51 protein-coding genes, 1 tRNA gene and 1 pseudogene (1 of these 53 running past the window's edge) are annotated in these 56,150 nt (G+C 72.6%); 22 read left to right on the top strand and 31 right to left on the bottom strand.

Annotated features, from left to right (window positions below; all coding sequences use genetic code 11):
• On the bottom strand, nt 1-1,209 hold the 5' portion of the coding sequence (locus AB0B55_RS25525; protein ID WP_357174349.1) for a tyrosine-type recombinase/integrase. The gene continues 123 nt to the left of window position 1, outside the view; only the first 1,209 of its 1,332 coding nucleotides appear in the window; its start codon is at nt 1,207-1,209; the stop codon falls past the left edge of the window.
• A gap of 389 nt (nt 1,210-1,598) precedes the next feature.
• On the opposite strand from AB0B55_RS25525, the gene AB0B55_RS25520 reads away from it, so the two are divergent.
• Nucleotides 1,599-1,952, top strand: a complete 354-nt coding sequence (locus AB0B55_RS25520) for a hypothetical protein (protein ID WP_357174346.1) — start codon at nt 1,599-1,601, stop codon at nt 1,950-1,952.
• 155 nt (nt 1,953-2,107) lie between these two features.
• Here the strand turns inward: AB0B55_RS25520 and AB0B55_RS25515 are convergent, their stop codons facing one another.
• On the bottom strand, nt 2,108-2,362 hold the full coding sequence (locus AB0B55_RS25515) for a hypothetical protein (protein WP_357174344.1): 255 nt from the start codon (nt 2,360-2,362) through the stop codon (nt 2,108-2,110).
• A 236-nt stretch (nt 2,363-2,598) separates the two neighbouring features.
• Here AB0B55_RS25515 and AB0B55_RS25510 point away from each other — a divergent pair, with 236 nt between their 5' ends.
• Nucleotides 2,599-3,327 carry a hypothetical protein gene (locus AB0B55_RS25510; protein WP_357174341.1) on the top strand — a complete coding sequence of 243 codons (729 nt, stop codon included), beginning with the start codon at nt 2,599-2,601 and terminating at the stop codon, nt 3,325-3,327.
• Between the two features lie 653 nt (nt 3,328-3,980).
• Here the strand turns inward: AB0B55_RS25510 and AB0B55_RS25505 are convergent.
• Nucleotides 3,981-4,064: transfer RNA gene (locus AB0B55_RS25505), tRNA-Tyr, on the bottom strand.
• Nucleotides 4,065-4,212: 148 nt separating this feature from the next.
• Here AB0B55_RS25505 and AB0B55_RS25500 point away from each other — a divergent pair.
• Nucleotides 4,213-4,707, top strand: a complete 495-nt coding sequence (locus AB0B55_RS25500) for a YajQ family cyclic di-GMP-binding protein (RefSeq protein WP_357134078.1) — start codon at nt 4,213-4,215, stop codon at nt 4,705-4,707.
• A gap of 41 nt (nt 4,708-4,748) precedes the next feature.
• On the top strand, nt 4,749-5,045 hold the full coding sequence (locus AB0B55_RS25495; RefSeq protein ID WP_357134081.1) for a hypothetical protein: 297 nt from the start codon (nt 4,749-4,751) through the stop codon (nt 5,043-5,045).
• Nucleotides 5,046-5,115: 70 nt separating this feature from the next.
• Here the strand turns inward: AB0B55_RS25495 and AB0B55_RS25490 are convergent, their stop codons facing one another.
• Nucleotides 5,116-5,643 (bottom strand): dihydrofolate reductase family protein, encoded by a 528-nt coding sequence (locus AB0B55_RS25490; RefSeq protein ID WP_357174338.1) that lies wholly within the window; start codon nt 5,641-5,643, stop codon nt 5,116-5,118.
• Nucleotides 5,644-5,710: 67 nt separating this feature from the next.
• A complete protein-coding gene (locus AB0B55_RS25485; RefSeq protein ID WP_357134086.1) occupies nt 5,711-6,970 on the bottom strand; it encodes an MFS transporter in 1,260 nt (419 codons plus the stop codon).
• A gap of 191 nt (nt 6,971-7,161) precedes the next feature.
• Between AB0B55_RS25485 and AB0B55_RS25480 the strand changes: the two genes are divergently transcribed.
• A complete protein-coding gene (locus AB0B55_RS25480; protein ID WP_357174335.1) occupies nt 7,162-8,004 on the top strand; it encodes a DUF6065 family protein in 843 nt (280 codons plus the stop codon).
• A complete protein-coding gene (locus tag AB0B55_RS25475; protein WP_357174332.1) occupies nt 8,004-9,197 on the top strand; it encodes an MFS transporter in 1,194 nt (397 codons plus the stop codon). The genes AB0B55_RS25480 and AB0B55_RS25475 overlap by 1 nt, the downstream gene beginning before the upstream one ends.
• Nucleotides 9,198-9,258: 61 nt before the next feature.
• Here AB0B55_RS25475 and htpX read toward each other — a convergent pair whose 3' ends face one another.
• From htpX to AB0B55_RS25440, 7 genes are all read right to left on the bottom strand, one after another.
• The gene (gene htpX / locus AB0B55_RS25470) at nt 9,259-10,134 is read right to left on the bottom strand and encodes a zinc metalloprotease HtpX (RefSeq protein ID WP_357134095.1); all 876 of its coding nucleotides are present in this window, start codon (nt 10,132-10,134) and stop codon (nt 9,259-9,261) included.
• Between the two features lie 103 nt (nt 10,135-10,237).
• Complete coding sequence (locus AB0B55_RS25465) at nt 10,238-11,719, bottom strand: proton-conducting transporter membrane subunit (protein WP_357174330.1); 1,482 nt, start codon at nt 11,717-11,719, stop codon at nt 10,238-10,240.
• Nucleotides 11,720-11,753: 34 nt separating this feature from the next.
• Nucleotides 11,754-13,262 (bottom strand): NADH-quinone oxidoreductase subunit M, encoded by a 1,509-nt coding sequence (locus AB0B55_RS25460; protein ID WP_357134101.1) that lies wholly within the window; start codon nt 13,260-13,262, stop codon nt 11,754-11,756.
• Between the two features lie 55 nt (nt 13,263-13,317).
• Complete coding sequence (locus tag AB0B55_RS25455; RefSeq protein ID WP_357134104.1) at nt 13,318-15,252, bottom strand: NADH-quinone oxidoreductase subunit L; 1,935 nt, start codon at nt 15,250-15,252, stop codon at nt 13,318-13,320.
• The gene (nuoK, locus tag AB0B55_RS25450; RefSeq protein ID WP_357134107.1) at nt 15,249-15,593 is read right to left on the bottom strand and encodes an NADH-quinone oxidoreductase subunit NuoK; all 345 of its coding nucleotides are present in this window, start codon (nt 15,591-15,593) and stop codon (nt 15,249-15,251) included. The genes AB0B55_RS25455 and nuoK overlap by 4 nt, the downstream gene beginning before the upstream one ends.
• Nucleotides 15,590-16,141 carry an NADH-quinone oxidoreductase subunit J gene (locus tag AB0B55_RS25445; RefSeq protein ID WP_357174327.1) on the bottom strand — a complete coding sequence of 184 codons (552 nt, stop codon included), beginning with the start codon at nt 16,139-16,141 and terminating at the stop codon, nt 15,590-15,592. The genes nuoK and AB0B55_RS25445 overlap by 4 nt, the downstream gene beginning before the upstream one ends.
• Before the next feature lie 25 nt (nt 16,142-16,166).
• Nucleotides 16,167-16,775 (bottom strand): NADH-quinone oxidoreductase subunit I, encoded by a 609-nt coding sequence (locus AB0B55_RS25440; protein ID WP_357134112.1) that lies wholly within the window; start codon nt 16,773-16,775, stop codon nt 16,167-16,169.
• Nucleotides 16,776-16,870: 95 nt separating this feature from the next.
• Here AB0B55_RS25440 and AB0B55_RS25435 point away from each other — a divergent pair, with 95 nt between their 5' ends.
• Nucleotides 16,871-17,446, top strand: a complete 576-nt coding sequence (locus AB0B55_RS25435; protein WP_357174324.1) for a Uma2 family endonuclease — start codon at nt 16,871-16,873, stop codon at nt 17,444-17,446.
• Here AB0B55_RS25435 and AB0B55_RS25430 read toward each other — a convergent pair.
• Nucleotides 17,427-17,858 (bottom strand): ester cyclase, encoded by a 432-nt coding sequence (locus AB0B55_RS25430; RefSeq protein WP_357134114.1) that lies wholly within the window; start codon nt 17,856-17,858, stop codon nt 17,427-17,429. The genes AB0B55_RS25435 and AB0B55_RS25430 overlap by 20 nt on opposite strands.
• Before the next feature lie 90 nt (nt 17,859-17,948).
• Between AB0B55_RS25430 and AB0B55_RS25425 the strand changes: the two genes are divergently transcribed.
• Nucleotides 17,949-19,004 carry a glutathione S-transferase C-terminal domain-containing protein gene (locus tag AB0B55_RS25425; RefSeq protein ID WP_357174321.1) on the top strand — a complete coding sequence of 352 codons (1,056 nt, stop codon included), beginning with the start codon at nt 17,949-17,951 and terminating at the stop codon, nt 19,002-19,004.
• A gap of 372 nt (nt 19,005-19,376) precedes the next feature.
• On the opposite strand, the gene AB0B55_RS25420 is transcribed toward AB0B55_RS25425, so the two are convergent.
• Nucleotides 19,377-20,339: a complex I subunit 1 family protein gene (locus tag AB0B55_RS25420; RefSeq protein ID WP_355053351.1), complete on the bottom strand. Its 963-nt coding sequence runs from the start codon at nt 20,337-20,339 to the stop codon at nt 19,377-19,379.
• The gene (locus AB0B55_RS25415; protein WP_357134119.1) at nt 20,339-21,133 is read right to left on the bottom strand and encodes an NADH-quinone oxidoreductase subunit C; all 795 of its coding nucleotides are present in this window, start codon (nt 21,131-21,133) and stop codon (nt 20,339-20,341) included. Before AB0B55_RS25415 ends, AB0B55_RS25420 begins: the two co-directional genes overlap by 1 nt.
• 125 nt (nt 21,134-21,258) lie before the next feature.
• Here AB0B55_RS25415 and AB0B55_RS25410 point away from each other — a divergent pair, with 125 nt between their 5' ends.
• Nucleotides 21,259-22,305 (top strand): glucose 1-dehydrogenase, encoded by a 1,047-nt coding sequence (locus AB0B55_RS25410; protein WP_357174318.1) that lies wholly within the window; start codon nt 21,259-21,261, stop codon nt 22,303-22,305.
• A gap of 5 nt (nt 22,306-22,310) precedes the next feature.
• Here the strand turns inward: AB0B55_RS25410 and AB0B55_RS25405 are convergent, their stop codons facing one another.
• A complete protein-coding gene (locus AB0B55_RS25405; RefSeq protein WP_357134122.1) occupies nt 22,311-23,627 on the bottom strand; it encodes a DUF2252 domain-containing protein in 1,317 nt (438 codons plus the stop codon).
• Between the two features lie 188 nt (nt 23,628-23,815).
• On the opposite strand from AB0B55_RS25405, the gene AB0B55_RS25400 reads away from it, so the two are divergent.
• Nucleotides 23,816-24,748, top strand: a complete 933-nt coding sequence (locus tag AB0B55_RS25400) for a hypothetical protein (RefSeq protein ID WP_357174315.1) — start codon at nt 23,816-23,818, stop codon at nt 24,746-24,748.
• A 56-nt stretch (nt 24,749-24,804) separates the two neighbouring features.
• Here the strand turns inward: AB0B55_RS25400 and AB0B55_RS25395 are convergent, their stop codons facing one another.
• Nucleotides 24,805-25,371 carry an NADH-quinone oxidoreductase subunit B family protein gene (locus AB0B55_RS25395; RefSeq protein ID WP_355053355.1) on the bottom strand — a complete coding sequence of 189 codons (567 nt, stop codon included), beginning with the start codon at nt 25,369-25,371 and terminating at the stop codon, nt 24,805-24,807.
• A gap of 178 nt (nt 25,372-25,549) precedes the next feature.
• On the opposite strand from AB0B55_RS25395, the gene AB0B55_RS25390 reads away from it, so the two are divergent.
• The 4 genes from AB0B55_RS25390 to AB0B55_RS25375 all read left to right on the top strand — a co-directional run bounded on the left by AB0B55_RS25390 (nt 25,550) and on the right by AB0B55_RS25375 (nt 29,261).
• Nucleotides 25,550-26,086, top strand: coding sequence for a SigE family RNA polymerase sigma factor (locus AB0B55_RS25390; protein WP_357134126.1), 537 nt, complete (start codon nt 25,550-25,552; stop codon nt 26,084-26,086).
• A complete protein-coding gene (locus tag AB0B55_RS25385; RefSeq protein ID WP_357174311.1) occupies nt 26,079-27,296 on the top strand; it encodes a hypothetical protein in 1,218 nt (405 codons plus the stop codon). Before AB0B55_RS25390 ends, AB0B55_RS25385 begins: the two co-directional genes overlap by 8 nt.
• A 212-nt stretch (nt 27,297-27,508) precedes the next feature.
• Nucleotides 27,509-28,060 carry a SigE family RNA polymerase sigma factor gene (locus AB0B55_RS25380; protein WP_357134164.1) on the top strand — a complete coding sequence of 184 codons (552 nt, stop codon included), beginning with the start codon at nt 27,509-27,511 and terminating at the stop codon, nt 28,058-28,060.
• Nucleotides 28,053-29,261: a hypothetical protein gene (locus AB0B55_RS25375; RefSeq protein WP_357174308.1), complete on the top strand. Its 1,209-nt coding sequence runs from the start codon at nt 28,053-28,055 to the stop codon at nt 29,259-29,261. The genes AB0B55_RS25380 and AB0B55_RS25375 overlap by 8 nt, the downstream gene beginning before the upstream one ends.
• Before the next feature lie 48 nt (nt 29,262-29,309).
• Here the strand turns inward: AB0B55_RS25375 and AB0B55_RS25370 are convergent, their stop codons facing one another.
• From AB0B55_RS25370 to AB0B55_RS25360, 3 genes are read right to left on the bottom strand one after another with little or no spacing between them, the layout of a single operon-like run.
• Nucleotides 29,310-30,815 carry an aminotransferase class V-fold PLP-dependent enzyme gene (locus tag AB0B55_RS25370; protein ID WP_357134132.1) on the bottom strand — a complete coding sequence of 502 codons (1,506 nt, stop codon included), beginning with the start codon at nt 30,813-30,815 and terminating at the stop codon, nt 29,310-29,312.
• Between the two features lie 27 nt (nt 30,816-30,842).
• A complete protein-coding gene (locus AB0B55_RS25365) occupies nt 30,843-32,237 on the bottom strand; it encodes an MFS transporter (protein WP_357174305.1) in 1,395 nt (464 codons plus the stop codon).
• Between the two features lie 32 nt (nt 32,238-32,269).
• Nucleotides 32,270-32,584, bottom strand: a complete 315-nt coding sequence (locus AB0B55_RS25360; protein WP_357134136.1) for an MGMT family protein — start codon at nt 32,582-32,584, stop codon at nt 32,270-32,272.
• A gap of 13 nt (nt 32,585-32,597) precedes the next feature.
• Here AB0B55_RS25360 and proB point away from each other — a divergent pair, with 13 nt between their 5' ends.
• The gene (gene proB / locus AB0B55_RS25355; RefSeq protein ID WP_357134138.1) at nt 32,598-33,755 is read left to right on the top strand and encodes a glutamate 5-kinase; all 1,158 of its coding nucleotides are present in this window, start codon (nt 32,598-32,600) and stop codon (nt 33,753-33,755) included.
• A 64-nt stretch (nt 33,756-33,819) separates the two neighbouring features.
• A complete protein-coding gene (locus tag AB0B55_RS25350) occupies nt 33,820-35,061 on the top strand; it encodes a glutamate-5-semialdehyde dehydrogenase (protein WP_357134140.1) in 1,242 nt (413 codons plus the stop codon).
• Here the strand turns inward: AB0B55_RS25350 and AB0B55_RS25345 are convergent.
• The 6 genes and pseudogenes from AB0B55_RS25345 to AB0B55_RS25320 form a co-directional block, all read right to left on the bottom strand.
• Nucleotides 35,049-35,939, bottom strand: coding sequence for a prenyltransferase/squalene oxidase repeat-containing protein (locus AB0B55_RS25345; protein ID WP_357174503.1), 891 nt, complete (start codon nt 35,937-35,939; stop codon nt 35,049-35,051). The two genes, AB0B55_RS25350 and AB0B55_RS25345, sit on opposite strands and share 13 nt — an antisense overlap.
• A 106-nt stretch (nt 35,940-36,045) precedes the next feature.
• Nucleotides 36,046-37,294, bottom strand: a pseudogene (moeZ, locus tag AB0B55_RS25340) (adenylyltransferase/sulfurtransferase MoeZ).
• Between the two features lie 41 nt (nt 37,295-37,335).
• Nucleotides 37,336-38,079, bottom strand: a complete 744-nt coding sequence (locus tag AB0B55_RS25335) for a DUF3152 domain-containing protein (protein ID WP_357134142.1) — start codon at nt 38,077-38,079, stop codon at nt 37,336-37,338.
• Between the two features lie 155 nt (nt 38,080-38,234).
• Nucleotides 38,235-39,074: a DUF3152 domain-containing protein gene (locus AB0B55_RS25330; RefSeq protein WP_357174301.1), complete on the bottom strand. Its 840-nt coding sequence runs from the start codon at nt 39,072-39,074 to the stop codon at nt 38,235-38,237.
• A 5-nt stretch (nt 39,075-39,079) separates the two neighbouring features.
• Entirely contained in the window at nt 39,080-40,054 is a 975-nt protein-coding gene (locus tag AB0B55_RS25325) for an alpha/beta hydrolase (protein ID WP_357174298.1), read from the bottom strand.
• A gap of 23 nt (nt 40,055-40,077) precedes the next feature.
• Nucleotides 40,078-43,536: a hypothetical protein gene (locus tag AB0B55_RS25320; RefSeq protein ID WP_357174295.1), complete on the bottom strand. Its 3,459-nt coding sequence runs from the start codon at nt 43,534-43,536 to the stop codon at nt 40,078-40,080.
• A 147-nt stretch (nt 43,537-43,683) separates the two neighbouring features.
• Between AB0B55_RS25320 and AB0B55_RS25315 the strand changes: the two genes are divergently transcribed.
• On the top strand, nt 43,684-44,322 hold the full coding sequence (locus AB0B55_RS25315; protein ID WP_355053367.1) for a TetR/AcrR family transcriptional regulator: 639 nt from the start codon (nt 43,684-43,686) through the stop codon (nt 44,320-44,322).
• A gap of 64 nt (nt 44,323-44,386) precedes the next feature.
• Nucleotides 44,387-44,614: a DUF3107 domain-containing protein gene (locus AB0B55_RS25310; protein WP_179781071.1), complete on the top strand. Its 228-nt coding sequence runs from the start codon at nt 44,387-44,389 to the stop codon at nt 44,612-44,614.
• A gap of 81 nt (nt 44,615-44,695) precedes the next feature.
• Here AB0B55_RS25310 and AB0B55_RS25305 read toward each other — a convergent pair whose 3' ends face one another.
• Nucleotides 44,696-45,337, bottom strand: coding sequence for a ferritin-like fold-containing protein (locus AB0B55_RS25305; RefSeq protein ID WP_357174292.1), 642 nt, complete (start codon nt 45,335-45,337; stop codon nt 44,696-44,698).
• A 265-nt stretch (nt 45,338-45,602) separates the two neighbouring features.
• On the opposite strand from AB0B55_RS25305, the gene AB0B55_RS25300 reads away from it, so the two are divergent.
• Both AB0B55_RS25300 and AB0B55_RS25295 read left to right on the top strand, forming a co-directional pair.
• The gene (locus AB0B55_RS25300) at nt 45,603-47,288 is read left to right on the top strand and encodes a DEAD/DEAH box helicase (RefSeq protein ID WP_357134149.1); all 1,686 of its coding nucleotides are present in this window, start codon (nt 45,603-45,605) and stop codon (nt 47,286-47,288) included.
• A gap of 91 nt (nt 47,289-47,379) precedes the next feature.
• Nucleotides 47,380-48,534 (top strand): SAM-dependent methyltransferase, encoded by a 1,155-nt coding sequence (locus tag AB0B55_RS25295; RefSeq protein WP_357174289.1) that lies wholly within the window; start codon nt 47,380-47,382, stop codon nt 48,532-48,534.
• A 45-nt stretch (nt 48,535-48,579) separates the two neighbouring features.
• Here the strand turns inward: AB0B55_RS25295 and AB0B55_RS25290 are convergent, their stop codons facing one another.
• Nucleotides 48,580-49,020: a hypothetical protein gene (locus AB0B55_RS25290; RefSeq protein ID WP_357174286.1), complete on the bottom strand. Its 441-nt coding sequence runs from the start codon at nt 49,018-49,020 to the stop codon at nt 48,580-48,582.
• A gap of 238 nt (nt 49,021-49,258) precedes the next feature.
• Between AB0B55_RS25290 and AB0B55_RS25285 the strand changes: the two genes are divergently transcribed.
• Nucleotides 49,259-49,675: a helix-turn-helix domain-containing protein gene (locus tag AB0B55_RS25285; RefSeq protein WP_355053372.1), complete on the top strand. Its 417-nt coding sequence runs from the start codon at nt 49,259-49,261 to the stop codon at nt 49,673-49,675.
• Between the two features lie 120 nt (nt 49,676-49,795).
• On the opposite strand, the gene AB0B55_RS25280 is transcribed toward AB0B55_RS25285, so the two are convergent.
• The 3 genes from AB0B55_RS25280 to AB0B55_RS25270 all read right to left on the bottom strand — a co-directional run bounded on the left by AB0B55_RS25280 (nt 49,796) and on the right by AB0B55_RS25270 (nt 55,065).
• The gene (locus tag AB0B55_RS25280) at nt 49,796-50,914 is read right to left on the bottom strand and encodes a hypothetical protein (RefSeq protein ID WP_357174283.1); all 1,119 of its coding nucleotides are present in this window, start codon (nt 50,912-50,914) and stop codon (nt 49,796-49,798) included.
• A gap of 123 nt (nt 50,915-51,037) precedes the next feature.
• Nucleotides 51,038-53,176 (bottom strand): DEAD/DEAH box helicase, encoded by a 2,139-nt coding sequence (locus AB0B55_RS25275; RefSeq protein WP_357174280.1) that lies wholly within the window; start codon nt 53,174-53,176, stop codon nt 51,038-51,040.
• Nucleotides 53,177-53,232: 56 nt separating this feature from the next.
• A complete protein-coding gene (locus tag AB0B55_RS25270; RefSeq protein ID WP_357174277.1) occupies nt 53,233-55,065 on the bottom strand; it encodes a BTAD domain-containing putative transcriptional regulator in 1,833 nt (610 codons plus the stop codon).
• Nucleotides 55,066-55,207: 142 nt separating this feature from the next.
• Between AB0B55_RS25270 and AB0B55_RS25265 the strand changes: the two genes are divergently transcribed.
• A complete protein-coding gene (locus tag AB0B55_RS25265; RefSeq protein ID WP_357134162.1) occupies nt 55,208-56,026 on the top strand; it encodes a hypothetical protein in 819 nt (272 codons plus the stop codon).
• Nucleotides 56,027-56,150 lie beyond the last annotated feature (124 nt).

Raw genomic sequence — 56,150 nt, 5'->3', positions numbered from 1 at the left:
GACGCCGGCATTCAGCCAGAGCGAGGCCGCCGCGTGCCGCAGGTCGTAGGGACGCCGGACGAGCGGCGAGGCCACCTGCGATTCGGTCAGCGCCTTCTCGCGGGCGAGCTTCCACCACCGGTCGTAGACCGACTCGGAGAGCGGCCCACCGTGCAGGCCCCGGAAGAACCGACCGTCCGGGCCAACCCCGTGATTCTCGACGTGCGCGCACAGCAGCTCGACGAGCCGAGGCGGGATCGGGACCGTCCGAGTCTCCGCCCTCCCCCGGTGCTTGAGTCCGCGCCGCTCGTGGGAGCCGCCGTCATCGTCCAGTGCGAGCCGGCCCGCGGGGAGGTGCCGGCGAGCACCAGGCGGCCCCAGCGGTATTCGATCTTCTCGTGGTCGCAGGACCGGGAAGGCTTGACCGCCGCCAGGTCGTCGAAGTCGGCCCCGCAGTCGGCGCACCGGGCCGGCAAGGTCACAGTCTTCCCGTCGTAGGTCCGCGGCTTCCGATGGACGCATCCCCGCGTAGTAGAGGCAGCCGAAGAAGGCGGTGACCTTGTCGGCGCGTTTGCCGAGAGATTTCACCGCCTCCAGCAGCGTGGCGACCTGGGCCGGGTTCGCCACCACCCGCCGGTCGATGGACTGCGCGACCTCGGGGGCGGTCCACTGGACCCGGTCGACCGGGTTGGAGGCGATCAGCTCCAGCTCGACGGCGTACCCAAGGACGTTGTAGAAGGTGGCCCGCTTCCGCTGGACGGTGGAGGCAGCCGCGGGCTTGCCGTCGAGGCGTACGCACAGGCTGTCCAGGACTCGGCGGACCATGGCGGGCGAGTCCAGCTCGACGACCGGGAGCGACGCGGTTTCCAGCCAGGCCAGCGCCGCCGCGTGGTCGGCCGGGATCTCGTCGGACCAGCGGCGCGGGTTGAGGCCGTAGAGGTACAGCGCCTCGCGGAGCAGAGCGTCAGTCGGTCGACCCCGCTTGGTCGGGCGGGTCAGGGTCACCGTGATCGAGGTCAGCGCTTCGACGATCGAGCGCCGGGTCTTGGCCGCCGCCCGGGGCCACTTCATCTCGACGTACGCGCGGCTGTGCGCGTACCAGGTAGTGGGGTTCTTGGTTCTGGCCTCGGGGACCGGGCGGCCGGTGGCCGGGTCGAAGGGCTCCCCCGCGTTGGCCGCCTGGACCAGCTCGGCGCGGAACGAGTGCGCCAGGGCTTTGGTACGGAACATGTCCTCGAAGCGTTGGCCGCTCACCGCCCAGCGGACCCGCCAGGGCCGAGCCTTCCGGTCGGCGCTTGGCGATCTCCCAGATCTGGACCTCGTAGCTCTTCACGCGGCGTCCTGCTCCAGGTCACCGAGCCACCGACCGAGCGCCGAGCGGCCGACCCGAAGCTGCCCGTTCGGCGACCCGCGAAGACAAGTGCCCGCCGTGCGCCAAGATGAACCGCCGGCTACGGCAACCCCGGCCGAGGAGCAGCCGGGGTCGGGGCGGATTCGAGACCGGGCAGGGTGGGAGCCGTCATCGGCCCACCCCCACAGCGAGGCGAATGCGGTGGTCCCGGGCGCAGGTCCGCCGGTACTGTCCCGGGCTCACCAAGAATCCGAACGGCGAGGTCGAGATGAACAGCGATGACGGTACGACGGTGCTGTGGCGCCCAACCGGGCCGGAAGAGCTGGATCTCGTCCGCGAGTCCGGATGGCAGGCATGGCCACCGCGCCTGCCGGATCAGCCGATCTTCTACCCGGTCCTGAACGAGGACTACGCGGTAATGATCGCCCGGGACTGGAACGTGCCCGCGTCCGGCGTCGGCTACGTGACCCGCTTCCGGGTCGAGTCGGAGTTCCTGAGTCGGTACCCGATCCGCCAGGCCGGCGGAAAGACCATTCTGGAGCTGTGGGTGCCGGCCGAGGATCTGGACGAGTTCAACGCTCACATCGTCGGACTGATCGAGGTCGTGCACGAGTTCCGGTAGCCGCCACCCGGCGGCGAGGGTGGCCGTCATCGGATGATCCCGACGACTTGGGGCCGATTGGGCTGGACGACAGCGGCTGGAGGCAGCACCGCAACTGATGCCGGCGGCATCACCGGAGCTTGCGGCGCGGGTTCGAGCGGCTGCGGCTCGTCGTATCAATCGCCCTGCGGCTGATCGGGCTCGGTTGCCGGCGGGGTGGTGGGTGCGCTGGACAGGACGACCTTGACCAGGGCGAGGAAGGCGAGCGACGGCACGGCCGCGACGATCCAGCCCCAGAGGGAGGGCTCGGCTTCGGCGACCTGGGCGGCGAGGGAGAGCAGCGCGAACGCGATCAGGAGTACGCCGACCAGGCCGACGGGTCGGCTGTCTTGGCGGCGGGCGCGGATCTCCAGGCCGAGGTAGATAGCCATCAGCTCGACGGCTACGGGCGTTGGCCCAGCCGATCCAGTCAGGTTGGCCGTGAGCGACGGTCAGGCCATGGACATGGGTGAAGGCCGCAGCACCAGCCATGATCCCGATGGCGAGCAGGATCAGCACCCAACAGGTTCATGCGTCGGTCCGACTCGAACCCGGTCCGCGAGGGGCGCCGGTAACGGCCGCGCGACGCTAAGTTGTGTGATCTGTCGCGTGTGGAGTGAGGTTGAACGTGAGCGATCGTGAGAAGCCGTCCCAGGACCGCCTTCGTCAGCATCTCGGCAGAGGGGAATGGGCCGGGATCGGAGCTGTCGTTGGGCTTCTTAGCGCTCTTGTCGCCCTGCTTGCATGGCTGTTCCCCGTGAAGGATGACCCGAGAGCCTCATCGCTTCCCAATCCATCCGCCATGCCAACCAACAGCCTGAGCCCCTCCTCCACTCATAGCACGAATACGGGAACACCCACGTCTTCTGCGACTCTGGGCAGCGGTGATGCATCGCCCACTTCAACGGGGGAGCCGAAACGAGAGGTGGTGCATAGCAGCGGCAGCCCCCGCCTCCAGACCCTTAACGAGTACGGAGATGATGATTTCCAGAATGCCGACTACTGGGATATGGACGATAACGAGATTCGCTACAACGCAGCCGGCACCACGGATCTCGCGCTTAACGAAGGCTCCCTTGGTGGAGTCAACGGAACCATCTTCGCATCACCGCCGAGTCGGCAACCGACATTGCAAGAATGCGCTCAAATCGACAACAACGCATGGTCATCGCTAGCTACGGCATCGCAGCTACGAGCAGGCTCCTCATTCTGCGTACGCAGCAGCGAGGGCCGCCACGGCAAGCTAGTGGTAACGAAGTTGAGCATGTGCGAGAAATTCCTCGAGTCGGAGAAGGACCGCGAGCGCTTCGCGGGAGATATATGCGTTTTAGAGGTCAGTTTCTTGGTTTGGGAGTGATACTGGGCGAGCGTGGGGCGCTCTGGTCGGCACCTTGATCGGCCTGCTCTGGCCTGGCGCATCGATGCGCCGACCGGCTGACACTTGACTAAGCGAGATGTCTCGTCCCGCGTGTGATCCGCCCCCCAACGCTGCTACCGATTCCTTCTGTATTGGATCAAGGCGCCGCGCTCCGCGCGGCGCGGGGGCGGTAACCCGGCCGGCGGCAAGCCGCCCCGGCCGCCTCCGGCGCCGGGGCGGAGAGCCACCGACTGCCGCCGGACCGCCGCCCCGAGTCTGTCGATCCGCCCGACGACACGATCACGGCCAGGCGGTACGGAAGCCGAGCGGGTCGGCCTCGTCGAAGATCAGGGCTTCCGACTGCCGCGCCAGCCCAACCCCGGGACTGGCTTGCCCCCGGTCCCTCTCCCGCCGCCGGCGACACCTCACCGCAGACCCCTCAGCCGATCGCCACATGCACGGACTCCGCCAGGCGAGGACCAGACGCCAGCCGCAGCGTTTAGAGCCCCAGGAGGACCCTCAGCGGGCAAGATCGACCTGCGCACCATCTGCCCACAACCAGTCGTCAACGCCTGGACTCACCCGGACTCGGCCGGACAAACGACAGCGGCCCCCGATCAGCATCTCTGCTGGTCAGGGGCCGTGTCTGCACCTGGTGGCGGGTAGAGGATTCGAACCTCTGTAGCTTTCGCGACGGATTTACAGTCCGCTCCCATTGGCCGCTCGGGCAACCCGCCAGGGCACCCCACCGCGTCGCAACGCGGCGGCGGAAGCAAGGATAGCGGCTCACCCCGGGGCCGGTGCAACCGGGTACGGTCAGGGGGTCGTGCCGCTGGTGGGCGGCCGACTGCACGTCCCAGACCGCCGGACAGCAGGAGCAGAAGCATGCCAGCGAACCCGTCTTTCGACATCGTGAGCAAGGTCGACCGCCAGGAGGTCGACAACGCCCTCCGGCAGGCGGAGAAGGAGCTCGCGACGCGGTTCGACTTCCGCGGTACGGGCGCGGAGATCTCCTGGTCGGGTGAGGAGGCGATCGGCCTTCAGGCGGAGACCGAGGAGCGGGTCCGCGCCGCTCTGGACGTCTTCAAGGAGAAGTTGGTCAAGCGGAACATCTCGTTGAAGTCGTTGGACGCGGGTGAGGCGCGCGCATCCGGCAAGGTGTTCAAGATCGACTGCAAGGTGATCCAGGGCATCGAGACGGACAAGGCCAAGGCGATCAGCAAAAAGATCCGCGACGAGGGCCCGAAGGGCGTTCAGGCGCAGATCCAGGGCGACCAGCTGCGCGTCACCGGCAAGAAGCGGGACGACCTCCAGGCGGTCATCTCGCTGCTCAAGGGTGAGGACTTCGGCGTCGCCCTTCAGTTCACGAACTACCGGTAAGACCCGATCACGTCTGCCGGTGCCATCGTGGATCACTTGTTGTGACCTCGGTGGACGTCGTCGCCAACGGTCGTCCTTGGTCGCTGCTGTTCAGCGCCCGACGGGCGGGCGGCGGCCTGGCCCGCATCCGCTACGGTCGCATCGTGGATCCTCGATCTCGGCGCGCGGACACCGGACGAATACTGGGTACGCTGTCGCTCGTCGTTGGCTTTCTGACCTCGCTACTCACCCTGTCAGCGGGCTACGACGGCCGGGCGCCGCACTTCGTCGCGTTCCTCCTCGTGCTGACCGGCATCGGCCTACGGATCGAGGCGGCGATCACCGACCGAAGGCCGTAGCCCTCGACGTCGGCCGTGACCGACCGAAGGTCGGTGGCGAGGCCGCAACGCCCGTACCCGCGCCGATCCGTCAGCGGTCGACGCGGTACCAGTGGACCGTTTCCCCGGGAACTGGCGTCAACCGGACGCGGGTGCCACCCGGGTCGTCGAACATGGGTACGCCGTCGCCGAGCAGCACCGGCGCGAAGAAGATCAGAATCTCGTCGAGCAGACCGGCCCGCAGGCACTGCTTGGCGACGTCCGCGCCGAGCACGTTGACGTACTTGTCGCCGGCGGCCTCCTTGGCCTGCGCGACGGCAACGTGTAGGTCGTCGGCGAAGGTGACGCCTTCGGGCGGCTCGGTGGGTGGACGGTGGGTCAGGACGATCACCGGCCCGTGGTACCGGCCGCCGAAGGCGCCTTCGCTGTCGGTGCCACGGTTCGGGTCGTCGCCGCCGAAGGTGCGGTTGCCGGCGAGGATCGCGCCGATGTTGGCCAGCAGACGGTCGGCGGTCGGGTTGTCGCCGCTGAGGTGTTCGGTGAGCCAGGACATGTCACCGCCGGGGCCGGCGATGTAGCCGTCGAGTGACGCGGTTGCCGAGTAGAGCAGCTTGGCCATGGTTCCCCTCTCGTCGACGCTCAGTCTGGCGCACCCCACCGACATCGCCGGAAACCGTCGGAGAAGGTCAGATCGGGACGGGCGCGTCGGCGCGTACCGCCTGGTTTTCCGCTCGGGCGATGGGCCCGGCGGGCAGCGCGGCGACCGCGGCCGCGACGGCCACCGCCGCGCCCGCGAAGACGAAGGCCCACGGCACGCCGCCAGCGTGGTCCACGATCAGGCCGGCCACCGCGCCGCCGGCGGCGCTCGCCGCCACGGCCACCGTGACCACCCAGGTGTACGCCTCGTTCAGCATGCCCGCCGGGGCGATCCGGCCGACCAGGGTGTTCTCCAGGGTCAGCGCCGGAGCGATGACGGCCCCACCGACGACCAGCGCGACGCCCAACGCCAGCGGCGTGGGCATGAGCGCGAACACCACGAACGTGCCGGCCAGCGCGGCGAGCAGCAGGGCGAACTGGCGGGTCATGTTCGGCGGGGGGCGGCGGACGCCGAACCAGAAGCCGCCGATGGCGCTGCCGACCCCCCAGACCGCCAGCAGCAGCCCGGCGAGGCTCTCCGGGTCGTCGGTGGTGGCGTTGCCGGCGTACGCGGGGACGATGACACCGGCGGCGCCGAACGCGATGCCCAGCCCGGCGACGCAGAGCAGCAGTGCCGGGAAGCCGGCGACCCGTAGCGGACCGAGTCCCCGGGCGTGGTGTTCGCGCGGGTGGGGCCGCCAGTCGCGCATCACCCGGCCGAGGGCGACGGCGGTGGTGCCGACCAGGGTGACGACCGCCGCCCCGATCAGCGCGGCCGCCGCGTCGGCGACCAGCACGAACCCTGCCACGAGCAGCGGGCCCAGCACGAACACGATCTCGAACAGCGAGGTCTCCGCCGCGAGGGCGGTGTTGCGCAGGGCGTACCGGCCGGAGGCGGGGCTGGTCAGTTCGTTCCAGGCGCCGCGGATGGCGGCGGTCAGCGGCGGGTACGTCGCGCCGGCGACGCCGGCCGTCAGGTAGATGGCGGCGAGGGCGTCGTCGCCGGAGCGGCTGGCCAGCAGCAGCCCGGTGAGCGCCAACGGGTGGGCCACGGCGGTGACCAGCAGCACCGGGCTCGGACCGACCCGGTCGGCGATGCGTCCGGCCACCGGGCTGAGCGCGGCGCCGGCGACGGCGTAGATGCCGCCCGCGATGGCGGCCAGGGAGTAGCGCCCGGTCACCTGCTCGACCACGAGCAGCAGCGCCAGCGGCGTCATGCCGATGCCGAGCCGGCCGATGATGCCGGTGACCAGCAGGATCGGCGCACCGGGAATCCGCCAGACACCCAGGTACTGGCGCAGTGCGGCCACGAGGTGTACCTCCGCTGGGACAGGTAACGGGTAGAAGCCCTGTCGACCCTAACGTCCGAGGTCAGGCCATGGATGGTCGATCCGCTCACAGCAGCGCGGAGGCCGGGACTGACCGAGCGGTCACAAAGGGGGTAGGTTGCTGATCGAATTGGGTCCATACGCCGGCACCGCACGATGAGGCAGGAGGTCCGATGTCCGGGACTACCACCGCACCTCTGCGAGTCGAGATCTATTCGCTGTACGGCGACGCGAAGCCCAGTGAGGCCGCCTCGCCCAGCCTGCGCGGCTCCCTGCCCGCCCGGGCTGTCCAACAGTGCCCGCCGGTCGCCATCGCCTCGGGGTTCGGCTGGTACGTCTACCCGCCAACCGACTTCGCGCTGCGCTGGGACGGGCAGGACACCGAGTGGACGCTGCTGGCGGAGAACGAGCCGGCCCAGTGGCGTTCGCTCGCCGGTGGTTACGACGGAAAGCTGCCGGACGCGGCCGGCCAGTTGCAGGCGGCGCCCGAGCAGTTCCACGGTGACCTGGACATCTTCGACAGGTACGGCGCGAGCATCCCGTTCCTCGACGCCGACCCGCGCGCCGCCAACACGATCGAGCTGGTCGCCGGCGTGGTGGCGCGTACGTCCCCCGGCTGGTGCCTGATGGCCCGGGGCGTGCCGAACTGGCCCGCTCAGCGCGGCGTGCAGCTCTACGAGGGCGTGGTCGAGACCGACTGGTACACCTCGTTGCTGCCCACCATCCTGCGGCTCACCGAGGTGGGGCAGGTGGTGCGCTTCTACCGGAACATCCCTCTCATGTGCCTGCAACCGGTGCACCGGTCGACACTGGAGGCCTTCCGGCAGGCCGAACTGGTCACCGGGGAAGGGCTGCCGGCATGGCCGGAGGACGTCTGGTCGGACTTCGTGGCGCTGCGCCGCCGCCGCCAGGATCCGGAGATCCGCAGCAGCTACCGCCGGGAACAGGCCCGCCGGGTCCGGGAGAACGCCGCCTACCAGCCGATCGGGGTAGCGGAAGCGGACCAGCCGACCTGATGCCCGACACCGACGCACAGCTCACGCCGTCGCCCGGTTACCGAGCGCTGTTCCGGCATCCGGTCGCTTCCCGTCTGGTCATCGCCCGGGGCATCTCGGAGCTGGGTGACTTCGTGGGCCTGGCCGCTCTGCTGCTGCTCGCGTACGACCAGACGAACTCCGTCCTCGGCCCGGCCGCGGTCTACGCCGCGCGTACCCTGCCGGCCCTGCTGGTCGCCACGGTGTTCAGCGGCTGGCTGGACGTGCCGGCCCGCCGCACCCTGCTGGTCTGGCTGTCGGTGGCCGGCGCCGCGCTGATCGCCGTCCCCGCGGCGGTCCCCGAGCCGCTGCCGGCGATCGTGGCGGCGGGCCTGCTGGGCGCGGTACGGGCCGCCTACGCGAGCGTCAACGTGGCCGTCGCCGCCGAGGCGGTGGACGCTCCGCTGCGGCTGCCGCTGTTCGGCCTCAGCGCCTTCGCCAACCAGGCGGGCCAGGTGGTCGGCCTGCTCGCGGGGGCCAGTCTGACGGTGGCCCTCGGCTCCCGGGTGGCGCTCCTGATCGACCTCGGGTCGTTCCTGATCGCCGCGGTCGTCCTGGCCGGACTGCCGAAGCGCCCCCACCAGGTACGCGGGCCGCGTCCACCGGCGACCGCAGGCGTGCGCATCATCGCCCGCCATCCGGTGCTGCGGGGCGTCGCCCTGCTCACCCTGGCCACGGTGCTGTCCGGCGCGCTCCCGGAGACCCTCGCCCCGGATCTGGCCGGCGGGGCCTGGCGTCCCGCCGTGCTGGCGGCGTCGGCGTTGGGAGGTGCCGTCTTCGTGCTGGTGGTGGGCCGGTCGCGGTGGTTGGGCCGGTTGGCCGGACAGGTGGCCGTCGCCGCGGCGCTGGCCGGCGCGCTGTTGCTGACCGGTGTCCTGGTCGCCGTCGACGCGCCGCTGGGGGCGCTGACGGTCGGCAACGCGTTGATCGGCGCGGGCGGCGGTTGGTTGATCGGGGCGCAGGCCACGTTCGCCCGGTTGGCCCCACCGGAACGGATGGGGCAGGTCGAGGCGACGATCGTCGCGGCGAACATCGTCACCTCGGGGATCGGCATCTTCCTGCTGGGTGGCGTGGCCGCCGTGCTCTCGCCCGGCGCGTCGTACCTGACGGCGGGCGTCGTCCTGCTCGCCGTCGTGCTGCTGACCCGTCTGGATCGGCCGCCCGCGCCGGAGTGACCTGGAAACGACTCCGCCCGCGTCCGTGAGCGGACGCGGGCGGAGTACGGGGTTCGGCGGGTCAGCGCTGGAACTGCACCGGCCCCGAGTTGGCGGCCATCCGCTCCAGGCGGGCGACCCGGTCCTCCATCTTCGGGTGGGTGGAGAAGAGGGCAGCCACCGCGCCACCGGCGAACGGGTTGGCGATCATCAGGTGGGCGCTGCTGGTGAGCGTGCCCTGAGCCGGCAGCGGACGTCGCCGGGCCACGGCATCGATCTTGCGCAGGGCGCTGGCCAGGGCCAGCGGGTCGCGGCTCAGCTCGGCGCCGGACTGGTCCGCCTGGAACTCGCGGCTGCGGCTGATCGCCAACTGGATCACGGTGGCCGCGATCGGCCCGAGGATCAGGGTCAGCAGCAGGACGGCCGGGTTCGGCGAGTCCTCGTCGTCCCCGCCACCCAGCGGGATGAACCAGGCGATGTTCGCCAGGAACGTGATGATGCCGGCCAGGCCGGCCGCGACGCTGGAGATCAGGATGTCCCGGTTGTAGACGTGCGACAGCTCGTGCCCGATCACACCGCGCAGCTCCCGGTAGTCCAGGATCTCGGTGATGCCCTGGGTCACGCAGACCGCCGCGTGCTGCGGGTTACGCCCGGTCGCGAACGCGTTCGGCTGGGCGGTCGGGCTGACGTACAGGCGCGGCATCGGCTGTTGGGCCTCGGTCGCCAGTTCGCGCACCATTCGGTACAGCTCGGGGAACTGTGCCTCGCTGACCGGTTGCGCCCGCATCGAACGCAGCGCGATCTTGTCGGAGTAGAAGTAGGAAATGCCGTTCATGACCAGTGAGATGAGGACGGCGATGACCAGGCCGCCACTGCCACCGAACCCGTAGCCCACCGCGAGGATCAGCGCGGTGAGCAGGCCGAGCAGCGCGGCGGTCTTCAGACGGTTGTGGTGCACGATCTCTCCTTCGGTGCGCGGATCGCCTCGACCCGCTGACCGGTACAACAACCCGATACCCGTCAACCATCCGTCGGAACGCTGAGAGTTGACTGAGACCCGCTCAGCGGGCGGCGAGATCCAGCACGAGCTGCGGGGCGACGCCGAGCACCACGGCGGCCACCGTGGCCACCGCCAGCACCACCGCCACCACACCCACCAGGGGTACGGCCACCACGCCGTCTCCGCCCGGCGCGGGGCGCGGCGTCCACAGGCCGGCCGTCACCCGCAGGTAGTAGGCGAGCCCGAGTACCGCGTTCAGCGCCACCACCAGCGCCAACCAGGCCGCGCCGCCGTCCAGCAGCGACCGGACCACCGTCACCTTCGCGAACAACCCGGCCAGGCCCGGTGGCAGTCCCGCGAGACCCACCAGCGCGAGGCCGAGGGCAGCGCCGCGCCACGGGTGCCGGCGCGCGGCCCCGCGCAGGTCGTCAAGCGTGCCGCCGTCCGCCCCCGCCGGGCGCAGCGCGGTCACCCCGGCGAACGCCGCCAACTCCAGCACCACGAAGAACACGGCGTACGCCACGGCGGCGGCGTACGCGGCCGACCGCGCCTCGCCCGTGCGGCCGGCGGCCAGCGCAAGCGCGCCCAGCGGGGCGAGGATGTATCCGGCCTGCGCGACCGACGACCAGGCGAGCAGGCGGACGGTACGCCGCTGACGCAGCGCCACCAGATTGCCGACGGTCATCGTGAGCACCGCCAACAGGGCGAGCACCGGTCCGGTCCGGTCCGCCGGCAGCGCCCGCTGCACCACGGCCAGCACCGCCACCAGGCCGCCCAGTTTCGACGCCGTCGACAGGTACGCGGCCACCGGCAGCGGAGCTCCGTCGTAGGTGGCCGGCGCCCAGGCGTGGAACGGCACCGCCGCCACCTTGAAGGCCAGCCCGAGCAGCAGCAGCGTCACGGCGGCGGTGGTCAGCGGCAGGTCGCGCAACTCCGGCCGCTCGGCCAGCAGCGCGCCCACCCGATCGAGGTGCAGCCCGCCGGTCACCGCGTACAGCAACGCCGCGCCGAGCAGCGTCAGCGTGGTGGCGACCACGCTGACCACGAAGAACGTCACCGCCGCCTCGGCGCTGGCCAGGCTGCCCCGGCGCAGGCCCACCAGCACGTACAGCGGCAGGGTCAGCGTCTCCAACGCCACGATCAGGGTGATCAGGTCGCCGGCCGCGCCGAGCACCACGCCGCCGGTCATCGAACAGGCGAGCAGGAAGGCGTACTCCCCCACCGGTGACCGACCGTCCCGCAGCGCCGGCACGGACAGCCCGAGCACGCCCAGGGTGAGCAACGCCACCACCGCGCCGACCAGGGCCGCCCGGCCACCGAAGACCCACGAGCAGTCCGCGCCGACACAGAACGTCCGCCGCTCGCCGCCCGCGCCCACCAGCGCCGAGAAGACGGCCGTGCCGAGCGCCCCGAGCGCGGCCACCGCGACCGTGGCGCGGGGCCGCGCCAGCACGAGGTCGACCACCAACACGAGTACGGCGGTGCCGGCGGCCAGGTACGCCGGGAGCAACGCGATGCTGTCCACGCTCTGCACGACGCTCATCGGGCCGCCTCCGGTCGCGGCGCGCTTCTCGTGCTCACCTGTGGATCACCTCGATGAGGGCGTCGACGGGCGCCTCGGCGACGCCGAGGACCAGCGCCGGAACCAGACCGATGGCCAGGGCGAGCAGCACCAGCGGCGCCCACGCGGTCAGCTCCGCGCCGGCCAGACCCGCGCCGACGCCGCCCACCGCAGGGCTTGGCCGGCCGTGGGTGACCTGGCGCAGCAACCGCAGGAAGTACGCGGCCGTGAGCGCGCCACCGACCGCCGCGAGCACCCCGAGGGTCAGCCACAGCGGGCCGCCCACCTGAATCGCCGCGACCACCGCGAACGCCTCCCCCCAGAAGCCGGCCAGCCCGGGTAGGCCCAGCGATGCGACGGCCGCGAACGCCAGCAGACCGGCGAGGCGGGGCGCGGTCTCCCGCAGCCCGGACAGCTCGGCGAGCGCACCCGTGCCGGTGCGGTCCTTCACGGCCCCGGCCAGGAAGAACAGCAGGCCGGTGATCACCCCGTGGGCCACGTTGCCGATCAGGGCCGCCTGGACGCCGGTGGCGGTCAGCGTGGCGACGCCCAGCAGGACGAAACCCATGTGCCCCACGCTCGAGTACGCGATGAGCCGCTTCACCTCGACCTGGGCCAGGCAGACCAGCGAGCCGACCAGGATCGCGGCGACCGCCAGCACCCCGAGCACCGGGGCGGCCCAGCGGGCGCCCTCCGGGGCCACCCCCACCGCGACCCGGATCAGCCCGTACGTGCCCATCTTGAGCAGCACCCCCGCCAGCACCACGCTGCCCACCGTCGGGGCCTGCGTGTGCGCGTCGGGTAGCCAGGAGTGCAGCGGCCAGAGGGGACTCTTCACCGCGAACGCGAGCGCGAACAGCGTGAACGCGGCCAACTGGGTGCTCCGGGACAGCCCGGCCCCGCCGGTCAGGGCCACGATGTCGGCGGTGCCCGCGGCGGCGACCACGACGTACACGCCGACCAGCAGCAGCACCGAGCCGACGAGGGTGTACAGCACGAACTTGCGGGCCGCCCGACGCCGGTCGACGCCGCCCCAGCCGGCGATGATCGCGTACATCGGCAGCAGGACGACCTCGAAGAACAGGAAGAACAGCACCAGATCCAGCGCGAGGAACGTGCCGAGGATGCCCACCTCGACGACCAGCAGCAGCGCCACCAACGCCCGGCCGCTGCCGCCCTCGGGCACCCGCCACAGCGAGTACGCGCAGCAGAGCAGCGTGAGCAGCGCCGTCAGCACCACCAGCGGCCAGGAGATGCCGTCGACGCCGAGGTGGAAACGCAGATCCAGGCCGGACGCCCAGGGCAGGTCCACGTCGTGCCAGGGGCGCACCGCCGGTGTGCCGGCCGACCAGGCGAACCAGCCCCGTCCACCGGACACCAACGCCACGGCGGCCAGCAGGGTCAGCGCCGCCGCGACCGTACCGACGATCCGCGCCACCCGGTCCCGGGGTGTCGCCGCCACCGCGACCGCGCCGAGCGCCGGCACCACCAGCACGGCGACGAGCAGCACCTGTCCGAACGTCATCGGACCGCCTCTCTTCGCGACTGCGGGGCTCGCAAAACCGGCTCACTCCTCGCGCTCACCGGACCGCCTCCAGGACGGCCGCCGCCAGGCCGATCAGCAGCGCGCCGGCCAGCACACCGGCGGCGGCCCGGGGCAGCGCCGCCCGGTGCAACGCGGCCAGCCCGACCCCCAGGCCCGTGGCGGCCCGGCCGCTGCCCTCCACGACCCCGTCCACCACCACCTCGTCGCCGGTACGCGCGAGGCGGGCCAGCGCCCGGACGGGGCGTACGACAAGGGTGTGCTGAACATCGTCGAGCCGGAACGCGCGGGCGAAGACCGGCCGCAGCGGACCCAGCGCGGTCGCCGGATCGGCGGCCGCGTCCCGACGCCAGCGCGCCCACACCAGCCCCGCGCCCACCAGCAGCAGCGCCAGCGGCAGCAGCAGCCCCGGACCCACGTGGACCAGGCCGTCCTCCGCGCCCGCGACCGGCACGGTGGCGAACCGCAGCCGGTCGGCGAACGCGCCGACGAACCCGGCCAGGCCCAGCAGCGCGGCCGGCACGGCCAGCAGCAGCACCGGCCAGCGCAACACCGCCGGCGGGTCGTGCGGGTGGACCAGCGGCAGCCGGGGCTCGCCGAAGAAGGCCCGCAGCAGCAGTCGCCCGGCGTACCAGGCGGTGATCGCCACACCGAGCAGCCCGGCCAGCCAGACCAGCCAGCCCACCCACGACGGCGCGGGGCCGGTACCCTCCAGCGCGGCCGACTCGGCGACCGTCAGCACGCCGTCCTTGCTCCAGAAGCCGGCCAGCGGAGGCACCCCGGCCAGCGCGCCGAGGCCGATCACCGTGCACCAGAACATCACCGGCATGGCCCGGCGCAGCCCACCCATCTCCGACATCAGCGTGGTGCCCACCGCGTGGATCACCGCACCGGCGGCGAGGAACAACAGCGCCTTGAACGCGGCGTGGGTGAGCAGGTGGAACAGCGCCGCCGACGGCGAGCCGACGGCCAGCGCGCCGGTCATGTAACCCAGTTGGGAGACGGTCGACCAGGCCAGCACCCGCTTGATGTCGTCCTGCGCGGTGGCGGCGAGCGCCCCGAGCAGCAGGGTGATCGCGGCGAGCACCCCGAGCACCGTCAACGTCACCGGAGCGGCAGTGAACAGCGGGTAGAGCCGGGTCACCGCGTACACCCCGGCGGCGACCATCGTCGCGGCGTGGATCAGCGCGGAGATCGGCGTCGGGCCGGCCATGGCGTCCGGCAACCAGGTGTGCAGCGGGAACTGCGCGCTCTTACCGGCCACACCGGCGAGCAGCAGCAGACCGGCGGCGGTCAGGGTCGCGCCGGAATGATCGTGCGCGAGCACGTCGGCGATCCGGAAACTGCCCGTCGACACCCCGAGCAACGCGATGCCGAGCAGGAAGCCGATGTCACCGACCCGGGTCACCAGGAACGCCTTCATGGCGGCGGCCGGCGCGCCCGCGAGCCGGCGGTCATGGGCGATGAGCAGGTACGAGCAGAGGCCCATCACCTCCCACCCCACCAGCAGCATGATCAGGTCGCCGGCGACCACCACCAGCAGCATCGCCCCCGTAAAGAGACTGATCTGGGCGGCGTACGGCGGATAGCGGTGGTCGACGTCGACGTCGTCGTGCGGGCCGCGCCGCAGGTAGCCGACCGAGTAGACCTGCACGGCCAGGGCCACCGCGGCGACCGCCACCGCGACCAGCGCGGCGGCGCCGTCCAGGCGTACCCCCAGGGTCACCGCCAACCCGCCGAAGTCGACCCACGTCGTCGACGTCTCCGTCGGACCGTCGACAGTCACCAACAGGGCCACGGCCAGCGCCAGCGCGCCGGCGGCGCCGGCCACCCCGATCGTCACGGCCGCCGTTCGGGCCCGGCCACCGCCGACCGCGCCCCCGGGATGCCGTGGGGCCGGCGGCAGCAGCAGACCGGCCAGACCGGCGAGCAGCGGTACGGCGGGCAGCGCCGCCCCGAGCAGCCCGGTCACCGGGTCGCCTCCGCGTCCCGCCCGACGGCCCCGGCCGGTTCGGTCAACGCCACGTCGTCCACCGCCACCGTGGACCGCAGGCGGTAGAGCTGGAGCACGATCGCCAACCCCACCCCGATCTCGGCGGCGGCGAGCACGATGACGAACAGCGCGAACACCTGCCCGGAGTGCGGCAGAACCGCGCGCACCGTGGCGTCCGCGGTGACCAGGATCAGGTTCACCGCGTTGAGCATCAACTCGACCGACATGAGCACCAGCACGGCGTTGCGTCGACGCAGCACCCCGTACACGCCGAGGCCGAACAGCAGCGCGGCGGTGACGTACGGGATGACCGGCCTCACCGACGCCCCCCGGAGGCCAGTTCCGCTGCCGGCGCGGGCTTGTCCTCGGTACGGCGGCCGATGTCGGGCCGGGACAGCACGACCGCGCCGACCAGGGCGGACAGCAACAGGACGGAGAGCACCTCGAATGGCAGCACCCAGGAGGAGAAGATCTGCTCCCCCAGCCGCTCCGCCGTACCCGCGCCGGGCAGCGCGACGGCGCTCCACCGGTACGCGTCGACCAACAGCACGCTCAGCCCCAGCCCGGCCCCGCCACCGATCAGCGCGGCGGGCCAGCCGGGCCGGTCCAGATCGTCGGACGCCCCGATCGGGGCCCGCGTCAACATCACCGCGAACAGCAGCAGCACCACCACCGCGCCCACGCAGATCAGCACCTGGACCCAGGCGACCAGCTCCGCGCCGAGCACCAGATAGTCACCGGCCAGCGCGCCCAGGCAGACCACCAGGTAGAGCCCCGCCCGGACCAGATGCTTGGTGGTCACCACCAGCACACCGGCGCCGACCGCCACCGCGCCCAGCGCGAGCAGCAGCAGGTCCGCGCCGGTCACCGGGCCGTCCCCACGGCTCGGGCGGTCACGACGTCGGGCCCTCGTCGCCGGGGCGTACCGCCGGTGCGATCGACCGCGCGGCCTTGCGCGCGGCGGCGGTCTCCTCCTTGGCCGGCTCGCCGTTGGGATCGTGCGCGGGCGGCGGCGGCACCGTCGCCATCCACTGGCCCAGGTGGTCCTTGTCGTGCAGCAGGTCCTTGATGTCGTACTCGGCGTACTCGAACTCCGGCGACCAGTAGAGCGCGTCGAACGGGCAGACCTCGATGCAGATGCCGCAGTACATGCAGAGCGAGAAGTCGATGTCGAACCGGTCGAGCACGTTGCGCTGACGGGGACGGGCGGCGCCCGGCACCGCCACCTCCTCCTTGTGCGAGTCGATGTAGATGCACCAGTCCGGGCACTCGCGGGCGCAGAGCATGCAGACCGTGCAGTTCTCCTCGGACAGCGCGATCACGCCACGCGAGCGCGGCGGCAGCTCGGGAGCGACGTCCGGGTACTGCTGCGTGGTCGAGCGGCTGGTCATCGTCTTGAGGGTGACCGCCAGCCCCTTCACCAGACCGGCGCCGGGCAGGCCGCGCTCGCTGGCGCCGCCGGCCGGATCGCCGCGCTCGCTGGAATCGGTCATGTGGACCATCCTGCCCTGTGGCCCCGGCGCGCGCGACCACCACCCACAGGTCCGCGGCGGTACCGTGGCCGCGGGGAGGACGACCGCACCTGGAAGGACCCGCCATGACCGCCGCGCTGCAGTTCGACTACCCGCCCGAGAGCGGATGGACGACTGACGATCTGGACGCGCTGCCCGAGGATGGCCGTCGCCGGGAACTGCTCGATGGAATGCTACTGATGTCCCCTCACCCCACCCGCACCCACCAGAGCATCGCCGGCCGGCTCATGGCCGCGCTCGACGAGGACTGCCCCGACGGCTACGACGTGACCCAGGCGGTCGAGGTACGGATCAACCGCACCCGCTCCTTCATCCCCGACGTGCTGATCACCACGGCTGCCGCGGCAGCTCGCGAGCCGTCGAGGTACGAGCCGCACGAGGTGGTCGTCGCCATCGAGATCGTCTCGCCGAGCACCCGCTCGATCGACCGGGTGTTGAAGCCGGCGCTGTACGCCCAGGCCGGCATCCCCTACTACTGGCGGATCGAGACCCTGGACGGCGACCTGGAGGTCGTGACGTACCGGATCGACGCGGTGAACGAGGTCTACGCCGAGACCGGGCGGTGGACGAAGTTCGTCGACACCGGCGAGCCGTTCCCGATCAACCTGCCGATCAGCCGGATCACGCCGCGGAGCCGCTGAGGCCGCCGGCCGGCGGCACCATCTCGACGCCGAGCTGCTGAAGGAGCTGGAGCAGCTCGTTGCAGCTCCACACGTCGATGATCCGGCCAGCGGTGTCGAAGCGCAGGAACGTCGCCCCCGAGTAGCTGACCACCTGCCCGGTCGGCGGCACCGGCCCGAACTGCCCGGCGTGGGTGCCCGCCGCCCGCCAGTGCACGGCCACCCGCCCACCCGCGGCGACCACGTCGACGATCTTGTAGCGGAGGTCCGGGAAGGCCTCCCGGCGCTCGCGGTGCCAGGCCAGCGTCGCATCCGGCCCCGTCCCGCCCAGCCCCGGACACTCCCCGGCGATCAGCTCGTACGCCGACTCCTCCCGACGCGCGTTCCACACGTCGGCGATGAGCCGCCGGGCCGCCGTCTCCACATCCGTCATGACGGCAGGGTAGCCAGAAAAGATGCGGCCCAGCGCCGGGAGCAGCCGAGGTTGGCCCGTACCGCGCCGAGGGCCCGGATTTCGGCGAGGATGGGCAGTGAGGGCAACCGGAGCCGGAGGGCGGACGACGTGGCGCAGACAGGCGGGAAGTACGTCGAGCCGGGTGGCGAGTTCACCCGGGATCAGCGGTACATCGCCACGCGGATCACCGCGGACGGGCGGGACGGTTACCCGGTGGAGCCCGGCCGGTACCGGCTGGCGGTCAGCCGAGCCTGCCCGTGGGCCAACCGCCTCGTCATCGTGCGACGGCTGCTCGGCCTGGAGGACGCCATCTCGATGGCGATCGCCGGCCCGACGCACGACGCCCGGAGCTGGACCTTCGACCTCGACCCGGGTGGGCGCGACCCGGTGCTCGGCATCGAGCGCCTCCAGGAGGCGTTCTTCGCGCGCTTCCCCGACTACGAACGGGGCATCACCGTACCGGCGATGGTGGACGTGCCCACCGGGCAGGTGGTGACCAACGACTACGCGCAGATGAGCCTGGACCTGTCCACCGAGTGGAAGCCGTACCACCGCGAGGGCGCCCCGCAGCTCTACCCCGAACACCTACGCCAGCAGATCGACGAGGTCAACGACGTGGTGTTCCGCGACGTCAACAACGGCGTGTACCGGTGCGGGTTCGCCGGCAGCCAGGAGGCGTACGACAAGGCGTACCACCGGCTGTTCGACCGGCTGGACTGGTTGACCGAGCGGCTGACCAATCAGCGGTACCTGGTCGGCGACACCATCACCGAGGCCGACGTGCGGCTGTTCACCACCCTGGCCCGTTTCGACCCCGTCTACCACGGACACTTCAAGTGCAACCGGCAGAAGCTGAGCGAGATGCCGGTGCTGTGGGCGTACGCCCGGGATCTGTTCCAGACCCCCGGGTTCGGCGACACCATCGACTTCGACCACATCAAGCGGCACTACTACCAGGTGCACCGCGACATCAACCCGACGGGGATCGTTCCGCTCGGCCCCGACCTGTCGAACTGGCTCACCCCGCACGGCCGGGACGCCCTGGGCGGCCGCCCCTTCGGCGACGGCACCCCACCCCCACCCCCGGCCGAACCAGTAGACCCCACCCACACCCCCCTCCGCTAACCCCCCGCCCGCCCGCGCCCGCGCCCCGCGCCCGCGCCCCGCGCCCCGCGCCCCGCGCCCCGCCGATCTTGCACTTTCTGTCGTCGATGTGAGTGGGATGCCCCTTATGCCGCCGCAGTAAGTGCAAGATCGCGGGTGACCATCGCCCGGCCTCATCGATCATGGAGTTGTGGTGCCGGTTTTGGGGGTTGCCGGGCGCTTTGTCACCCACCACAACTCCATGATCGACGGGCGAGGGCGGGGCGAGGGCGAGGGCGGGGCCGGGGCGAGGGCAAGGCGGGGCGAGGCGGGGCGAGGCGGGGCGAGGGCGGGCAGGGCGGGGGCAGGCCAGGGCAGAGGCAGAGGCGGGGGCGGGGCGGGGCAGAGGCGGGGTTAGAGGGCTACTCGGACTGCTGCGGTCAGGACCAGTTGGGCCAGGGAGGCGGGGACCAGGACCAGCCAGCAGAGGCGTTGGAGTTGGTCCTCGCGCAGGCGGGGGTAGGAGACCCGAAGCCAGATGATCACGAAGGCCACGGCGGCGATCTTGAGCAGGGTCCAGAGCCAGCCGAGCTGGTCGTCGGCGAACGGTCCCTGCCAGCCGCCCAGGAACAGCACCGTGGTCAGCGCGGCGATCACCACGATGCCGACGTACTCGGCCAGCAGGAAGAACGCGAACCGCAGACCCGTGTACTCGGTCATGTAGCCGAACACCAGCTCCGAGTCGGCCACCGGCATGTCGAACGGCGGGCGGCGGATCTCGGCCAGCCCGGCGACGAAAAAGATGATCATCGCGGGCGCCTGCCAGAGCAGCCACCAGGGCTGCCACGCCTCGACGATGCCGGACAGGCTGAGCGTGCCCGCCGCCATCGCCACCGACGCGGCGGCCAACACCAGCGGCAGCTCGTAGCCGAGGAGCTGGGCGGCCCCGCGCAGCCCGCCGAGCAGGCTGTACTTGTTGGCCGACGCCCACGCCGACATGAGCACCGCCACCACACCGATGCCGACGACGGCCAGCACGAAGAACAGGCCGATGTCCAACGGCTGCCCGACCAGGTCGTTCGGGCCGAGCGGAATGACCAGCAGCACCAGCAGGTAGGGCACCAGCGCCACAGCGGGGGCCAGCCGGAACACCGCCCGGTCCGCCTCGCGCGGGGTGATGTCCTCCTTCTGCACAAACTTCACACCGTCCGCCACGAGCTGCGCCCAACCGTGGAAGCCGCCCGCGTACATCGGGCCGAGCCGGCCCTGCATGTGCGCCATCACCTTGTGCTCGGCCTGACCGACCAGCAGCGGCAGGGTGAGGAACGCGACCACCACGCCGCCGATCCGGAGCACCAGCTCCACCCAGAGCGGCATCAGCGCGTACCCCCGTCGTCGTCGCCGTCGTCGCGCGCCGCCGGGTCCGCGACCGGCTCGGGCCGCGCGGACCCCGCCGGGCCGTCGGCGGCGTCGGCAACCCGGGGAGTACGCGCCGGACGGGCCCCCGGCGCGGGCCGCGCCGGACGGTCACCGGCCGGTCGGGCCGGGGTGCCGCCGCGCGGCCCCTCCCCCACACCACCCGCGCCGGCCGGGGTGGGCGTCGTCCCCCACTCGCCCGGAGCGGGCACGCCCGGCGGGCGAATCGGCCGGCGGCCACCGCCGGCCTCCGACTCACCCGGTTCCTTTGCGCCCGGCCAGGGCTTCGCCACCCTCGATGCGAGCACGAACTCCTTGCGCAGCGGGTTGCCCTCGAACTCCGGGGGCAGCAGCAGCGGTCGCAGCTCACCGTGCCCGGCGAAGTCGATGCCGAACATCTCGTGGGTCTCCCGCTCGTGCCAGGCGGCACCGGGGTAGAGGTCCACCACCGAGGCCACCGAGGGCGCGTCGCGGGGCACCCGTGTACGCAGCAGCACGCCGTGCCGCAGTCGCGTCGACCAGAGGTGCGCGACCACGTCGAAGCCCCCGGCCAACTCGTCGACCGCCGACAGCCAGTCGAAGAAGTCGCAGGCCAGCTCGGTGTCGTCGCGGGCGGCGCGGACGGCGGTCGACCAGCTCGCCGGCGGTACGTCGACGGTGGCCCGGGCGAACCGCTGCCCGCCGGAGACCGACGCGGTCGCCTCGACCGGCGCGAGCAACGCGACCAGCCGAGCGCCGACCTCTTCTGACGTCATGCCGCTGATCCTAGGGTCTGTTTCAGGAGGGCGGTCGAGCCGAGGCGAGGTCCGGGCGGCGACCGGCCTCCGGTGATCTGGTGGCTTTACCGGCGGTTGTCCCGCCCACGGGGAAAGATGAGGGCGTGCGCGCTGTGACGGTGAAACCCGGGCAAGCCAACTCGCTGAGCCTCGTCGAGGATCAGCCGGAGCCGGCGTCCGAGGAGGGCGCTGTCCTGGTCGAGGCCCTGGCCGTGGGCATCTGCGGCACCGACCACGAGATCATCGCGGGCGACTACGGCGAGGCGCCGCCGGGCGCCGATCGGCTCGTGATCGGGCACGAGTCGCTGGGCCGGGTGCTCGACGACCCGACCGGCACCCTGCAAGCCGGCGACCTGGTGGCCGGCATCGTCCGGCATCCCGACCCGGTGCCCTGCCCCAACTGCGCGGTCGGCGAGTGGGACATGTGCCGCAACGGTCAGTACACCGAGCACGGCATCAAGGCGCTGCCCGGTTTCGCCCGGGACCGTTGGCGGATCGAACCGGAGTTCGCGGTCAAGCTCGACCCCGCGCTGGCCCAGGTCGGCGTGCTGTTGGAGCCGACCAGCGTGGTGGCCAAGGCATGGGACCACATCGAACGGATCGGGCACCGGGCCGAGTGGCAGCCGCAGACCGTGCTGGTGACCGGGGCCGGGCCTATCGGGCTGCTGGCGGCGCTGCTCGGCGCCCAGCGCGGGCTCACCGTCCACGTGCTGGACCGGGCCACCGACGGGCCGAAGCCGGAGCTGGTCGCCGGGCTGGGCGCCACCTACCACGCGGTGCCGGTCAACGACCTGCCCTTCGAGCCGGACGTGGTGATCGAGTGCACCGGCGCGCCCACGGTGGTCCTGGACGTCATGTGCAAGGCCGCGCCGAACGGGATCGTCTGCCTGGCCGGGGTGTCCAGCGGCGGCCGGAGTATCGACTTCGACGCCGGGGCGCTCAACCGGGCGCTGGTGCTGGAGAACAACGTGGTGTTCGGCTCGGTGAACGCCAACCGGCGGCACTGGAACTCGGCAGCGCAGGCTCTTTCGCGCGCCGACCAGGTCTGGCTCTCCTCCCTGATCACCCGGCGGGTGCCGGTGAACAGGTACGCCGACGCGTACACCGCCGGGCCGGACGACATCAAGGTCGTGCTCGAGTTCGCCTCGTGAACCGGTCAGATCCCCGGTAGCCGGCCGTTGCGGAACAGGTCCACGAAGAGTTGGTGGTCCTGCCGGGCGCGCACCCCGTACGCGTGCGCGAAGTCCACCAGATGGGTGACGAACCCCGACTCGTCGGCGTCCACGGCAGCGACGATCGCCTCCTCGGTGGAGTAGTCCACGAGGTCGTGGCTGGACTCGTCGTCGGCGACCGAGTGCATCCGGGCCACCGCCCGGCCGAGGTCGGCCAGCACCCCGGTCAGCTCGTCCGGCTCGTTCACGTCGGCCCAGTCCAGATCGCCGGCGTACGGGGAGACCTCGGCGACCAGTTGACCCGCCCCGTCCAGCTCGGTGTAGCCCAGCCACGGGTCGGCGTGCGCCTGCAACGCTCGCTGCGACTCGGCGGTCCGGTGGCCCTGGTGCCGGAAGTAGCCGGCCACCGACTCGTCGGTGCTGTAGCGGGCCACCGCCGGGACCTGCGCCTGCTTCATGTAGATCAGCACGTCGTTCTCCAGCGCCTGCGTGTGCCCCTCCAGCAGCAGGTTGTACGACGGCAGCCCGGCCGAGCCGATGCCCACGCCCTTGCGCAGCACCACGTCCTTGATCCGGGCGGCCCCTGGACGCAGCCGGGCGGTGGCCGCGGGCAGGGTCTCCAGGTAGTCCTCGAAGGCGGCGAGCACCCGGTCCCGGGTCGTGGCGTCGACCTCGAAGACGCCGTCGGTGACGGAGAACCGCCGCTCGTAGTTGTCGACGGTGGTCTGCGCGGCGAGCAGGTCGACCCTCGTGTTGAGGCGGGCCTGTTGGAGCACCCGACGCAGCACCCCGTCGGCGTTGTCCAGGGTGATCGACCCGATGGCGTCGTCCCCGCCGGCGGCGATGGCCCGCAACTCGGTCAGGTAGGCGCGGGCGAAGCCGGTCACCAGCTCGTCGATCACCGTGTCGGAGAGGGCCTTGCTGTAGCCGAGCAGCGCCACGCTGGCCACGAACCGCCGCAGGTCCCAGGTGAACGGGCCGACGTACGCCTCGTCGAAGTCGTTGACGTTGAACACCAGTTGCCCGGACGCGTTCATGTACGTGCCGAAGTTCTCCGCGTGCAGGTCGCCGTGGATCCACACCCGGCCGGTCCGCTCGTCGAGGAAACGGTCGTCGGCGAAGTCACCGCGCTGGTCGGCGTAGAACAGCGCGGCGCTGCCCCGGTAGAAGGCGAACGGCGACGCGGCCATCTTGCGGAACTTGCGCCGGAAGGCCGCCGGATCGATCGCCATCGACGCGCCGAACTCCGCGCTGAGCACCTCGGTGATGTGGTCCGAGCGCCGGTCCCCTGAGCTGGTCATGGTCCGCAGGCTAGCCGGCCGGGTCCACCACGGGCTGGCAGAACGGGGTGGCGGAACAGGAACCCATCGATCATGCTGTCTGCGTCACGCGCGGGGGCCCGGACACCACGGTCACGTCGGCCGATCGCTGCTGCCATGGGCGGCAGCAGGTCCCTCGCCGGGCGTCGACCACGGAGGACCGGACACACATGTTCCGCAAAACGGGGACCCTGCTCACCGCCGCACTGCTCGGCCTGACCGCCACGATCGGTGGGGCCGGACCGGCCGCCGCGGCACCGGCGGACGCCGCCGGCGGCACCGTGTCGGTGGGCAGACTGATCCTGGAGCCGACCGAGCGGGGCTACCTGGACAGCCTCCCGGTGACCGTCACCAACACCGGCAGCGAGACCGACTACTTCTACCTGACGCTGCGCGAGCCGGTCCCGGGCGCGTTCCAGGACACGGACAGCCGCTGCGACTGGTTCGGCGCGATGGAGGAGAACCGGCGGCTGTTCGACTGCTCCCTCTCGAACAACTGGGCCTACCTCGCCCCGGGCGAGAGCCGCACGGTCACGCTGGACTTCCACGTGCTGACCACCCCGCGGGCGTACCCGATGAGCATGACCGGAGGCCGGATCGCGGTCTCCTCGATCAACGGTGGCCTGATCGCGGAGAGGTCGCTCACCGCGCTGTTCCGGTCCACGACCGGGTCGCTGATCCGCCCCCGGCCGTACGTCCAGGACGCCCAGCCGGACGCCGCCATCGACTCGGTGGGCCCGGTGACCCTCGACCCGGAGGGCACCGGCCGCCTCTACCTGCCGGTGACCGTGCGGTACAAGGGGGACGCGCCGCACGTCGGCCTCGACATCAAGGCCAGTCCGCTGCCCGCCGGGTCGCGCATCGAATACACCATCCCGTCGGAAGGGCCGGTCCTGACGGACCATTCCTGGGTACCGGGGCAACGGATGATGCCCGGCGAGGTGCGTAGCTTCGGATTGGTGATCACCCCGCCGACCGACCCGGCCGACGCTCAGGACGTCATCACCCTGGCGTTGACGACCAACTGGTTCCCGTCGGGCCCGGACGCCGACCCCAGCGACAACACCGCCCAGACCACGCTGGCCATCGCGGCCACCAGCTGATCACCACACGGCAGGGCCGTCGCTCGGACTCGTCCGGGCGGCGGCCCCGGCGTTCGTCAGCCCGCGTCGGGTGGGCGTACGGGTGGGGCGGTGAGGGAGTCGACCGAGCGTGGGGCGCTGGCCTCGGCGGGCGCGGCGAGCAGGTCCCGCTGCGGCACTCCGCCGATCCCGGACTGCTCGGCGGCGATCTTCTCCTGAAGGCGCAGGATGCCGTGCAGCAGCGCCTCCGGGCGGGGCGGGCAGCCGGGCACGTAGACGTCGACCGGGATGAGCTGGTCGACGCCCTTGGTCACCGAGTACGAGTCCCAGTAGGGGCCGCCGCAGTTCGAGCACGCGCCGAACGAGATGACGTACTTCGGCTCGGGCATCTGGTCGTAGAGCCGCTTGATGGCCGGGGCCATCTTGTCGGTCACCGTGCCGGAGACCACCATGAGGTCGGCCTGTCGGGGGCCGTGGGCGAACGGGATCACGCCGAGCCGGATGAAGTCGTGCCGGCCCATGCTGGTGGCGATGAACTCGATCGCGCAGCAGGCCAGGCCGAAGTTGAACACCCAGAGCGAGTAGCGGCGCCCCCAGTTCAGCACGAACCGGATCGGCTCACCGAGCACTGCCGGTAGCTGCACGGACGTCCCCTCTCCTCACCCCACAGTGAATCACAGCCGGCTGTCACGGACCGGACAGGCAACCCCACCGGGTCCGACCGCAACCGGCGGGCGCAGCAGAGTGTGTGACCGGTGCTGGCGAACACGCCGCCTGCGGCCACCACGGGGAGGACGAGTGCTTGTGACAGGAGAAGTACGGGTGGGCGGACCGCCCCCCGACCCGCCGGGAAGTCCTCTCCCCGCGACCGCCGAACTGGTCTTCGACGACTTCTACCACGCTCACTTCCGCTCGCTGGTGGTGCAGCTCACCGCGTACACGGGTGACCGTGGGCAGGCGCAGGACCTGGTTCAGGAGGCGTTCTGCCGGGCGTACGCCCACTGGGGTCGGCTCGCCCGGTACGACGATCCGCTGGCCTGGGTACGCCGGGTCGCCTGGAACCTCGGCCACAACCGCTGGCGGCGGCTGCGGACCGCGCAGGCCTGGCTGCTGCGGCAACGGGAGACACACGTCGCCGAGCCGAGCCCGGACCGGGTCGCCCTCGACACCGCCTTGGCCAAGTTGCCGCCGAAGCAGCGCCGGGCTGTCGTACTGCACTACCTCGCCGACCTGACGGTCGCCGAGATCGCCGCCCAGGAACGGGTCGCCGAGGGAACCGTCAAGTCCTGGCTGCACCGGGGACGGGCGGCCCTCGCGACGCACCTGCGCGACACCACCGAGGAGGTGCGAGATGTCTGATCAGGAGATCCTCGACCTCGCCGAAGAGTTCGCCCACTACCGCCGTACCGTGCTGGAGGAGGTCGAGGTGCCCGGGCCGGCCGCCGTGCGGCGGACGGCGCGAGGCCGCGGCCGTCGCCGGTTCGCCACCACCACCGCGACGGTGCTCGCGCTGTTCGGCGGGGCCGCCGTCGGGTACGCGACGATGAACGGCCCCGATCGCGAGCCGGGGCCCGTGGATCCCACGTCCGCGCCGTCCGCCAGCCCGTCGGCGACCGCGACCGCCAGTGCGACGGCCAGCCCGTCTGCCACGGCGTCGAACGGCGGCGCCAGCCCGACCGTCGCCGCCCCGAACGGCCGCATCGGCCGGGCCCAGTTGCTCGCCGCGACGGTGTCGCTGCCCGCCTGGACCACCCCGGCGGAATGCCCCACTGGGCGGGTGCGGCTGGGTGCCGAACCGGCCCGCGAAGGCGTCAACGAGCTGGTCGCGCTCGACTACGGCGACCTGGACGGCGACGGGGCGACGGAGACGGTCGCCCTCGTGCGCTGCCTGTTCGGCACCCGCGGGCCGTTCCAGGTGGTCGCCTTCGATCGGGACGCGTCCGGCCGGGTCGTCACCCTCGGCCGCGTGGCCGGCACCGCTTCGCCCACGCCGGGTTGGGTGACCGCCCTGGACGTACGCGACGACGGCGAGGTTCGGGTCGAGGTGCTCGACGTCGCGCCCGGCGGCGGCTGGCCGATGAAGAACTCCCAACGGCAGTGGCGCGGCTACCGCTGGACCGGTGACGCGTTCGACCAGGTGTCCGGGCCGAGCACCTTCGGCCCCAACCCGCGATCGGCCGACCTGTCGATCACCGCCACCGACCTGGTGTTGACCCCTGCGGCGGACGACTCCCGATCGGGCACGGTCACCGTGCGGATCCGCAACGACGCGGATCGGACGCCGCCCGGGGTGCTCTTCACCATCGAGCTGCCGAAGGCGCTGCGGCCCGTCGGGGACGGCTGGTCGGGCTGCGACATCGGGACGGGGAGCACCGTGCTGGTGTCCTGCCACATAAGCGCCGTGCCTGCGCACGGCGAGATGCGGCGGACCCTGGAACTGCGGGTCGCCGCCGGTACCAGCCTGGCCCCGGGAAAAGCGACACTCTGGACCTGGTCCCGGGACCCGGACATGGACCCGTGGCTGGACAACAACAGCGATGACAACGAGTCGACCTTCGGCTATCGCTGACCCTTCCCGGACACGGACACGGATCGACTGGACGAGGCGGCCGCGCTCACCCGAGCGCGGCCGTCGTCGGCCTGCCCGTCCGCCGCGGCCCGCTCGTCGACTGTCGGATTCGCGGCTGGGCGGACCGCAACCAGGTGCCTCGCGGCGGAGTGTTACCGGCGCCCAGGGGCACCGGCCCAGCGGGCAAACGGGGAGGGGCAGTGACAGCAACGATGGGGGCCCGCGCCAACGAACCGCCGGCGGTGCTGACGTCCGGAGGGTCGAACGCGGCGGCGATCGCCTTCGACGACTTCTACCACGCGCACTTCCGGAGCGTCACGGCCCAACTGTGTGCGTACACCGGGGATCTGGGCCACGCGCAGGACCTCGCCCAGGAGGCGTTCTGCCGGGCGCTGGCACGCTGGGACCGCCTGGTCCGCTACGACGATCCGGTGGCCTGGGTCCGCCGGGTCGCCTGGAACCTGGCCCGCAGCCGCTGGCGTCGGCTCCGCACGGCACGCAACCACCTCCTGCGGCAGCGACACGTCGAAGCCGAGGTGGACGGCCCCACGCCGGATCGGGTGGCCATCGACGCGGCGCTCACGCAACTGCCGCCCAACCATCGACGGGCCGTCATCCTGCACTACCTGGCCGACCTGTCGGTCAGTCAGATCGCCCTGCAGGAAGGAGTGGCCGAGGGCACCGTGAAGTCCTGGCTGCACCGGGGCCGGACCGCCCTGGCCGGACTGCTGGACGAGAACACCGAGGGGGTGTCCGATGTCTGATCTCGACCCGCGGCTGCGCGAACGGTTGACCGCGTACCGTGCGGACGTCACCGCCCGGGCCGTCGGCCCCGGTCCCGACCAGGCCCGACGTACCCTGCGCCGTCGCCGGCGGACGAGGGTCGTGGCGGTCGCGGCGGCTGCGGTCGTGCTGGTGTTGGCGCCGGTCGTCGCCAACGCCGCGCTGAAGGGCGACCGAACGCCACCGGTACCGGCGGAGTCCGTCGACCCGACACCCCCGCCGACGACGACCCCGCCACCACCCACACCGTCGGTCAGCCAATCACCAGATTCCACACCCACTGCCGACCCGGGCGCCCCGGACGGCCGGATCAGCCGGGCCCAGTTGCTCGCCGCCCGTGTCGACCTGCCGACGTGGCCGCAGACCGCGCCGTCCACCTGCATCACGACGAACGTGCGGCTGGCGACCACCTCGAACAAGAGCTTCGTCCCGTTGCTCACCGACCTGTCCGTGGACCACGCCGACCTGGACGGTGACGGCGCTCAGGAGACGGTTGCCGTCGTCGCCTGCCGGTACGGGGAGGCGTTGGCGAAGCAGGTCGTCGCCTTCGACCGGGATGACGACGGGCGCATCGTGACGCTCGGCCGGGTCGTCCGGACCACCGACGGTGTCGAGGACATCCTCGGGGTGACCCTCACCGCGGCCGGCACGGTCGACGTGCGGGTGGCCGACCTGCAGCCGTGCTGCGACACCCCGACGTACTGGAAGCAGGAACAGACGCGTACCTACCGGTTCAAGGGTGGCCGGTTCGTGCAGACAGGCGGCCCCACGAAGTTCGGGAAGGATCCCCGGCTCACCGACCTGCGCCTGTCCATGACGCACACACTGGTAAACGTCACCGGTGGTCGCGAGCTGACCATCGTCCTCACCGTCACCAACGCGGGATCGGTCGACGCGGCCCAGGTCCAGTTCAGGGGCCTCGACGTGGGTGCGCCGACGACAGGTGACTGGTCCAGGTGTGACCCGGCGGCCGCGGCGGCCGACGACCACCGGACGTGTCTGGTGCCGGGGGTGCCGGCCGGCGAGTCGCGACGCTACACGTTCGTCCAGCGGGTGCCGAGCCGCTCGGGCACCGATGCGACCACCCGGTTCTTCTTCGTGACCCACTACGACGCGCAGGACCGGCAGTGGCGCGACCGCAACGAGAAGGACAACAAGGTGCAACTCCCCGGCGTGTTCTGACGAGGAGGATGTCCGGTGCCCCATCCCGTCGGGGTGGGGCACCGGGGTTCACTCGCCCGAACTCCAGTCGGGGCGTTGCAGGAGGCCCACGAACTCGACCAGCAACCTCTCGCGCAGCGCCGACGGGGCGGCGTCGAGCAGCGTGTTCACGACCGCCATCCGATCCGGCAGCGGACCGGAACTGTCGCCGCCGCCCAGGCCCAGCCCGGCCGCCAGGCCGGCCACCACCTCCGGCGTCAGCGCCTCGGGGGTGAGGACGCCGACCAGGGAAGCCACCTCGGCGGGCAGCCGCACCGGGCCGCTCGCCTGGGTCGCCGCCACCGCGGCGGCCAGATCCGGGCCGAACTCGGCCACCCGGGGCGCGACCGAGGCGGTCACCGTGAGGTGCACACTGGCCGGCAGATCGACGTACGACAGCTGGGGCTGGGTGTGCCAGCCACGGGCGGTCAACTCGTCGACCAGGACGAACAGGTCGGGGCCGCCCTCGGTGGCGGTGAAGCAGACCACCGTGGACTCCGGCTCGGCCATCAGCCGTAGCCCGTCGACGGCGCGGACCGCGTCGGCCAGGGCAGCGACCGCGTCCCGGGTGGTGGCGGCCAACCGCAGGTAGCCGGCGTCGCCGAGGTGTCGCAGGGTGGCGTACGCGGCGGCGATCGGCCCGCCCGAGCGGGTCGAGGCGATCACCGGGTTGATCATCGTGTAGCCGGGCCAGTCGGCGTACGCGAAGTACTGCGGCGCGCGTCCGGTGGCGTCCCGGTGCAGCAGCACCGACACGCCCTTCGGCGCGTACGCGTACTTGTGCAGGTCGACCGAGATGGACGTGACGCCGGGAACCGTGAAGTCGAACGCCGGCACCGGCTCGCCGAGGCGACGCAGGTACGGCAGGGACCAGCCACCGAAGCAGGCGTCGACGTGGCAGCGCACTCCGGCCTCGGCGGCGACGGCGGCGATCTCGGCGACCGGGTCCACCACCCCGTGCGCGTACGAGGGCGCGGAGCAGGCGACAAGTACCGTGTCCGGCCCGATCGCGGCGGCCATCGCGGCGGGTTCGGGACGCAGCGTGTCCGGCGAGACCGGCACCACGTCCAGCGCCACCCGCAGATAGTGCGCCGCCTTCGCGAACGCGGCATGCGCGGTCGACGGCACCACGATCCGGGGCGCGGCGATCTCCGGGTGCGCGTCCCGGGCCGCCTTGACGGCGAGGATCAGCGACTCGGTGCCGCCGCTGGTGACGCTGCCGACCACGTCCGGCGCGGTCGTCCCCGGGCCGCCGCCGAGCACCCGGCCGGCCGCGCCGACGAGCGCGTTCTCCATGGCCAGCAGGGACGGGAACGCGGTCGGGTCGAGACCGTTGACGTGGGCGCTCTCGGAGTGCGCGGCGGCGGTGAGGTCGTCGAGTCCCGGCACCGCCGGGTCGTAGACGTAGGCGAACAGCCGTCCACCGTGGGTGGGCCGGTCACCGGCGCGCAGCCGCCGAACCTCGTCCAGCGCCTGTTCCGCGCTGACCCCGTCGCGGGACAACGCGCCCGCCCCGAGCGTGTTCTCGTCGATCATGGAGTCATGGTGCCCTTCTAGTAACGGCTAACGGCTTTTGTCTCCCACCACAACTTCATGATCGACCCCGAGGGTGGGGGCAGGGGTGGGGAGGGTGTAGTGGCGGAGCAGGAGGATGGGGGGAGCTATCAGCAGGGCTGGGATCAGGGTGAAGCCGAGCAGGACGCCGAGCCTCGCCGTGTCGGACTGGGCGGCGGCGGTTCCGGTGTCGGAGGAGACGTAGCCGGAGACCTGCAGCACGAGGCCGTAGATGCCGGGGCCGAGCGCCAGGCCGAAGGTCTCCCCGGCGGTCCACAGGCCGGTGAAGACGCCCGCCTGCCGTCGACCGGTGCGTGCCGTCTCGTACGCGATGCAGTCGGGGAGCATGGCCAGCGCGAACACCTGTTGCCCGGCGTACCCGACGCCGAGCACCGCGACCACCAGGTAGACGGCGACCGGCGGCAGCACCGGGGCGGCGACCAGGGCGAACGCCCCGGCGGCCAGGATCAGCCCGGCGACGACCAGGGCGGCCCGCTTGCCCAGCCGGGCGCCGACCCGGGCCCAGAGCGGCATCACCAGCAGCGCCGGCCCGACGAAACAGGCGAAGAGCAGCGTCGGCCCGTTCCGGTCGTCGCGCAGGATCTGCCCCGCGAAGTAGTTGACCCCGGCGAGGATGGTCGCCACCCCCACGGACTGCACCACGAAGCAGATCAGCAGCGCCCGGAACGGCCGGTTGGCCCCGGCCACGGCGAGCTGCGCACGCAGCGTCGGTTCGCTGACGTCGACCACACCAGCGGGTGCGGACCGGGTGCCGAGAAACGCGCCGAGCGCGCCGACGCCGATGAGCGCCGCCACGAACAGGCCCATCCAGCGGTGTCCGGGCACGCCGTCGCCGCCGGCCGTCACCACCAACGGGGCGACCGCGCCGGAGATCAGGATGGCCAGCGCCAGCACAGCGATCCGCCAGGTCATCAGCCGGGTGCGTTCGGTGTGGTCGTCGGTCATCTCGGCGGGCATCGCCATGTACGGCACCTGGAAGAAGGCGAACGCGGTGGCCGTGGCCAGGAAGGCGAGCGCCACGTACGTCGCGGCGGCCGGCCCCTTGTCGAACGGCGCCGCGAAGATGGCCGCGAAGAGCGCGGCGAGCGCGAGACCGGCGACGAGCAGGTACGGGCGGCGTGCGCCCCAGCGTGACCGGGTGCGATCGGAGATCCGGCCGGCGACCGGGTTCACCAGCACGTCCCACGCCTTCGGCAGCAGCACCAGCAGGGCGGCTACCCCGGCGGCGACGCCGAGCGTGTCGGTCAGGTAGGGCAGCAACAGCAGGCCGGGCACGGTGCCGAACGCGCCGGTGGCCAGCGAGCCGAGCGCGTATCCGACGTGCACCGGTCGGGGCAGCCGTCCGGTGGCGGGCAGGCCGGCAGCACCCGGCGGCTGGTTCATGGGGCCGAATGTTACTCACGTTATGGCGGGGGTCACATCCCCTCCCCGGGCGACCAACCCGCCGCCGCGATGTCCACCCCCGCGCCGCGCAACGGCGTCCCTTCGGCCCGCAGCCGGGCCCGCGCCTCGCGCTCGTGCCCCGGTGGCAACCGGCCGCCCGCGGTCACCACCCGATGCCAGGGCACCGAGCCACCGTGCCGGGCCATGATGGCGCCCACCAGGCGCGCGGAGGAGCGACCCGAGCGTTCGGCCAGCGCGTCGGCGACCGCGCCGTACGACATCACCCGGCCCTCGGGAATCCGCTCCACGAGGTCCAGCACGGCCTCGACGTACTCGTCAGGAGTCACAATCCGCCACCATATGGGAACGCCACCGGGCCACGCGGGCGTGACCACGCAGAATGGGCGGGTGCGCGACGCAGTCACGGCCGCTCGGCGGATCGTCGTCAAGATCGGGTCCTCCTCGTTGACCACCGCCACCGGCGGTCTCGCCGACGAGCGGGTCGACGCGCTCGTCGACACCCTGGGTCGGCTCGGCGCCGAGGGACGCGAGGTCGTGCTGGTCTCCTCCGGCGCGATCGCCGCCGGCCTCGCCCCGCTCGGTCTGACCCGACGTCCGCGCGACCTGGCCACCCAGCAGGCCGCCGCCAGCGTCGGCCAGGGCCTGCTGATCGGCAGGTACGCGGCCAGCTTCGCCCGGCACGACCGCACCGTCGGGCAGGTGCTGCTCACCGTCGACGACGTGACCCGGCGGGCGCACTACCGCAACGCGTACCGCACCCTGCGCAAACTCCTCGACCTGCGGGCCGTGCCGATCGTCAACGAGAACGACACGGTCGCCACCGAGGAGATCCGGTTCGGCGACAACGACCGGTTGGCCGCCCTGGTGGCCGCCCTGGTGCACGCCGACCTGCTGGTGCTCCTCTCCGACGTGGACGCGCTCTGGACCGGCGACCCGACCCGTCCACAGTCGGTGCGGATCGCCGAGGTCCGTAACGAGGAGGACCTCGCCGGAATCTCCATCGGCGGCGCCGGCCGGTCCGGCGTCGGCACCGGCGGCATGGTGACAAAGGTCGAGGCGGCCCGGATCGCCACCGGCTTCGGCATCCCCGTGGTGCTCACCTCCGCCGACCTGGCCGCCCCGGCGCTGGCCGGCGAGCCGGTCGGCACGCTGTTCCACCCGCAGCGGCAACGGCCGACGGCCCGGCTGTTCTGGCTGGCCCACGCCACCTCGCCCCGGGGACGCCTGCACCTGGACCCGGGCGCGGTGGCCGCCGTCGTGGAGCGGCGCAAGTCGCTGCTGCCGGCCGGCATCACCGCCGTGGACGGCACCTTCACCGCTGGCGACCCCGTGGACCTGGTCGACGACGCCGGTGCGCCGGTAGCCCGTGGCCTGGTCAACTACGACGCGGTGGAGCTGCCCGGCCTACTCGGCCGTTCCACCTCCGAACTCGCCGCGGCGCTCGGCCCGGCGTACGAACGGGAGGTCGTCCACCGCGACGACCTCGTACTGCTGTAAGCAAGGGCACCTTGTTAACGCCTAGCGTTGTACAAGGGGCCCTTCCTAACGCGAGGAGTGACCGATGAGCGTCGTCGAGCAGGCGAAGCGGGCGCGGGACGCCGCTGCCGAACTGGCCGTGGCCACCCGTACCGTCAAGGATGCCGCGCTGGTCGCGATGGCCGACGCGCTGGTGACGCGTACCCCGGAGATCCTCGCCGCCAACGAGGCGGACCTGGCGGCCGGGCGCGAAGCCGGGCTGAGCGCGGCCGTGCTGGACCGGCTCGCCCTCGACGAGGGCCGGGTGGCCGGCATCGCCGGAGCGCTGCGTGAGATGGCCGCGCTGCCCGACCCGGTCGGCGAGGTGGTCCGCGGATCGACCCTGCCCAACGGGCTGGAACTGCGCCAGATCCGGGTGCCGTTCGGGGTGGTCGGCATCATCTACGAGGCGCGGCCCAACGTAACGGTGGACGCCGCCGGGATCTGCCTCAAGTCCGGTAACGCGGCGCTGCTGCGCGGGTCGTCGTCGGCCGCGCACTCGAACGCCGCGCTGGTAGCGGTGCTGCGCGACGCGGTCGCCGGGGCCGGTCTGCCGGCGGACGCGGTGCAGTTGCTCGACGCCAGTTCGCGCGACTCGGTCAAGGAGCTGATGCGGGCTCGCGGGCTGGTCGACGTGCTCATCCCGCGCGGTGGCGCGTCGCTGATCCGCACCGTGGTCGAGGAGTCGACAGTGCCGGTGATCGAGACCGGGGTGGGCAACTGCCACGTCTACGTCGACGCCGCCGCCGACCTGGGCAAGGCCGTCGCGGTGACGTTGAACGCCAAGACGCAGCGCCTGTCCACCTGCAACACCGCCGAGTCGCTGCTGGTGCACGTGGACGTCGCCGACGCGTTCCTACCGCCGATGCTGGCCGCGTTCGCTGAGGCCGGCGTGACCGTGCACGGCTCCCCCGAGGTGGTCGCCCACTCGGCGGCCGTCGTCCCGGCCACCGAGGAGGACCACGCCACGGAGTACCTGTCGGCCGACATCTCGGTGGCGGTGGTCGACTCGCTGGACGCGGCGGTCGCGCACATCCGCCGCTTCGGCACCGGACACACCGAGGCGATCATCACCGACTCGACGACCGCCGCCCGCGAGTTCGTCGCCCGGGTGGACGCGGCGGCGGTGATGGTGAACGCGTCGACCCGGTTCACCGACGGGGGCGAGTTCGGCTTCGGCGCGGAGATCGGCATCTCCACGCAGAAGCTGCACGCCCGGGGGCCGATGGGCCTGCCCGAGTTGACCAGCACCAAGTACGTCGTCACCGGCGACGGTCACGTGCGCTGATCGCCCGGCCGGCAGGCCCGGATCGCGGACAGCGTGGAGTGCACGTCGAACTGGTGACCGTCGTCGCTCTCCCACCCACCGTCGCTGCGCTGGGTCTCGCCGAGCCGCCGCAGGGCGCGCACCATGACCCAGTCGTGGGAGTCGATGCCGACGCGGCGCAGCGTGGCCGCCAGCCATGCCACGTCGCCCGCTGACATCGCGGCCATCCGTTCGGCGAGCACCACCTGGATCCGCGCCGACTCCTGGAACATGTCCTGGCGGTGCAGTACTGCCGCGCTCAGCCAGCCGGCGGCGAGGAACGACGGCCAGGTCCCGTCCGGGCGCAGCCGCGCGACGATCGACTGCGCCGCGGCCTGCACCACACCGGCGTACGCCCCACCGACCCGATGATCGAGCGGACCTGAGGCGCGGGCGTCCAGGCCGGCGACGGTGAGCCAGAAGCCGGCGTTGGCGGTGAGGAAGAGTTTGGCCTCGGGGTCACCGGGTCGGGCCCACTCGGGCGCCGAGCCGGCCAGGGAGAGGTCCTCGTCCCAACCACCGTCGGGCTGCTGCCGAGACGCCAACCAGTCGAGCGCCCGGCGGGCGGCGGGACGACCCAGCGCACCGAGGTCGTCCAGCTCGCCGAGCCGGAAACAGGTGGCGTCGACCGAGGCCACCTCACCGCCCCAGGTCGCCGGCCAGCCGCCGTCGGGTGACTGGCCGACCTCGGCCGCGTCCAACAGCTCCGGCGGGGCGGGCGTGCCGTTGCGCAGCCAGGAGAGGCGGGCGCGTTCCACCGCGTCCCCGTGCGCCACGACGAACCCGATCGCGGCTTCCAAGTCGACCACGGCGGAGACGCTACCTGCGCAGACACGATCCCGCCTCGGGGAATCGGCCAGCCGGAAATGGCTGCGTCGCTCGGTGCGCGGGTCTGGTCGGAGCTATCTGCGTCGATTGACGCGACGGGTCGGAGCCGGGACGACAGGGCCGCCCCGGCTCCACCGGTCAGTACGCGGGCAGCGACGGGTCGATCTGCTTGATCCAGGAGAGCACGCCGCCCTGCACGTGGACGGCGTCCTTGAAGCCGGCGGCCTTGAGCGCGGCCAGCGCCTCGGCGGAGCGCACACCGGACTTGCAGTGCAGCACGATCTGCTTGTCCTGCGGCAGCTTCGCGAGGGCCTCACCGGAGATGATGTCGCCCTTGGGGATCAGCGTGGCGCCGGGAATCCGCACGATCTCGTACTCGGCCGGCTCCCGCACGTCGACGAGGAAGATGTCCTTGCCGGCGTCCTGCCACTCCTTGAGCTCCAGGGCGGTGATGGTCGAGTCGAGCGTCGCCTCCTGGGCCTCGACCGAGACCGCGCCGCAGAAGTCCTCGTAGTCTTCCAGCAGGTCGGTGACGGTCGGGTTCTCGCCGCAGAGCACGCAGTTCGGGTCCTTCCGAACCTTGATCTTGCGGTACTCCATCTCCAGGGCGTCGTAGACCATGAGCCGGCCCACCAGCGGCTCGCCGATGCCGGTGAGCAGCTTGATCGCCTCGTTCACCTGGATCGACCCGATCGACGCGCAGAGCACGCCGAGCACGCCACCCTCGGCGCAGGAGGGGACCATGCCGGGCGGCGGCGGCTCCGGGTAGAGGCAGCGGTAGCAGGGGCCGTGCTCGGCCCAGAACACCGACGCCTGCCCGTCGAACCGGTAGATCGAACCCCAGACGTACGGCTTGCCGAGCAGCACCGCGGCGTCGTTGACCATGTAACGGGTGGCGAAGTTGTCGGTGCCGTCGACGATCAGGTCGTACTGGGCGAAGATCTCGCGGACGTTCTCCCGGTCCAACGCGGTGTTGTGGATCTCCACGTTGACCAGCGGGTTGATCTCGCGGATCGACGCGGCGGCGGACTCGGCCTTCGAGCGGCCGACATCGGACACGCCGTGGATGACCTGGCGCTGGAGGTTGGACTCGTCGACGGTGTCGAAGTCGATGATGCCGAGCGTGCCGACCCCGGCAGCGGCCAGGTACAACAGGGCCGGCGAGCCGAGGCCACCGGCGCCGACACAGAGCACCCGGGCGTTCTTCAGCCGCTTCTGACCGGCCACCCCGACGTCCGGGATGATCAGGTGGCGTGAGTAGCGGCGGATCTCGTCAACGGTCAGCTCGCCGGCGGGCTCGACGAGCGGGGGCAACGACACGGTGGACTCCCCGGGATCGGCGGTGTGAACCGCGCCATTGTTGCTCGCCGGGGCCCCGCTCGGCCATGAGGGAGGACACGTGGTCCGCGATGCGGGAGCGGGAATAACTCAGGGGATGGCGTCGCCGGCGTAGCGACGGCCGTCGAGGTAGGGCCAGGCGTTGGCCACGCAGCCCTCCAGCCCGTACGTCTGCTGCTGCATCACCGGGGCGGGCTCGCCCGGACCGGGGCACGCCTCGTGCTCGGCACCGAGCTCGTGGCCGACCTCGTGGTTGATCACGTAGGTGCGGTACGTCTCCAGCGGTGCGCCGTAGTCGGGCACCGCCTCCTGCCAGCGGGCCAGGTTGATGATCACCCGGCCGGGTAGCCGGCAGGACGTGTAGCGCTCGGTGGACAGGCCGCCCTCGGCGCACATCCGCTCTGACGTGACCGGGGTGGCGAGGTAGATGGTGAAGTCGGCGGCCCGGGCGTCGGCGACCCGCTGCACGCGCAGCTCGCCGGAGGCGATCCAGCTGCGCGGGTCGGCCAGCACCTCGTCGACCCGCGCCGCGAACGTGCCGGCGTCCTGGCCGCTGTCGCGCTCGACCACGACGCGGTACCGGCGCAGCGGTCCGTCCTCGCCGTGCACCGCGGTTTCGGAGTCGGCGGCGGTGAACCGTCCCGCGCCGACCGACGGGTAGTCGCTGGGCGCCGGATGGGCCTCCCCGCCGCCCACGCCCATGCCGCCCGGTGTCGGGATGGGCGGCGCGTCGGCCGGCGGCTCACCGCCACCCGCCACGGTCACGCCGATGGCGCCGGCGGTGGCGAGGACGAGCACACCGAGCAGCAGAGTGCGCCGTCGGCGACGGCGCATTCGCACGAGACTGGGACGCGCGCCCTCGTACGCCGACCCTGCCGACGGGTCGGGCGGCTCGGGCGGGCCGTAAGGGGACGACGGCGTCATGACGCCAAGCCTGCCAGATTATTCGGGCAATTCTCCGCTTTTGGCTGCTATTGCCGCAATACGTCTCAGAGTGCCGGCCCGGCGTAGCGCCGACCGTCGACGTACGGCCACGGATTGGCCCGGCATCCGTTGAGGAAGAGGGTCTGCTGCATCATCACCGGCGCCGGACGCCCCGAGCCCGGGCAGCGCTCGTGATGGTGCCCGAGCTGGTGACCGACCTCGTGGTTGACCACGTACGTCCGGTACACCGACAGCGGCACGCGCGCCGAGACGTAGTGCGGCACCGACAACCGCCACCGGTCCAGGTTGACGATCACCTGACCGGGCGCGCGGCAGGAGGTGTACGGCCGCCCGTCGATCCGGATGTCCACCCCACCCGCGGCGCACATCCGGCCCGCCGTACGGGCCGTCGCCAGGTAGACGGTGAAGTCCCGGGGAGCGTCCCCCGGCACCTGCTGCAACCGCAGCCGACCGCTGTCGACCCAGCTGCCCGGTCCGGTGAGCGCCACCTGGACGGCCTGCGCGAACGCGGCCACGTCCTCGTCGCTGCCCGACTCGACCGCCACCCGGTAACGACGCAGCTCACCCGCGCGGCCCAGGACCGGGCCGGAGCGGTCGTCGTGTTCGAAGCGGCCCGTCCCGGCGCTCGGGACCGCTCCGGGCATCCGCAGCACCGGCGACGCGCTCGGCGACGCCGCCACCGTGGCGCTCGGCGACGGGCTCACCGACCCCGGCAGCGGCCTCGCCACCAGCGGCGGGGCGGCGGCCTCCTCGGCGGTCAGCCGGTCGGACGGCTCGCCCCGCTCCTCGGCGACCACGGTCACTGCCGCGCCGATCGCCAGCACCACCGCCACCAACTGGGCGATCAGCGCGAAGCGTCGATGACGGTGAGCGGACCTGAACATTCCGGTCAGCCTGCCAGATCGGACGGCCGGACGGCGTCCCCCTTTTCGGTGAGCAGACCCACCACCGCGCGGGCGACCAGCCGGGGCACCTCGAGCTGCGCCACGTGGCCGACCCCGTCGAGCATCAACAGGCGGCTGTCCGGGATGGCCCGTGCGGTCTGCGGCGCGACCCGGACGTCGACCAGCCGGTCCTGCCGACCCCCCACCACGAGCGTCGGCGCGCGGACCGCCCCGGCGAGCCGCCACAGCGACCCGGACCCCGGCAGGTACGCCCGCAGGAAGCTGGAGACCAGACCCCGGAACGTCCGGACGTACGCGGCCGCGTAGTGCGCCGCCTCGTACCGCACCCGGATCTCCTCCAACGCCTCCTCCCGGCGCTGCACACAGATGCGGCTCAGATCGGCGACACACGCCTCAAGCACCTGCTCGGCCATGATCTCCGGGGCGAGCTGGGTCAACCGCCGGGCGACCAGCCGCTCACCCCCCGGAATGGCCAGCACCGGCAGCATCCTGCCCTGCAACGACCGTCGGAAATCCAGGAACGGCAGCGCCGGAGAGATCAGGGTGAGGGTGCGGACCAGGTCCGGCCGCAGCCCCGCCACCTGGACCGAGACCGCGCCGCCCAGCGAGTTGCCGAACAGGTGCACCGGTCCCCGACCGGAGTGCTCGATCCACCTGATGACCAGGTCGGCGAAGGCCGGAATCGTGTAGCGCCGTCCCGGCTCGCTGCGACCGAACCCGGGCAGGTCGATGGCCTGGCCGTCCAACCGGTCGGTGAGCAGCCCGGCCAGGTCGGTCCAGTTCTGCGACGAGCCGCCGAGCCCGTGCACGAACAGCGCCGGCTCCGCGTCCGCGCTCGTCGCGGGGGTGTCCCGCACGTACAGGACCTGGCCGTCGAGGCGCACCTCCCGGCCCGGCCACGGTGGCGGCACACCGGCGTCGGCAAGGAGATGGTCCGGCCAGAGGGTGGCACGCTTCATCCCTCCAGTCTGCCTCGCACCATTCAGGAGAGTAGTGCCTCCAGCCGGCGGTTGACCGCCGCCAGCGTGGCTCGGACCACCGCCTGCCGCGGATCGCCGGCCACCAGAGCCGAGCCGGCGAGCTGCTCGACCCAGCCGTCGCAGACCAGCAGCACCACCACGGTGGCCACCTCGCAGTTGCCGAACGGCACCACCGCCGCGTGCTCGACGAAGCAGCGGCCACGCTCGGCGTTCTCGGTGCCGCGCAGCAGCTCGTCGACGGCCGCGGCGGCGGCCACCGCGCAGAGCCGCAGCACGTAGCCGTCCACCGCCGGCCCGGTCGCGTACCCGGCCGCGGTGCCGTCGCCGGCGAGCAGCCGTACCTCCACATTGGCGTCCAGGCCGAAGGTGCTGACCTGCACGTGGTCGATGACCACGCGCGGCCCCGGCGCGCCGCCGGTGTCCAGCGGGCGGGAGGGCGCCGACTCCGTCGTGGTCACCTGACCACCGGAGTACGACGTACCGAGCGTCGCCGGGCTGCCGGTGGCTCCGCCGGCGGGCACACCCGAGACCGAGCCGGGCTCCTCGACCGTGGCGCGGCCCCGGTGCGGGGCGCCCGTCCGCCGCCGGAGCGCGGCGTCCGGGCCGGTCCGCTGCTCGGGGCTCGTCGGCGCGGCCGCCGCCGGGCCGCCGCCCTCGGCGATACGCGCTTCCGCGCCGTTGTTGCGTGGCTCGGCGGGACGGGCCTCGGCGGATCGCGTGTTGGCGGGTTTCGCGCCACCCGAGCGGGGCTCGGCAGGTCGTGTCTCGGCGGCGCGGCGGCGTACCGGTGGGGGCGGCGTGGTGGGCAGGCCGGGCACGTTCTGCGGTGCGGCGGCGAGGCCCATCCGTTCCTGGAGCAGCCGGGCGACCTGTCGGCTCACCTCGGCCGGATCCGCGCCGTCGGCCAGGTCCAGCCGGAGGCTGTGCGCACCCGCCGGGGTACGACGCAGCGCCGCGTCCCGGACACCGGCTACCTCCCGGACGGCGTCCAGGATGGCGTTGACGTCGAATCCCTCGGGACGTTCCCGCAACGGAGCGGGCTCGTCGTCACGGCGCAGGTGGGTGGCGATGCGCGCGAGTTCGGGGGTTTCGGCGGGTGGTTCCACGGCTGGCGGCTCCGGCACGACGGGCACGTCCGGTTGCGCGGGGACGCGCTGCGGCAGTACCGCCGGCGTGTCGGGCCGTCGACCGCTGGCGGCGGCGTCGGCCGGCGACGCCGGTTCCGGGGCGGATCGGCGGGCCGCGTAGGAAGCGGCGGACGCGGATGGCCGGTCGTGTCGCCCCGACCCGGCGGTCGCCGAGGCCGGACCGGTTGCCGTCGGGGCGGTGGGGGCCGGCCCGACGGTCGATGGGTCGGGTGGCTCGGGGCTCGCCGGCCGAAGCCGGAACGGCCCGGTTGGTCGGACCGGCTGGGCCGCCTCGCCCGCGTCGCTGCCACGAGCGGGGCTCGCCGGCCGGCTGGCCGGCCAGGACGGACGATCGCCCGGCGAGGCCGCCGGGATGCGCCCCTCGGACCAGTCCGGTCGTTCGGCGGCCGCGTTCGCCACGGGTGTCGGCGAGTTTCCTGCCCAGGACGGACGCTCGGCCGCCGGACGGACGGGCGTCGTCGGTGACGGCGTGCTCTGCGACGGCGCATCCACCACCGTCGCCGGTGGGCCGGCGGGCGCCGGTGGCGGGTCGACCGGCGCTGGCGGGTCCACCGGCGCGGGGCCGGCCCAGGTTGGGCGCGCGGGCGTGCCGTCGGAGGCCTGAGCACCGGCCCAGGACGGGCGGGACGCCCCGAAGCTGGTCGGAGCCGGGTCCGGCTCGCCGGCCCACGAGGGACGCGGCGGCGGGAGGGCCGATGCCGGACCGGCCCAGGACGGACGGTCAGCAGCCGGCGGACCGCTGGTCGGCTCCACCTGAGCGGCGCTGGTCGGCACGGGACTCCCGGCCCAGGACGGACGCTCGGCAGCCGGCGGACCGCTGGTCGGCACGGAACCGCCACCCCACGACGGACGCTCGGCAGCCGGCGGACCGCTGGTCGGCACGGAACCCCCGCCCCACGACGGACGCTCGGCAGCCGGCGGACCGCTGGTCGGCACGGAACCCCCGCCCCACGACGGACGCTCGGCAGCCGCCGACGCGGCGGGCGCGGGCGCACCGGGCCCGCTGGTCGGGGTGGGGTCCGAGGCATTCGCGCGGGGTGGCGGGTCGGTCGACACGCCGCTCGATATCGGCGCGGCCCAGGACGGACGAGGCACGGCGGGCGTACCGGCCGGCTCGGATGTCGGCCCGCCGGCCCAGGCCGGGCGCTCGGTCGGCTCGGAGCGGGGGGCCTCCGGCGGCACGCTGGCCGGGGTCGTGGCCGGACGTTCGCCGGCCCAGGACGGGCGCGACGGCCGGCCGCGATCGGAGGCCGCCTCCGCCTCGGTGGCGATGTCGTACGCGCGGGGGGGCTCGGCGGCCAGTGGCTCATACGGACGCGTCGGCTCGGCCCGCACCGGCTCGTACGGCACGCTGGGCTCGGCGACCCAACCCGGCGCGGACTCGTCCCGCGTCGGTTGGTCGGACGGTTCGCCGTCCGGCCGGGACCAGGGTGGCGCCCACCCGCTGCCCCAGCTCGGGCGGTTCCAGCTGGGCCCGGACCAGTCCGGCTCGACGGAGGAGGGCTCGCCCACGCGCCGGGTGTCGGCGGCGGGGCGTTCCGGCTCGGACTCGTCGCCGCGTCCCGACCCGGCCGACGACTCCGGCGCGAGCGCTTCCCGGCGGGCGCGCGACCCGGCCTCCCGGTCGTCGGCGGTCGAGCGGTCGCCGGTCGGCGCGTGGAGTCCGGGTGGTACCTCGAAGCCCGAGGCGGCCGTGCCGACGGGCGGCACCTGGATGGGCGCGGTGCCGGGCACACCGGGTTCGGCCCAGCGGGCGGCACGCGGCGCGGTGGGGTCGGCGGTCAGGTGCCGGGCACTACCGCTGTCGGCCTCCCCTGACCCCTGGTCGGCGGGGGGCGCGGGGCGCTGGGCGGGCACCGCCAGGCGGCCGGCACCCAGGTCGGGCCGGTCTTCGGCGGTCCGTCCGGGTGGCGCGCTGACCGGTGTCTGCCGACCGGACGACGCACCCACGCCGTTGATCTCGGCGTCCCCGTGGTTGGCGCCGTCGGCCACGCCGTCACCCTCGGCCTCGGCCTGGTGGACGCCGTTCAGGTGGTGGCCGTTGACCCGGGCCGGCCGTTCGGCGGCGCCGGGCAGCCCAGGCAGAGGCGCGGGCAGGTCACCGTGCCTCGTCGAGGTGCTGCGCCAGCCGGACGCGGGGTCGGGCTGCCATCGTGGCGCCTGCTCCCCGGCCGCTTCGCTCTCGCCGGACGGTGACCACCCGCCCATCGAGGGCGCCCACCCGTTGCCGGAACGACCCGGGTCGTCGTGCTGACCCGCTCCGTCACCGTGCTCTCCCGGGGTGGCGGCTCCGGGTTGCCCTGTTTCACTCACCGCGCGCTCCTTGGTCGCCCTCGCTGAGGCTACCGTGTGGGGAGAGTGGCGATAAGTTACAGCGGCGGGCCAATTCCACGACGCGGTCGGGGGCCGCCCCGGTCTGGGGGGAAAATGGCGGCTCGTACGAAGAACTCGGAGGATCCCATGACGGCTGTGGGGAACGGCGCACAGACCGCTGGTAGGCCCACGCGCCTGCCCCGCTCCGCGCGTCGTAAGCAGCTGCTCGCGGCGGCCCAGGAGGTGTTCGTCGCGCAGGGCTACCACGCTGCGGCGATGGACGACATCGCCGAGCGGGCCGGGGTCTCCAAGCCGGTGCTCTACCAACACTTCCCCGGGAAGATGGACCTCTACCTGGCGCTGTTGGACACCCACTGTGACGCCATCGTCGCTCAGGTGCAGGAGGCGATGCGGGGGACCAGCGACAACAAGGAACGGGTCAGCGCGTCGGTCCGGGCGTACTTCGACTTCGTCGATCACGAGAGCGAGGCGTTCCGCCTCGTCTTCGAGTCGGACCTGCGTAACGACCCGGCGGTGCGGCAGCGGGTGGAGCGGGTCGAGCAGGGCTGCATCGCGGCGATCACCGACACCATCATCTCCGACACGGGCGTGAGCCGGTCGCATGCCGAGTTGCTCGCCTCCGGGCTGGTCGGCGCGGCGGAGACGGCCGCGCAGTTCTGGCTGGCCGGCGGCCGACAGGTGCCGAAGGCCGAAGCTGAGGCGTTGGTGGCCGCGCTGTCGTGGCGGGGCATCGCGAGCTTCCCGCTGCAAGGTGAGTCAGCCTGACCGCCGGGCCCGTGATCGGATAGCCTTCGCAGGGCGGTTCTCTCGCCCCAGTTGAGGAGGCACAGTGGAGGTCAAGATCGGCGTGCAGTACGCGCCACGCGAGCTGGTAGTGGACAGCGCGCAGTCGCCGGCCGAGATCGAGCAGATCGTGACCGACGCCTTCGCCGGCAACGGCGGCACGCTCTCCCTGACCGACGAGAAGGGCCGGCGGGTCATCGTTCCGGTCGAGAAGGTCGCCTACGTCGAGATCGCCGAGGCGTCGCCCCGGGCGGTCGGTTTCACCGTCCGCTGACCGGTCCGGCCGTCGCGGCAGGTCGGCGTCGCGCCACCTGCCGCGGGCCGGTACCGCGTGAACGCGCCCGACCAGTGGCGCTCAGTTGTTCAGTCCGACGGCGGCCATTCGCGCGGTGTGCGCGGCGGTGAGCCGCGCGAAGAGTTCCGGCACGTCGATCCGCTCGGCCCGCATGATGAGTACGGTGAGCGTGGCGCGTTCGGCGGCGACGCGGCCGGCTTGGGACAGGGCCTCGCCGACCAGTCGCCGGGCCCACATGGAGAGCCGGCCGGCCACCCGTGGGTCGTCGGCGACGGCCAGCCGGATCTCGGCGGCGGCGAATTCCGCGTACCGGGAGTCGTGCAGCACGTCGAGCACCAGCGCCCGGTCGGGTCCGTCCAGCGCGTGGCCGATCTCCCTGATGAAGTCGTCGGTGATGGTGTCGCCCACGTACGCCTTGGTGACGGCCTCGGCCCAGTCCCGCGGCTCGGTGGAGTCGTGGTACGCCTGCAACGGCCGCACGTAGGGCGCCATCGCCTCCTCCGGTTGCACACCGAGTGCGGCGAGCCGGTCGGCGAGCCGGCGGTAGTTGTCGATCTCGGCCGCGGCCATCTGGTCCAGCTCGACGCGCCGGCGCAGGTCCGGCGCGAGTCGCGCGTCGGCGGCCATGCGTTCGAAGGCGAGCAGTTCACCGAAGGCGACCAGGCCGAGCAGGTCGGGGACGGCGGAACCGGCGGTGGACACGAGCGCAGGCTACCGCGTGTGATGCAGTTCACATTCAATCCCCCCGCGTGGCGGCTGGCCGACCGGGAATCGGGACGTGAGCTTGCCTGTTCGGGTAGCATAGAGCAGTTGCCGTGGGCGCCGATCTGATCGAAGTCCAGCCTGCGGTGCGCGTGCGGCCCGGTCTGGCTCGGCAGTCTGCCCCCGACCGTGTGGCCCGCGTCATACCGACCGCGCCCTGAGGACATGACGGGGCGCACCCACGAGAGGGCACCCCCACATCCACATGAGCGAGCTGACTCAAGATCTGATGGACGGCCAGGAACTGGCCCCCACCGCCCCGGTCCGACCGGAGGCACCCACCTTCGCCGCCCTCGGCGCCCGCGACGAGACCGTCGAGGCGCTGGCCGCGGCCGGCATCACCCGCGCGTTCGCCATTCAGGAGTACGCGATCCCGATCGCGCTGCGCGGCGTCGACCTCATCGGCCAGGCGCCCACCGGTACCGGCAAGACCCTCGGCTTCGGCGTGCCGTTGCTGGAGCGGGTCTTCGCGCCGAGCGAGGGTGGCGACGGCGTCCCCCAGGCGCTTGTCGTCGTCCCGACCCGTGAGCTGGGCATCCAGGTCGCCAAGGACCTGGCCGCCGCCGGCCGGACGCGCGGCGTCCGGGTGCTGCCGATCTACGGCGGCGTGGCGTACGAACCGCAGATCGACGCGCTGCGCAAGGGCGTCGAGATCCTCGTCGGCACGCCGGGTCGACTGATGGACCTGCAGAAGCAGAAGCATCTCCGTCTCGACCGGGTACGCGCGCTCGTCCTGGACGAGGCCGACCGGATGCTCGACCTGGGCTTCCTCGACGACGTCGAGAAGATCCTGGCGATGCTTCCGGAAGACCGGCAGACGATGCTCTTCTCGGCGACCATGCCGGACCCGATCGTCACCCTGTCCCGGCGCTTCCTGCGCCAGCCGATGACGATCCACGCCGGGCACACCGCCGAGACCGGGCCGTCGCCGCAGACCCAGCAACTGGTCTACCGCACCCACTCGATGAACAAGGTCGAGGTGGTGGCCCGCATCCTCCAGGCCGAGGGTCGTGGGCTGACCATGATCTTCACGCGTACCAAGCGGGCCGCCGACCGGGTCGCCGAGGATCTCGACTTCCGTGGGTTCGCGGTCGCCGCGGTGCACGGTGACCTCGGCCAGGGCGCCCGGGAGCGGGCCCTGCGGGCCTTCCGCGCCGGCAAGATCGACATCCTGGTCGCCACCGACGTCGCGGCCCGGGGCCTGGACGTCACCGGTGTCACCCACGTCATCAACTACGACTGCCCGGAAGATCAGGACACCTACACCCACCGCATCGGTCGTACCGGTCGGGCCGGGGCGACCGGCGTCGCGGTGACCTTCGTCGACTGGGACGACATGCCGCGCTGGCGGATCATCGACAAGACCCTCGGTCTGGAGATGCCCGAGCCGCCGGAGACGTACCACACCTCCCCGCACCTCTACACCGACCTGCACATCTCGACCGAGGTCAGCGGCACGCTGCCCACGGCCGAGCGGACGCGCGCCGGGCTGTCCGCCGAGATCGAGGAAGACCTCGGCGGCACCACCCGCTCGCGCCGGGGCGACAGCGCTGGCCGGGGCGGCCGACGCGGTGAGAGTCGTGGCGAGGCCCGGGGCGAGCGCCGTGGTCGGGGTGACGGTCGCCGCGACCGCGCCGACGCCGGCCCGCCGGCCGCCGAAGCACCTGCGGACGCCGCTGGCGACGAGGCCACCCGCACCCCGCGCCGCCGGCGTCGCCGCCGGGCCGGCGAGACGGTGACCGGTGAGCCGACCGCGGTGATCGCGGCCGACGCGGCGCCGGCCGAGTCCGTCGACGCCGCCGAGGGCGAGGCCGCCAAGCCCCGCCGCCGCCGACGCCGTCGTGGTGGCGGTTCCGGCGAGGGTACGCCGGCCGAGGCGACCGCGGACTGACGCAGCGAGATCCATCCGACATCCCCCGGACCGCCTCACGCGGTGCGGGGGATGTTCCCTTCTTCCCACCCCACCTGCTGAAGATGGAACGATGCCGCAACCACTGGACGCTGCCCTGACCGAGGTTCGGGCGCTGCTGCTCGACCCCGCGCTGACCCGGGCGGTCGCCGCCGGACGCCGTCGCGGCCGTCGCCCCACGGTCGAGCGGGCCGAACTGCGGCCGGTGACGCTCAAGGCCGGGCCCCGACTTCAGGTCACCACCTCCGACGGCGTACGCCCGTACACCCGCAATGTCGCTCCCGGTCCCGAGGCCGACGCGGCGGTCGATGAGCTCCTGGCCGAGCCCTTCGGCAACTGGCACGTGGAGACCGCCGACGCGACCCTCCAGCTCCGGGTGACCAAGTCCGGCGAGGCGCAGGTACACCGTGCGGCGACGGCCCGACCGGCGACGACACCGGCTGGGAACGACCGGGCGAAGGAGTACCTGCTCGATCCCGGCGACCCGATCTTCGCCGAGATCGGCGGCTCGGCGGCGAAACGACGCCAGGTCGACGCGTTCCTGCGGGCCCTGGCCGCGACCCTGCCCGACGACCTGACCGGTCCGCTGCGGGTGGTCGACCTCGGCTGCGGCAACGCCTACCTGACGTTCGCCGCCTACCGCTACCTGACGGGTCGGGGGCTCGATGTCGAGCTGGTCGGCGTGGACGTCCGGGAGGACCAGCGCCGGCGCAACACCGAGCTGGCGCAGCGACTGGGCTGGGCCGACAAGGTCAGCTTCGTCGCCGGCACGATCGCCGAGGCCGTCGTCGAACCCGCCCCGGACCTGGTGCTGGCGCTGCACGCCTGCGACACCGCCACCGACGAGGCGCTGGCCCGCGCGGTGCGCTGGCAGGCCCGCTGGGTACTCGCCGCGCCCTGCTGTCACCACGACCTCGCCAAGCAGCTGCGCGCGCAGCCCACCCCGGCGCCGTACGAGTTGCTGACCCGGCAGGGCATCCTGCGCGAGCGCTTCGCCGACGTGCTCACCGACGCGCTGCGCGCCGGGTTGCTGCGGACGCACGGTTACCGGGCCGAGGTGGTGGAGTTCGTCGACTCCCAGCACACCCCCCGCAACCTGCTGATCCGCGCCCGCCACACCGGTGTCGCGGACCCACGGCACACGGAGTACCGCGAGCTGGTCGACCAGTGGCAGGTCACGCCCCGGCTGGAGGTCCTGCTGGCCGGCGACACGGGGTCCGCCAGCTAGGTTCGCCGGCTGGACCTGCCGCAGGCCCGGGACTTCGCAGCGGCGTCAGCGTCGGCGGTCGGCGTTGCCGCCCCGGTCCCGGCTGCCGGATCGGTCGAAGACCGCCACCCGGTCTCCGCCGTTGCGCGTCGAGCGGTCGTCGTCGACCGGGCTGCTCGGGAAGGGCACCACCTTCCCCGAGCTCTCGGCGTTGCCGGCGGCCGTGAACGCGTTCCAGGAGATGTCGACGAGCAGCTTCTTCGTCTCGGCGTGCCGGACGGCCGCGTTCTGCTGTAGCGCCATCCGGGCGCCCAGCACCACGGCGACCAGCGTGGTGGTGATCGCGCCGGTGGCGGCCAGCACGTGGGCACCGGTCGCCGCGTCGGTGCGGAGCACCAGGACCAGCAGCCAGATCCAGCACCCGGCGGCGAAGACGCCGGCCTTGACGACGAAGAAGAGGCTCACCGCACCAGGCTGGTACGGCTGCGGACGGCGCGATTCGGCCATGGTGCTCCTCGGCGGTGGTCCGGGCGAACGCGGCAGGCGCGCGTGCGCCATGCCGGGACGGGCACCGAGCTTAGTAGAAGAACGATGATGATCGCTCGGTACCGGTCCGAATACTGCCCGAGGTGGAGTCTCATCCGTGGGACAGTTTGTGCGGTCAGTCAGTGGTTTCCGATCCTCGGCGTACTACGCTCGGAGGCGCATCTTCCCAGTGCTCGGCCGGGAGGGAAAGACATACCGGATGGGTTCCGCAGACGTAACACCGCAGATGGCGTTCGCCCGCTTCGTCCGGCGGGCCATCGACGACGCCCGCGAAGAGCGCGGGTGGACCGTGACCGATCTCGCCGCGCACACGGGCGTGGGCCGCTCCACCGTGTTCCGTTGGCTCGCCGGTGACTGGCAGGACTATCCGGAACTGGCGAAGGTACGCGGCTTCTGTGCCGCTCTGGATCTGCCGGTGGCGGCCGCGTTCCGGGCCCTCGGACTGCCTGACGCGGGCCCGACGCCCCGACGCCGCAGCGACGACGGCCCGGTCGACGCCGACGTCCGCGCCATCCTGGACCGGCTGGCCGACCCCACCGTCCCGGCCGAGGAGAAGCACCACATCCGCGACCTCCTCCGCTACCTGGCTCGCCGCCCCACCCGCCGAGCCGGCTAACCCCCCGATCCCCGCGTTGATCATGAAGTTATTGCCACGACACGCCGATGCGAGTGGCAATAACTTCATGATCGACGCAGCGAGGGCCGGGGACGGGAGGGGGCCAGGAGGGCCGGGGGGTTAGGGGATGGTCAGGGTTAGTTCGGCGGTGTGGACCTTGGTGGCTACCTGGAAGTCGAGGTAGAGGCGGTAACGGCCGGGGTTCGGGATGGTCAGCCAGAACTTGACCTGGCCGTCGGCCAACTCCGGTTCGGGATGCACGTGCAGGTAGCCGAGGTCGCCTTCGCGCAGCGCCACCAGGTGCCCGTACGCGCCGAGGTAGCGCTCCAGCGCCGCGCCACCGCTCGGACCGTCGATCCGGAAGGTCAGCGGCACCGTCACCCCGGCCTGCGGACTGCCCTGGTAGCCGACCGTGAACCCGTCAACCGTCGTCGAGGTGGCCGGCGCGGGCAGCGGACGCGGCTGGTACGCGCCCGGCGCCACCAGGTCCACGCCGAGGGTCACGGCGCTCTGGCCGCCGTTGTCGGCGACCACGGTGAAGTCCGCGTACGCCCGCCAGACGCCGGGCTGCGGGAGGGTCACCGGCACCGACCAGATGCCGTCCGGCGTCATGGTCGGGTGCAGGTGCTGGTAGCCGGTCAGGTCCCGGCGTACCACGATGACGTGCATCGGCTTGTCGTGTACGACGGCGAAGCGGGTGACCGGTCGACGTTGCGCGTCGCGTACCTCGAAGCGCAGTTGCCCGGTGCGGCCGACGGGAAATTCGCTGCCCAGTGGCACGAGCGTGTATCCGCCCGAGCTGACCGACAGACCGCCCGGCTCGGTGGCAGCGCCCTGGCCAGCGCCCGTGACGGATCCGTGGTCGTGGGCCGCAGTGCCCGCCGGGTGGGTGTGGTCGGGGGTCAGCGCCGTACCGCCGGTGGTGCCGCCACCGAGGCCGGCGCCGCCGTTGACGTTGGTGCCGCCGTTCAGGCGACCGAGGCCGAAGCCGAGCAGGACGGCGAGCACCAAACCACCCACCACCAGCGCCATCCGGACCGTGCTCCGGTCGGCCGCACCGGCAACCCCCGGAGCCGAGACGGCCGTGGCGGCCGACCCGCCCGACAACGCCTCGCCCGCCCGGTCGGAGGCGAGAGGGCTCCCGTCCGACGGGGACGCGCCAGCCCGGTCGGCGGCGACGGCGCTCGCGTCCGACGGGGACGCGCCCGCCTGGTCAGGCACCGCCGGCGTCCAGCTCATCCCGACACCGTACCGCCGTGCCCGGTGGGTTCCGGCCGACGCCGGGGCAGCGTGGCGGCCGTCGCAATCCGCCCGGCCCGGGAACTTTCCGCCCGCCGCCGTTGACCGGCGCTCGCGGACGACTCAGCCGGCCACGGCGAGCGCGAGCGGGAGCACGTCGGGAGCGCCGGCCCGCCGGAGTTCCCGGGCGACCATCGCCATCGTCCAGCCCGAGTCGACCAGGTCGTCGACGAGCAGCACCGGCCCGTCCAGCGCGGCCAGCGCGTCGGCAAGTTCGGGCGGTACGGAGAAGGCGTCGTGCAGCGCGCGTACCCGCTGGGCACTGTTGCCGCGCGGCCCGCCGGGGCCGTCCGGGCCGGTCGCCGTGACCGCGCCGAGCAGCGGCAGCCGGCCCACGGCGGCGATCCGCTCGGCCAGGGAGCCGACCAACCGGGGCCGCCGGCGGGACGAGACGGCGACCACCGCCACCGGCCGGCGGGGCCACGGGTCGTCGCCGTGCGCCCAGGCCTTCAGCACCTCGACCACCGCGCCGGCCACGTCGTCGGGCACCGGCGCGTCGGGCGACTCCGGGCCGACCAGGTCCCGCAGCCGACCGCCCCACCCCAGGTCGGAGAGGCGGCCGACCGCGCGGCCGGGCAGCGCCTGGTCCGCCGGGGCGATCCGGCCCTTGAGGGGTACGCCCACCGCGTCCAACCCGGTCGGCCAGAGTTTTTTGGGCGCGATCTGGACGCCGGGGCGGCCCAGGAACGTCTGCGCGGCGGCGAGCGCGGCCGTCGACACGTCCGCCGCGAACAGCGGGCCGGCACACCTGTCGCACCGGCCGCAGTCGGTCGCACCGGTGTCGTCCAGGCGCTCCCGTAGGTATCGCATCCGGCAGTCGCCCGTCGACGCGTACTCCCGCATGGCCTGTTGTTCGACGGTGCGCGCCTGGGCGACGCGGCGCAACCGGGCCTCGTCGTAGACCCAGGGCTCGCCCGTGGCGAGCCAGCCACCGCGCACCCGGCGGACCGCGCCGTCCACGTCGAGCACCTTGAGCATCAGCTCCAGGCGGGCCCGGCGCAGGTCGACGAGGGGTTCGAGGGCCTGGGTGGAGAGCGGCCGGTCGGTGTGCAGGGCGGCCAGCACCGCACGGACCTGCTGTTCCGGCGGGAACGCCAGCGAGGCGAAGTAGCGCCAGATGGCGGCGTCCTCGACGCCGGGCAGCAGCAGCACCTCGGCGTGTTCGACGGCGCGGCCGGCACGGCCGACCTGCTGGTAGTACGCGATCGGCGACGGCGGTGCGCCGAGGTGGACGACGAAGCCCAGGTCGGGTTTGTCGAAGCCCATGCCGAGCGCGCTGGTGGCGACCAACGCCTTGATCTTGTTGTCGAGCAGGTCCTGTTCGGCGGCGCGCCGGTCGGCGTCCTCGGCCTGGCCGGTGTACGACGCCACCGGGTAGCCCCGCGAGCGCAGGAACTCGGTGGTCTCCCCCGCCGCCGCGACGGTCAGCGTGTAGACGATGCCGGAGCCGGGCAACTCGTCCAGGTGGTCGGCGAGCCACGCCAGTCGGTGCGCCGGGCTGGGCAGGTCGAGGACGCCGAGCCGCAGCGACTCGCGGTCCAGCGTCCCGCGCAGGACGAGCGCGTCACCCAACTGCTCGGCGACGTCCTGGGTGACCCGCGCGTTGGCGGTGGCCGTGGTGGCCAGCACCGGCGTGCGCTCGGGTAGTTCGGCCAGGAAGGTACGCAGCCGCCGGTAGTCCGGCCGGAAGTCGTGCCCCCAGTCGGAGACGCAGTGCGCCTCGTCGACCACCAGCAGACCGGTCGTCGCGGCCAGCTTCGGCAGCACGCCGTCGCGGAAGTCCGGGTTGTTGAGGCGTTCCGGACTGATCAACAGGACGTCCACCGATCCGGCCTGGATTTCGGCGGTGATCTCGTCCCACTCGTCGAGGTTCGCCGAGTTGATCGTGCGCGCCCGGATGCCGGCGCGGGCCGCCGCCTCCACCTGGTTGCGCATGAGAGCCAGCAGCGGCGACACGATGACGGTCGGACCGTGCTCGCCGCTCCCGCCACTCTGCTCGCGGGCGCGGAGCAGCGCGGTGGCCACGAAGTAGACCGCCGACTTGCCCCAACCGGTGCGCTGCACGCACAGCACCCGGCGTCGGTCGACGACCAGCGCCTCGATGGCCCGCCACTGGTCCTCGCGCAGCCGGGCGTGCTCACCGGCCAGCCGACGCAGCACCGCCTCGGCCCGCTCCCGTACCGCCGCCCGTTCGTCGCCCATCCGGCATTTCTACCAGCGTCGTACGTCAGAACCCCCGCCCGCGCGGGAGGTGCCGGTCACGATCCGCGCGTTCGCGCCTCATCGGGCCGGGACGCCGGGGGCAGAAAGAGCAACAGGTCGCGCAGCGGCTCGGTCGCGCTGGGAGGCAGCAGGCAGCGCGACGCGAACTCTTCCATCGAGGCGTACGGGCCACGCAGCCAGCGGTCCACCACGATCTGCCGGCCCTGCTCGGCCGTCAGACCGGGCAGGGCCGTGAGCACCTGCTCCGGGACCCCGTTGACGTCGACCAGACCGCCGTCGTCGAAGGTGCCGGGCAGGTCGGGTCGCCCGAGTCCCAACTCGGCACGGGCCGCCGGGTAGTGGTAGAGCAGGTAGCGGGCGTGCTCCCGGCGGATGCGCCGCTCCTCGTCGGCGCGACCGCGGGCACTGTCCGGTCGTCCGGTGATCGCCGCCCAGAGTCCACGGCTGAGCAGCACCACGTGCACGGCCCCCGCGAGCCAGGTGATGAGGGCCAGGCCGAGGAAGGTCACCGCCTGTGGTCCGGGCACCTCGGCTTCCGGACTCTCGACGTCGAGCATGACCACCTCGACGACGAGCAGTGCCAGGTAACCGAGGCCCGCGAGCGCGAGACGCCAGCTCCGCCGCCACCCCGCGTAGGCCAGGATCACCAGCCAGGTCAGGCAGCCGAACGAGAGCAGGACGAGCACCGTCCCGAGAATCGTCACCGTCCTGCTCGCCCAACGCGGCGTCTCCCGCCGAGCGGGCTTCGTGGGGGCCGCCGGAGGTGGCAGGGGCATGAGCGCGGGGGGAGGCGGCACAGACAGGGCGGACGGCGATGCCGGGCCCGGCGGGGAGGGGAGGAGACCGACGGGGGCGACCACCGACGTTGCCGGTCCGGGCAGCGTGGCCGCCGGCCGCGAAGCCTCCGGTCCGGGCACCGGGGCTGCCGGCTGCGGTGTCTCCGGTGCGGGCGCCGTGTTCGCCGGCTGCGGTGTCTCCGGTGCGGCGATGCGCTGCGCCTGTGGTTGGACGGTGCGCTGCGGCCCCGGTGCGGCGGTGCGCTGCGCCTCTGGTTCGGCGGGGCGTTGCGCCTGGGGTTCGGCGGTGTGGGGGGTCGCCGCCAGGGTCGGGTCGGAGCGCAGGATGCGCCGGTGCAGTTCCTGCAACGCCTCGCCCGGCTCGATGCCGTACTCCTCGCGGAGCAGGTCGCCGAACTCCCGGTAGGCGGCGAGCGCCTCCGCCTGCCGCCCGCTGCGATAGAGCGCGAGCACGAGTTGGTGTCGCAGCCGCTCCCGGACAGGGAACTCGGCCACCAACTCCACCAGCTCACCGATCGTCTCGCGGTGCCGTCCGAGGTCCAGCGTCAACTCGGACCGGGTCTCCAACGCCACGGCGCGTAACTCCACCAGCCGCTGCCGGGCCGCCTCGAAGATCGGCCCGGCGAAGCCGGTGAACGGCTCCCCCTGCCACAGGTCCAGGGCGGCGGCCAGTTCGGCGAGCGCCTCGTCCGTACGCCCGCTCGTGTGTCGCTGGCGGGCGGCCTGTACGCCCCGTTCGAAGCGGACCGCGTCGACCGCCTCGGGGTCCACCCGCAGCGAATAGCCGGCGTCGGTCAGGCTGAGCACCTGTCCCGGCGTACGGGGAGACCGGTCCGGTTCCAGCACCCGGCGCAGCCCGGCCACGTACTTCTGCACGACGTTGGGACCGTTCGCGGGCGGGTCCTCCGGCCAGACCGCGTCGACGATCTGCCCGGTGGACACCGGGCGGCCGGCGGCGAGCAGCAGTACGGCGAGCACCGCCCGCTGCTTGGCCGGACCGAGGTCGATCTCCCGGTCGGCGTACCAGGCCCGCTGAGGCCCGAGAATCTCGAAACGCAGTTGGCCTGACATGCGCGTTCTCGCTCCTGACACCCCCGGGACCGCCGGACGGCAGTGCCCGGCAGCCGGACGGCAGCATATCGGCAGCCGAACCGCCGTGCCGGCCGGCAGCATCCTCGTCGGCAGAAGCCACGCAGCGAGAAAGAGACAAGCGATGACACAGGCAACGGGCACCGCCGGCACCATCCGACGGACGGTCGGTACGGTCGCCGCCGTGCTGGCCGCGACCACCCTGCTCGCAGGTTGCGGAGCGGAGAGCGAACCCACCGCGACGCCACCGAGCAGCCCGTCCGCCAGCCCGAGCGTCAGTCCGAAGGACGCGCTCCTCGCCGCCGTCCCGGACGGCACCGAGGGGGCGTTCCGGTTCAGCGGCAAGGACGCGTCGAGCACGATCGACGGTCGGATCGACCCGGCGTCCGAGGGATTCGAAATCAACATGGTCATGCCGCCGGACGACGGCGTCGTGGTGAAGATGTCGTTCCTGGTGATCAAGGACCAGAACTGGGTGAAGGCGAAGTTCAGTGGCCGTCCCGGCCTGCCGAAGTTCCCCGACAAGTGGATGAAGCTGGACCGCGCGAAGCTGACCGACGCCGCGAGCATCCCGACGTTCGACGGTGTGGACCAGGGCAACGCGGGTCCGCTGATCCAGGCGGCCACCGAGGTGCAGGAGAAGAGCCCCGGCCAGTACGTCGGTTTCATCGACGTGAGCGCCGGGGAGGCGGCGAAGGCACTGGAGGACGGCGAGGCGGCGGCCCTCGGCGAGGCGGGCAAGAAGGTGCCGTTCACGGCCGTGGTCGGTGCGGACAAGCACCTGGCGTCGCTGACGCTCAAGATGCCGGCCGCCGGTAAGACCAAGGCGTACGACTACGTCGTCAAGTACGCCGACTACGGCAGCGCGCCGAAGATCACCGCGCCGACCGGCGCCGCCGCCGTGAAGGCACCGGCAATGGCGTACGACCTACTGAACGGCTGATCCACAACGGGCGGCGGCCACACGGGGGGCCGCCACCCCACCCTGTCCCCCTCCCCCACCCCCACCCCCAACCCTGTTGATCAAGAGGTTCGCGTCAGGATCCGGCCGGATTCTGACGCGAACC

The sequence above is a fragment of the Micromonospora sp. NPDC049107 genome (assembly GCF_040648595.1).
In the GTDB taxonomy this organism is placed as follows: Bacteria; Actinomycetota; Actinomycetes; order Mycobacteriales; family Micromonosporaceae; genus Micromonospora.
The sequence above is the reverse complement of the archived record's forward strand: the minus strand, read 5'-3'. Positions and strand labels throughout refer to the sequence as shown.

Excerpts from the sequence above, each read along its gene's own strand:
- AB0B55_RS25520 (WP_357174346.1), top strand. The coding sequence starts at position 1,599 with ATGAACAGCGATGACGGTACGACGGTGCTGTGGCGCCCAACCGGGCCG.
- AB0B55_RS25515 (WP_357174344.1), bottom strand. The coding sequence starts at position 2,362 with ATGGCTATCTACCTCGGCCTGGAGATCCGCGCCCGCCGCCAAGACAGC.
- AB0B55_RS25500 (WP_357134078.1), top strand. The coding sequence starts at position 4,213 with ATGCCAGCGAACCCGTCTTTCGACATCGTGAGCAAGGTCGACCGCCAG.
- AB0B55_RS25490 (WP_357174338.1), bottom strand. The coding sequence starts at position 5,643 with ATGGCCAAGCTGCTCTACTCGGCAACCGCGTCACTCGACGGCTACATC.
- AB0B55_RS25480 (WP_357174335.1), top strand. The coding sequence starts at position 7,162 with ATGTCCGGGACTACCACCGCACCTCTGCGAGTCGAGATCTATTCGCTG.
- AB0B55_RS25475 (WP_357174332.1), top strand. The coding sequence starts at position 8,004 with ATGCCCGACACCGACGCACAGCTCACGCCGTCGCCCGGTTACCGAGCG.
- AB0B55_RS25465 (WP_357174330.1), bottom strand. The coding sequence starts at position 11,719 with ATGAGCGTCGTGCAGAGCGTGGACAGCATCGCGTTGCTCCCGGCGTAC.
- AB0B55_RS25460 (WP_357134101.1), bottom strand. The coding sequence starts at position 13,262 with ATGACGTTCGGACAGGTGCTGCTCGTCGCCGTGCTGGTGGTGCCGGCG.
- AB0B55_RS25440 (WP_357134112.1), bottom strand. The coding sequence starts at position 16,775 with ATGGTCCACATGACCGATTCCAGCGAGCGCGGCGATCCGGCCGGCGGC.
- AB0B55_RS25435 (WP_357174324.1), top strand. The coding sequence starts at position 16,871 with ATGACCGCCGCGCTGCAGTTCGACTACCCGCCCGAGAGCGGATGGACG.
- AB0B55_RS25430 (WP_357134114.1), bottom strand. The coding sequence starts at position 17,858 with ATGACGGATGTGGAGACGGCGGCCCGGCGGCTCATCGCCGACGTGTGG.
- AB0B55_RS25425 (WP_357174321.1), top strand. The coding sequence starts at position 17,949 with ATGGGCAGTGAGGGCAACCGGAGCCGGAGGGCGGACGACGTGGCGCAG.
- AB0B55_RS25420 (WP_355053351.1), bottom strand. The coding sequence starts at position 20,339 with ATGCCGCTCTGGGTGGAGCTGGTGCTCCGGATCGGCGGCGTGGTGGTC.
- AB0B55_RS25415 (WP_357134119.1), bottom strand. The coding sequence starts at position 21,133 with ATGACGTCAGAAGAGGTCGGCGCTCGGCTGGTCGCGTTGCTCGCGCCG.
- AB0B55_RS25405 (WP_357134122.1), bottom strand. The coding sequence starts at position 23,627 with ATGACCAGCTCAGGGGACCGGCGCTCGGACCACATCACCGAGGTGCTC.
- AB0B55_RS25400 (WP_357174315.1), top strand. The coding sequence starts at position 23,816 with ATGTTCCGCAAAACGGGGACCCTGCTCACCGCCGCACTGCTCGGCCTG.
- AB0B55_RS25385 (WP_357174311.1), top strand. The coding sequence starts at position 26,079 with ATGTCTGATCAGGAGATCCTCGACCTCGCCGAAGAGTTCGCCCACTAC.
- AB0B55_RS25380 (WP_357134164.1), top strand. The coding sequence starts at position 27,509 with ATGGGGGCCCGCGCCAACGAACCGCCGGCGGTGCTGACGTCCGGAGGG.
- AB0B55_RS25375 (WP_357174308.1), top strand. The coding sequence starts at position 28,053 with ATGTCTGATCTCGACCCGCGGCTGCGCGAACGGTTGACCGCGTACCGT.
- AB0B55_RS25370 (WP_357134132.1), bottom strand. The coding sequence starts at position 30,815 with ATGATCGACGAGAACACGCTCGGGGCGGGCGCGTTGTCCCGCGACGGG.
- AB0B55_RS25365 (WP_357174305.1), bottom strand. The coding sequence starts at position 32,237 with ATGAACCAGCCGCCGGGTGCTGCCGGCCTGCCCGCCACCGGACGGCTG.
- proB (WP_357134138.1), top strand. The coding sequence starts at position 32,598 with ATGGGAACGCCACCGGGCCACGCGGGCGTGACCACGCAGAATGGGCGG.
- AB0B55_RS25350 (WP_357134140.1), top strand. The coding sequence starts at position 33,820 with ATGAGCGTCGTCGAGCAGGCGAAGCGGGCGCGGGACGCCGCTGCCGAA.
- AB0B55_RS25335 (WP_357134142.1), bottom strand. The coding sequence starts at position 38,079 with ATGCGCCGTCGCCGACGGCGCACTCTGCTGCTCGGTGTGCTCGTCCTC.
- AB0B55_RS25330 (WP_357174301.1), bottom strand. The coding sequence starts at position 39,074 with ATGTTCAGGTCCGCTCACCGTCATCGACGCTTCGCGCTGATCGCCCAG.
- AB0B55_RS25325 (WP_357174298.1), bottom strand. The coding sequence starts at position 40,054 with ATGAAGCGTGCCACCCTCTGGCCGGACCATCTCCTTGCCGACGCCGGT.
- AB0B55_RS25315 (WP_355053367.1), top strand. The coding sequence starts at position 43,684 with ATGACGGCTGTGGGGAACGGCGCACAGACCGCTGGTAGGCCCACGCGC.
- AB0B55_RS25300 (WP_357134149.1), top strand. The coding sequence starts at position 45,603 with ATGAGCGAGCTGACTCAAGATCTGATGGACGGCCAGGAACTGGCCCCC.
- AB0B55_RS25295 (WP_357174289.1), top strand. The coding sequence starts at position 47,380 with ATGCCGCAACCACTGGACGCTGCCCTGACCGAGGTTCGGGCGCTGCTG.
- AB0B55_RS25290 (WP_357174286.1), bottom strand. The coding sequence starts at position 49,020 with ATGGCCGAATCGCGCCGTCCGCAGCCGTACCAGCCTGGTGCGGTGAGC.
- AB0B55_RS25285 (WP_355053372.1), top strand. The coding sequence starts at position 49,259 with ATGGGTTCCGCAGACGTAACACCGCAGATGGCGTTCGCCCGCTTCGTC.
- AB0B55_RS25280 (WP_357174283.1), bottom strand. The coding sequence starts at position 50,914 with ATGAGCTGGACGCCGGCGGTGCCTGACCAGGCGGGCGCGTCCCCGTCG.
- AB0B55_RS25275 (WP_357174280.1), bottom strand. The coding sequence starts at position 53,176 with ATGGGCGACGAACGGGCGGCGGTACGGGAGCGGGCCGAGGCGGTGCTG.
- AB0B55_RS25270 (WP_357174277.1), bottom strand. The coding sequence starts at position 55,065 with ATGTCAGGCCAACTGCGTTTCGAGATTCTCGGGCCTCAGCGGGCCTGG.
- AB0B55_RS25265 (WP_357134162.1), top strand. The coding sequence starts at position 55,208 with ATGACACAGGCAACGGGCACCGCCGGCACCATCCGACGGACGGTCGGT.